This window comes from Providencia sp. SP181 (assembly GCF_050446505.1).
Taxonomy (GTDB): Bacteria; Pseudomonadota; Gammaproteobacteria; order Enterobacterales; family Enterobacteriaceae; genus Providencia; species Providencia vermicola.
In genome coordinates, this window is the sequence record NZ_JBBPXM010000008.1 from 115,343 (window position 1) to 173,013 (window position 57,671).

53 protein-coding genes and 2 pseudogenes (2 of these 55 running past the window's edge) are annotated in these 57,671 nt (G+C 40.2%); 25 read left to right on the forward strand and 30 right to left on the reverse strand.

Annotation, left to right across the window (positions count from 1 at the left end; translation table 11 throughout):
• Positions 1–283, reverse strand: partial view of a glycine C-acetyltransferase gene (locus AABS66_RS14880; RefSeq protein ID WP_272681562.1) — the beginning only. Its footprint begins 914 nt before the window's first position; 283 of the gene's 1,197 nt are visible here — the first part of the coding sequence; its start codon is at positions 281–283; its stop codon lies beyond the left edge, outside the window.
• Between the two features lie 229 nt (positions 284–512).
• On the opposite strand from AABS66_RS14880, the gene rfaD reads away from it, so the two are divergent.
• Genes rfaD through AABS66_RS14900 form a run of 4 tightly spaced genes read left to right on the forward strand, consistent with a single transcriptional unit; the run spans position 513 to position 4,383 of the window.
• Positions 513–1,451, forward strand: coding sequence for an ADP-glyceromanno-heptose 6-epimerase (rfaD, locus tag AABS66_RS14885; RefSeq protein WP_430225114.1), 939 nt, complete (start codon positions 513–515; stop codon positions 1,449–1,451).
• Between the two features lie 9 nt (positions 1,452–1,460).
• On the forward strand, positions 1,461–2,507 hold the full coding sequence (gene rfaF / locus AABS66_RS14890) for an ADP-heptose--LPS heptosyltransferase RfaF (RefSeq protein WP_206085767.1): 1,047 nt from the start codon (positions 1,461–1,463) through the stop codon (positions 2,505–2,507).
• On the forward strand, positions 2,507–3,469 hold the full coding sequence (gene rfaC, locus AABS66_RS14895; protein ID WP_430225115.1) for a lipopolysaccharide heptosyltransferase RfaC: 963 nt from the start codon (positions 2,507–2,509) through the stop codon (positions 3,467–3,469). Before rfaF ends, rfaC begins: the two co-directional genes overlap by 1 nt.
• 53 nt (positions 3,470–3,522) lie before the next feature.
• Complete coding sequence (locus AABS66_RS14900; RefSeq protein WP_353168402.1) at positions 3,523–4,383, forward strand: WlaTC/HtrL family glycosyltransferase; 861 nt, start codon at positions 3,523–3,525, stop codon at positions 4,381–4,383.
• 57 nt (positions 4,384–4,440) lie between these two features.
• Here the strand turns inward: AABS66_RS14900 and AABS66_RS14905 are convergent, their stop codons facing one another.
• Both AABS66_RS14905 and waaA read right to left on the reverse strand, forming a co-directional pair.
• Entirely contained in the window at positions 4,441–5,901 is a 1,461-nt protein-coding gene (locus tag AABS66_RS14905) for an ArnT family glycosyltransferase (protein ID WP_430225116.1), read from the reverse strand.
• Between the two features lie 187 nt (positions 5,902–6,088).
• Entirely contained in the window at positions 6,089–7,369 is a 1,281-nt protein-coding gene (gene waaA, locus AABS66_RS14910) for a lipid IV(A) 3-deoxy-D-manno-octulosonic acid transferase (RefSeq protein WP_206085995.1), read from the reverse strand.
• 203 nt (positions 7,370–7,572) lie between these two features.
• Here waaA and coaD point away from each other — a divergent pair, with 203 nt between their 5' ends.
• On the forward strand, positions 7,573–8,058 hold the full coding sequence (coaD, locus tag AABS66_RS14915; RefSeq protein ID WP_206085761.1) for a pantetheine-phosphate adenylyltransferase: 486 nt from the start codon (positions 7,573–7,575) through the stop codon (positions 8,056–8,058).
• 10 nt (positions 8,059–8,068) lie between these two features.
• Here the strand turns inward: coaD and mutM are convergent, their stop codons facing one another.
• Positions 8,069–8,878 carry a bifunctional DNA-formamidopyrimidine glycosylase/DNA-(apurinic or apyrimidinic site) lyase gene (gene mutM / locus AABS66_RS14920; RefSeq protein ID WP_206085753.1) on the reverse strand — a complete coding sequence of 270 codons (810 nt, stop codon included), beginning with the start codon at positions 8,876–8,878 and terminating at the stop codon, positions 8,069–8,071.
• A gap of 200 nt (positions 8,879–9,078) precedes the next feature.
• Here mutM and AABS66_RS14925 point away from each other — a divergent pair, with 200 nt between their 5' ends.
• Positions 9,079–10,317 carry an O-antigen ligase family protein gene (locus tag AABS66_RS14925; protein WP_430225117.1) on the forward strand — a complete coding sequence of 413 codons (1,239 nt, stop codon included), beginning with the start codon at positions 9,079–9,081 and terminating at the stop codon, positions 10,315–10,317.
• Positions 10,318–10,358: 41 nt separating this feature from the next.
• Here the strand turns inward: AABS66_RS14925 and AABS66_RS14930 are convergent, their stop codons facing one another.
• Positions 10,359–11,399, reverse strand: coding sequence for a glycosyltransferase (locus AABS66_RS14930; protein WP_430225118.1), 1,041 nt, complete (start codon positions 11,397–11,399; stop codon positions 10,359–10,361).
• A 324-nt stretch (positions 11,400–11,723) separates the two neighbouring features.
• Between AABS66_RS14930 and AABS66_RS14935 the strand changes: the two genes are divergently transcribed.
• A complete protein-coding gene (locus AABS66_RS14935) occupies positions 11,724–13,274 on the forward strand; it encodes a phosphoethanolamine transferase (protein WP_371007483.1) in 1,551 nt (516 codons plus the stop codon).
• A gap of 37 nt (positions 13,275–13,311) precedes the next feature.
• On the opposite strand, the gene AABS66_RS14940 is transcribed toward AABS66_RS14935, so the two are convergent.
• From AABS66_RS14940 to radC, 8 genes are all read right to left on the reverse strand, one after another.
• On the reverse strand, positions 13,312–14,289 hold the full coding sequence (locus tag AABS66_RS14940; RefSeq protein ID WP_353168414.1) for a glycosyltransferase family 8 protein: 978 nt from the start codon (positions 14,287–14,289) through the stop codon (positions 13,312–13,314).
• Positions 14,290–14,303: 14 nt separating this feature from the next.
• Positions 14,304–15,314: a lipopolysaccharide 3-alpha-galactosyltransferase gene (waaO, locus tag AABS66_RS14945; protein ID WP_404461752.1), complete on the reverse strand. Its 1,011-nt coding sequence runs from the start codon at positions 15,312–15,314 to the stop codon at positions 14,304–14,306.
• A gap of 28 nt (positions 15,315–15,342) precedes the next feature.
• Positions 15,343–16,140: a lipopolysaccharide core heptose(I) kinase RfaP gene (rfaP, locus tag AABS66_RS14950; RefSeq protein WP_206085719.1), complete on the reverse strand. Its 798-nt coding sequence runs from the start codon at positions 16,138–16,140 to the stop codon at positions 15,343–15,345.
• Positions 16,133–17,257 carry a glycosyltransferase family 4 protein gene (locus AABS66_RS14955; RefSeq protein WP_206085717.1) on the reverse strand — a complete coding sequence of 375 codons (1,125 nt, stop codon included), beginning with the start codon at positions 17,255–17,257 and terminating at the stop codon, positions 16,133–16,135. The genes rfaP and AABS66_RS14955 overlap by 8 nt, the downstream gene beginning before the upstream one ends.
• A 1-nt stretch (position 17,258) precedes the next feature.
• Complete coding sequence (gene rfaQ / locus AABS66_RS14960; RefSeq protein WP_272539968.1) at positions 17,259–18,323, reverse strand: lipopolysaccharide core heptosyltransferase RfaQ; 1,065 nt, start codon at positions 18,321–18,323, stop codon at positions 17,259–17,261.
• A 205-nt stretch (positions 18,324–18,528) separates the two neighbouring features.
• Positions 18,529–18,696: a 50S ribosomal protein L33 gene (gene rpmG, locus AABS66_RS14965; RefSeq protein ID WP_004265124.1), complete on the reverse strand. Its 168-nt coding sequence runs from the start codon at positions 18,694–18,696 to the stop codon at positions 18,529–18,531.
• A gap of 11 nt (positions 18,697–18,707) precedes the next feature.
• Positions 18,708–18,944, reverse strand: coding sequence for a 50S ribosomal protein L28 (gene rpmB / locus AABS66_RS14970; protein WP_004265123.1), 237 nt, complete (start codon positions 18,942–18,944; stop codon positions 18,708–18,710).
• Between the two features lie 251 nt (positions 18,945–19,195).
• Complete coding sequence (radC, locus tag AABS66_RS14975) at positions 19,196–19,861, reverse strand: RadC family protein (RefSeq protein ID WP_272539969.1); 666 nt, start codon at positions 19,859–19,861, stop codon at positions 19,196–19,198.
• Between the two features lie 183 nt (positions 19,862–20,044).
• Here radC and coaBC point away from each other — a divergent pair, with 183 nt between their 5' ends.
• The 3 genes from coaBC (at position 20,045) to slmA (ending at position 22,514) form a co-directional block, all read left to right on the forward strand.
• Positions 20,045–21,256 (forward strand): bifunctional phosphopantothenoylcysteine decarboxylase/phosphopantothenate--cysteine ligase CoaBC, encoded by a 1,212-nt coding sequence (gene coaBC, locus AABS66_RS14980; protein ID WP_371007480.1) that lies wholly within the window; start codon positions 20,045–20,047, stop codon positions 21,254–21,256.
• Positions 21,243–21,698 carry a dUTP diphosphatase gene (gene dut / locus AABS66_RS14985; protein WP_206085702.1) on the forward strand — a complete coding sequence of 152 codons (456 nt, stop codon included), beginning with the start codon at positions 21,243–21,245 and terminating at the stop codon, positions 21,696–21,698. The genes coaBC and dut overlap by 14 nt, the downstream gene beginning before the upstream one ends.
• Before the next feature lie 216 nt (positions 21,699–21,914).
• Positions 21,915–22,514 carry a nucleoid occlusion factor SlmA gene (slmA, locus tag AABS66_RS14990; protein WP_206085700.1) on the forward strand — a complete coding sequence of 200 codons (600 nt, stop codon included), beginning with the start codon at positions 21,915–21,917 and terminating at the stop codon, positions 22,512–22,514.
• A gap of 50 nt (positions 22,515–22,564) precedes the next feature.
• Here slmA and pyrE read toward each other — a convergent pair whose 3' ends face one another.
• Positions 22,565–23,206 carry an orotate phosphoribosyltransferase gene (pyrE, locus tag AABS66_RS14995; protein ID WP_206085693.1) on the reverse strand — a complete coding sequence of 214 codons (642 nt, stop codon included), beginning with the start codon at positions 23,204–23,206 and terminating at the stop codon, positions 22,565–22,567.
• Positions 23,207–23,327: 121 nt separating this feature from the next.
• Positions 23,328–24,041: a ribonuclease PH gene (gene rph, locus AABS66_RS15000; RefSeq protein WP_206085691.1), complete on the reverse strand. Its 714-nt coding sequence runs from the start codon at positions 24,039–24,041 to the stop codon at positions 23,328–23,330.
• 122 nt (positions 24,042–24,163) lie between these two features.
• Here rph and AABS66_RS15005 point away from each other — a divergent pair, with 122 nt between their 5' ends.
• The 6 genes and pseudogenes from AABS66_RS15005 to AABS66_RS15030 all read left to right on the forward strand — a co-directional run bounded on the left by AABS66_RS15005 (position 24,164) and on the right by AABS66_RS15030 (position 29,576).
• Positions 24,164–25,027 (forward strand): YicC/YloC family endoribonuclease, encoded by an 864-nt coding sequence (locus AABS66_RS15005; RefSeq protein ID WP_272539971.1) that lies wholly within the window; start codon positions 24,164–24,166, stop codon positions 25,025–25,027.
• A gap of 241 nt (positions 25,028–25,268) precedes the next feature.
• Positions 25,269–25,669, forward strand: a pseudogene (locus AABS66_RS15010) (hypothetical protein).
• A 319-nt stretch (positions 25,670–25,988) separates the two neighbouring features.
• On the forward strand, positions 25,989–27,299 hold the full coding sequence (locus AABS66_RS15015; protein ID WP_430225119.1) for an MFS transporter: 1,311 nt from the start codon (positions 25,989–25,991) through the stop codon (positions 27,297–27,299).
• 40 nt (positions 27,300–27,339) lie between these two features.
• A complete protein-coding gene (locus AABS66_RS15020; protein WP_206085685.1) occupies positions 27,340–27,987 on the forward strand; it encodes an RraA family protein in 648 nt (215 codons plus the stop codon).
• A gap of 9 nt (positions 27,988–27,996) precedes the next feature.
• A complete protein-coding gene (locus tag AABS66_RS15025; protein WP_206085684.1) occupies positions 27,997–28,788 on the forward strand; it encodes a carbon-nitrogen hydrolase family protein in 792 nt (263 codons plus the stop codon).
• Between the two features lie 164 nt (positions 28,789–28,952).
• Positions 28,953–29,576 carry a GntR family transcriptional regulator gene (locus AABS66_RS15030; RefSeq protein WP_430225120.1) on the forward strand — a complete coding sequence of 208 codons (624 nt, stop codon included), beginning with the start codon at positions 28,953–28,955 and terminating at the stop codon, positions 29,574–29,576.
• 81 nt (positions 29,577–29,657) lie between these two features.
• Here the strand turns inward: AABS66_RS15030 and AABS66_RS15035 are convergent, their stop codons facing one another.
• The 3 genes from AABS66_RS15035 to AABS66_RS15045 form a co-directional block, all read right to left on the reverse strand.
• Entirely contained in the window at positions 29,658–30,914 is a 1,257-nt protein-coding gene (locus tag AABS66_RS15035) for a nucleoside permease (RefSeq protein WP_404461765.1), read from the reverse strand.
• Positions 30,911–31,828 carry a DMT family transporter gene (locus tag AABS66_RS15040; RefSeq protein ID WP_272539972.1) on the reverse strand — a complete coding sequence of 306 codons (918 nt, stop codon included), beginning with the start codon at positions 31,826–31,828 and terminating at the stop codon, positions 30,911–30,913. The genes AABS66_RS15035 and AABS66_RS15040 overlap by 4 nt, the downstream gene beginning before the upstream one ends.
• Positions 31,829–31,893: 65 nt before the next feature.
• Positions 31,894–32,712: a purine-nucleoside phosphorylase gene (locus tag AABS66_RS15045; RefSeq protein ID WP_206085679.1), complete on the reverse strand. Its 819-nt coding sequence runs from the start codon at positions 32,710–32,712 to the stop codon at positions 31,894–31,896.
• Between the two features lie 189 nt (positions 32,713–32,901).
• Between AABS66_RS15045 and AABS66_RS15050 the strand changes: the two genes are divergently transcribed.
• Both AABS66_RS15050 and thiM read left to right on the forward strand, forming a co-directional pair.
• Positions 32,902–34,104: an ROK family protein gene (locus tag AABS66_RS15050; protein WP_272574399.1), complete on the forward strand. Its 1,203-nt coding sequence runs from the start codon at positions 32,902–32,904 to the stop codon at positions 34,102–34,104.
• Positions 34,105–34,181: 77 nt separating this feature from the next.
• A complete protein-coding gene (gene thiM, locus AABS66_RS15055; protein ID WP_272539974.1) occupies positions 34,182–34,961 on the forward strand; it encodes a hydroxyethylthiazole kinase in 780 nt (259 codons plus the stop codon).
• Positions 34,962–34,989: 28 nt separating this feature from the next.
• Here thiM and AABS66_RS15060 read toward each other — a convergent pair whose 3' ends face one another.
• From AABS66_RS15060 to AABS66_RS15100, 9 genes are all read right to left on the reverse strand, one after another.
• Positions 34,990–35,694, reverse strand: coding sequence for a lipopolysaccharide core heptose(II) kinase RfaY (locus tag AABS66_RS15060; protein ID WP_206085676.1), 705 nt, complete (start codon positions 35,692–35,694; stop codon positions 34,990–34,992).
• A 188-nt stretch (positions 35,695–35,882) separates the two neighbouring features.
• Positions 35,883–37,049, reverse strand: a complete 1,167-nt coding sequence (locus AABS66_RS15065) for a nucleotide sugar dehydrogenase (protein WP_206085674.1) — start codon at positions 37,047–37,049, stop codon at positions 35,883–35,885.
• Positions 37,050–37,093: 44 nt separating this feature from the next.
• The gene (locus tag AABS66_RS15070) at positions 37,094–38,095 is read right to left on the reverse strand and encodes an NAD-dependent epimerase (protein ID WP_206085664.1); all 1,002 of its coding nucleotides are present in this window, start codon (positions 38,093–38,095) and stop codon (positions 37,094–37,096) included.
• 222 nt (positions 38,096–38,317) lie between these two features.
• A complete protein-coding gene (locus AABS66_RS15075) occupies positions 38,318–39,976 on the reverse strand; it encodes an LTA synthase family protein (RefSeq protein ID WP_430225121.1) in 1,659 nt (552 codons plus the stop codon).
• 70 nt (positions 39,977–40,046) lie between these two features.
• Positions 40,047–41,915: a selenocysteine-specific translation elongation factor gene (gene selB, locus AABS66_RS15080; RefSeq protein ID WP_430225122.1), complete on the reverse strand. Its 1,869-nt coding sequence runs from the start codon at positions 41,913–41,915 to the stop codon at positions 40,047–40,049.
• Positions 41,912–43,303, reverse strand: a complete 1,392-nt coding sequence (gene selA, locus AABS66_RS15085; RefSeq protein WP_206085658.1) for an L-seryl-tRNA(Sec) selenium transferase — start codon at positions 43,301–43,303, stop codon at positions 41,912–41,914. The genes selB and selA overlap by 4 nt, the downstream gene beginning before the upstream one ends.
• Before the next feature lie 22 nt (positions 43,304–43,325).
• On the reverse strand, positions 43,326–44,261 hold the full coding sequence (gene fdhE, locus AABS66_RS15090) for a formate dehydrogenase accessory protein FdhE (RefSeq protein WP_206085656.1): 936 nt from the start codon (positions 44,259–44,261) through the stop codon (positions 43,326–43,328).
• Between the two features lie 1,138 nt (positions 44,262–45,399).
• The gene (gene uxuA / locus AABS66_RS15095; protein WP_206085654.1) at positions 45,400–46,593 is read right to left on the reverse strand and encodes a mannonate dehydratase; all 1,194 of its coding nucleotides are present in this window, start codon (positions 46,591–46,593) and stop codon (positions 45,400–45,402) included.
• A gap of 17 nt (positions 46,594–46,610) precedes the next feature.
• Positions 46,611–47,357 carry an FCD domain-containing protein gene (locus AABS66_RS15100; RefSeq protein WP_206085652.1) on the reverse strand — a complete coding sequence of 249 codons (747 nt, stop codon included), beginning with the start codon at positions 47,355–47,357 and terminating at the stop codon, positions 46,611–46,613.
• Between the two features lie 280 nt (positions 47,358–47,637).
• On the opposite strand from AABS66_RS15100, the gene manD reads away from it, so the two are divergent.
• The 7 genes and pseudogenes from manD (at position 47,638) to AABS66_RS15135 (ending at position 54,162) form a co-directional block, all read left to right on the forward strand.
• On the forward strand, positions 47,638–48,852 hold the full coding sequence (gene manD, locus AABS66_RS15105; protein WP_272539755.1) for a D-mannonate dehydratase ManD: 1,215 nt from the start codon (positions 47,638–47,640) through the stop codon (positions 48,850–48,852).
• Between the two features lie 24 nt (positions 48,853–48,876).
• Positions 48,877–49,890: a Zn-dependent oxidoreductase gene (locus tag AABS66_RS15110; RefSeq protein ID WP_430225123.1), complete on the forward strand. Its 1,014-nt coding sequence runs from the start codon at positions 48,877–48,879 to the stop codon at positions 49,888–49,890.
• Positions 49,891–49,951: 61 nt separating this feature from the next.
• Positions 49,952–51,367, forward strand: coding sequence for an MFS transporter (locus tag AABS66_RS15115; protein WP_206085646.1), 1,416 nt, complete (start codon positions 49,952–49,954; stop codon positions 51,365–51,367).
• Entirely contained in the window at positions 51,348–52,835 is a 1,488-nt protein-coding gene (locus AABS66_RS15120; RefSeq protein WP_272539756.1) for a mannitol dehydrogenase family protein, read from the forward strand. Before AABS66_RS15115 ends, AABS66_RS15120 begins: the two co-directional genes overlap by 20 nt.
• A 125-nt stretch (positions 52,836–52,960) precedes the next feature.
• Positions 52,961–53,614: a YoaK family protein gene (locus AABS66_RS15125; RefSeq protein WP_206085642.1), complete on the forward strand. Its 654-nt coding sequence runs from the start codon at positions 52,961–52,963 to the stop codon at positions 53,612–53,614.
• A 58-nt stretch (positions 53,615–53,672) separates the two neighbouring features.
• Positions 53,673–53,768 (forward strand): annotated as a pseudogene (locus AABS66_RS15130) (damage-inducible protein J); the annotation flags it as partial.
• Positions 53,769–53,865: 97 nt separating this feature from the next.
• Positions 53,866–54,162: a hypothetical protein gene (locus AABS66_RS15135; RefSeq protein WP_430225124.1), complete on the forward strand. Its 297-nt coding sequence runs from the start codon at positions 53,866–53,868 to the stop codon at positions 54,160–54,162.
• A gap of 74 nt (positions 54,163–54,236) precedes the next feature.
• Here AABS66_RS15135 and fdoI read toward each other — a convergent pair whose 3' ends face one another.
• The 3 genes in view from fdoI to fdnG are tightly spaced (at most 11 nt apart) and all read right to left on the reverse strand, a layout consistent with a single transcriptional unit that may run on beyond the window.
• Positions 54,237–54,893, reverse strand: coding sequence for a formate dehydrogenase cytochrome b556 subunit (gene fdoI / locus AABS66_RS15140; RefSeq protein WP_047755785.1), 657 nt, complete (start codon positions 54,891–54,893; stop codon positions 54,237–54,239).
• Positions 54,890–55,837, reverse strand: a complete 948-nt coding sequence (gene fdxH, locus AABS66_RS15145) for a formate dehydrogenase subunit beta (protein ID WP_206085639.1) — start codon at positions 55,835–55,837, stop codon at positions 54,890–54,892. The genes fdoI and fdxH overlap by 4 nt, the downstream gene beginning before the upstream one ends.
• Positions 55,838–55,848: 11 nt before the next feature.
• Positions 55,849–57,671: the 3' portion of a formate dehydrogenase-N subunit alpha gene (fdnG, locus tag AABS66_RS15150; protein ID WP_349415923.1), read on the reverse strand. Its footprint extends 1,225 nt past the window's final position; only the last 1,823 of its 3,048 coding nucleotides appear in the window; the start codon falls outside the window, past its right edge — the gene reads right to left on this strand; the stop codon is at positions 55,849–55,851.

Sequence of the window (57,671 nt, forward strand, 5' to 3'; positions counted from 1 at the left end):
TGCGCTCTAAAACTTTATGGCTATCTTGCGTTCCACAAATAAAACGGACGGAAGCCATTCCAAAACCATGAGTATCCATGCCTTGTTTAGCCGCTTCAATTAACGCTGGGTGGTTCGCAAGCCCAAGATAATTATTAGCGCAGAAATTGATGACTCGTTGGCCTCCGACAATTTCAATGTCGGCATCTTGTGAGGTCGTAATAATGCGTTCGTGTTTAAATAACCCATCCGCTTCAATTTGTACCAATTGGTCTTGAATCTGCTGATAAAATCTTTCTGACATGATTTCTTCCTGTATAGTGACTATTTATAGAGTTTAATAATAGTCTCTGTGTGTAGCGATATTCACAGCATAAATAAGTTAAGTTTGTAGCCAAGATCACGATATTTACCTTGTTCCCATTCAGCCCCTAGTTCAATTCTCTGCTATCAATGCTACCGTCTGCGCCAAGAGATGTTATTATAGTCATCAATTGTTATTCCATTTTCTTAACCCATTTGAGGTATACCCAATGATCATAGTCACTGGTGGAGCTGGTTTTATTGGCAGCAATATTGTTAGAGCCCTAAATGCAATCGGCCGCACAGATATCCTAGTGGTAGATAATCTGAAAGATGGCACTAAATTTGCCAACCTTGTTGACCTTGATATTGCGGACTACGCAGATAAAGAAGATTTTCTTGTTAGCATCCTTTCAGGTGATGACTTTGGCGATGTTGATGCCGTATTCCATGAAGGTGCATGTTCATCCACTACGGAGTGGGATGGCAAGTATATGATGGATAATAACTATCAGTATTCTAAAGAGTTATTACATTACTGCTTAGAACGCGAAATTCCCTTCTTATACGCCTCTTCTGCCGCCACTTATGGCGGCCGTAGCGACAACTTTATTGAAGAACGTGAGTTCGAAAAGCCATTAAATGTCTATGGTTACTCTAAATTCCAATTTGACCAATATGTTCGTGAAATCCTGCCAGAAACTGAGTCACAAATTTGCGGCTTCCGTTATTTCAACGTTTATGGCCCAAATGAAGAACACAAAGGTGGCATGGCGAGCGTTGCTTATCATTTAAATAAACAAATTAATGAAGGGCAAAACCCGAAATTGTTTGAGGGTAGCGAAACATTCCGCCGTGACTTTATCTATGTTGGCGATGTTGCCGCAGTGAATTTATGGTTCTGGGAAAATAACGTTTCAGGTATTTTTAACTGTGGAACAGGGCGCGCAGAGTCTTTCCAAGCCGTTGCCGATGCCGTGACTGAATTTCACAAAGACAAAAATGTGGCTGTCGAATATATTGAATTCCCAGAAAAATTAAAAGGTCGCTACCAAAGCTTCACACAAGCGGACCTCACCAAGTTACGTGCCGCTGGTTACACTGCGCCATTTAAAACGGTTGCAGAAGGTGTCACTGAATACATGCAGTTACTCAATAAAGACGCGTAATTAGTATTTATGAAAATATTGGTGATCGGCCCTTCGTGGGTAGGGGATATGATGATGTCACAAAGCCTATATCGTACGATAAAGGCGCTTCATCCTCACGCACAAATTGATGTGATGGCACCACAATGGTGCCGTCCTTTATTAGCAAAAATGCCTGAAGTCAATCAAGCCATCCCGATGCCTTTAGGCCATGGTGCCCTTGAAATCGGTGAACGTCGTCGATTAGGCATCAGTTTGCGGGGAAATGGGTACGACCAAGCGATTGTTTTGCCTAACTCATTAAAATCTGCACTTGTTCCGTTCTTTGCTCACATTGCAAAAAGAACGGGCTGGCGCGGGGAGATGCGTTATGGGTTACTCAATGATATTCGCCCATTGAATAAAGAAGCGTTTCCACTCATGGTACAACGCTACGTTGCGCTTGCTTATGATAAGCAAACTATTCAATCTGCTGCTGATATCCCATCACCAATATTAAAACCTAAACTTGTCACGGTGCCACAAGAAGTCAACGAAACACTGCAAACCTTTGGCATTGATGATTCTCGCCCAATTATTGGTTTTTGCCCAGGTGCAGAGTTCGGCCCCGCAAAACGCTGGCCGCACTATCATTATGCAACGCTCGCTCAAGAGCTAATCAGTTTAAAAGGCTACCGAGTCTTATTATTTGGTTCCCAAAAAGACCATCCCGCAGGGGAAGATATTCGCCAAAGTCTAACGGATGATGCCAAATCGTACTGCTATAATTTTGCAGGGAAAACCTCGCTAGAACAAGCCGTTAACTTAATTGATGCCTGCCATGCCGTTGTCAGTAACGATTCAGGCCTTATGCATGTCGCTGCCGCATTAGATAAACCTTTAGTTGCACTTTATGGCCCAAGCAGCCCAGATTTCACACCGCCTTTATCTGATAAAGCAGAAGTGATCCGCTTAATCGAGGGGTATCATAAAGTTCGTAAAGGGGATGGCGAAAGCGGTTATCACCAAAGCCTGATCGATATCCAGCCAGAAATGGTTTTAGACGCATTAGCCCGTTTAAATATAGGTATTGAATAATGCGAGTATTATTAGTCAAAACATCCTCAATGGGCGATGTTTTACATTCTTTACCTGCATTAACCGATGCTCAGCAAGCTATTCCCAATATTCAATTTGATTGGGTGGTTGAGGAAGGTTTCGCACAAATTCCAACATGGCACAGTGCGGTCAACCAAGTGATCCCTGTCGCTATCCGCCGTTGGCGAAAAAACTGGTTTTCTGCGCCGATCAGGGCTGAACGTGCAGCTTTTCGCCAGCAACTGCAAGCAACACAGTATGATGCAATTATTGATGCTCAAGGCCTACTAAAAAGCGCATTTCTTGTTACGCGCTTGGCACATGGCGATAAACACGGCTATGACCGCCATAGCATTCGTGAACCTCTTGCCAGTTTTTTCTACGACCACCGTTATGCTATTAGCAAGCAACAACACGCCGTTGAACGCATCCGTCAATTATTTGCGAAAAGCCTTGGGTATGTTTGCCCAGTACAGCAAGGCGATTACGCTATTGCGCAGCATTTCCGACAATCTTCAACTCGTCAGGAATGCCCTTACGTGGTTTTCCTACACTCAACCACCCGTGATGATAAACACTGGCCTGAAGAAAGTTGGCGGAATTTAATTGAATTAATGGCGGGGAGTGGCATAAAAATAAAGCTACCGTGGGGAGCGCCACATGAACAGCAACGCGCACAGCGGTTGGCAAACGGTTTTGATTTTGTTGAGGTCTTACCTAAACTCACGTTAGCTGAAGTTGCACAGCAAATTGCCAATGCCAAAGCTGTTGTCTCTGTTGATACAGGGCTAAGCCATCTAACTGCTGCACTGGATAAACCTAACTTCACGCTCTTTGGCCCTACCGATCCAGGGCTGATTGGGGGTTATGGGCAAAGGCAGCATGTGATTAAGTCTTCGGATAAGCTAATGGCGTCAATCGAGCCTTTAGAAATCTTCAAAAGAATTAGTTTGATACTTTAAGGTAATGCCTTACTATACATCATTGTATAGCCATGTCTGATTAACTGAATACTATGAATAAATCAATTACAGTTGTGACCGCTTTTTTTGATATTGGAAGAGGTAATTGGAAAAATCAAAGTAATGATTTTGAGAGATTTGATCGTACAACTGAAACCTATTTTAATTATTTTAGTAGACTAGCTAGTTTAGATAATGAGCTCATTGTTTTTACCTCTGAAAACTTTAAAGATAAAATTTTATCCTTAAGAAAAGGAAAGCCAACACACGTAGTTGTTATTGATATCTATAAAAAATTCAAATTCACACTTAAAATGATATCAAAAATTCAAAATAGCGATTCCTTTAAAAGTTTAATCGACCCTAAACTACACAATAATCCTGAGTACTGGTCTAGTAAATATGTATTGGTAACAAATTTAAAAGCTTTTTTTGTCAATAAAGCCATTGAGATGAAACTTTCAAATAGCGAGTTCATTTCATGGGTAGATTTTGGGTATATTCGAAATAGTAAAACACTGTATGGCATAAAAACGTGGTATCACCCTTTTGAGCACGATAAATTTCATTTTTTTACGATTAAAAACACATTAGACCTTTCAGATGAAAAAGCGGTATTGAGTGCAGTTCTAAATAATGAACCCCATATTATTGGGGGTGTATTACTTGCAACTCGTGATAAGTGGATTGAATTTTATAAACTCGTTATTGAGACTCAAAAAAACTTTCTATCTTCTGGTATTATTGACGATGACCAAGGCGTTTTTCTTACATGCGCCAGTAAAAATCCATCTCTCTTTCAGCTAAATTATTTAGGACGAATGAGGTGGTTTAAGGTGTTTAAATTATTCCATAAAGGCTCAAAAATTAATTACTTAACTCGCCTTATTATCCTATTGAGAATAATTAAATAACAAAATCATATTAAGCGACCTAATGAAAAAAGTGCCTTAAGTTTTAAGGCACTTTTTCTATTTCTGCGGTGCAATAAACCCAAAGCACATCGTTTCAGGCTCGGCATCAGGCTCTGACTGGTAAATGACATCTTCTTTTTCGATGGTAAATTGCGGCCAGAACTTACGTACTTTGGCAAAATTCTCATGGGCACAATCATCGTATTTTTTACCTAATAACAAAGCACCATGCTGGCGAATTTCTGCTTCAGTGATATCACGGTTATATACATTTGGCGGCATATGTTTCTCCATCGACCAAGGTTGGATAACATGCGGCCTGTCTTTCCCATAAATAATAAACCATTGATATTGGTTATCTTCGCCACCGACGTATTTCACGGGTGTACCATAGCGCTGATACCAACGCTGTTCACCATCAGCAATTAAGGTTTTAACACCAATAAATTTTTGCCCTGCTCCGCGGATATTCGCCGCTTGCACTGTGATATAGCCGACAACCACTAAAACCCCAAAAATCGCAAAACCAATGAGTGATTTGTTAAACGGTTTTCTTGGCATCACAGTTATTGAGCCAACAAACAAAGGTGCAATAATCGCCATAAAAGGCTGTAACCATTCTGTAATCCGCCCGCCATCATGGAACGAGAACCAGCCATAAATAACAACTAGAGGGAATAAAATAATGAAATTTGCCATACGATTAGGCAATGCTTTAGGCCACCCAAGTTTCCCGCCACTGCAATAAATAATAATGGCCGCAATCACTAACGGGTAAAAAACACTAAGTGCCGCTTGAGTTGTATGGAAATTAAAACCAGGGTCAATTTGCGAATCCACCCATTTGAAAGCAGAGAAATCCGTTGCCATCAACCAAAAGAAATTAGGTAGAACTAACGCAAACCACAATGCGATAGCCAAATAAAAGACAGGATAACGATAGCTTTGACGCGCTTGCTTAACAAAAATAGTCAGTAAAAAAACCGAGCCGACTAAAGCCAATGTTGAGTATTTACCCATTGTTGCCAGCCCAGCAAACAAGGCAAAAGGCAACCACCACGCTGGATTATCGTCCACCGCACGCAAAAAGAAATACAACACCCATGGCCACAAAGTGACTAAAATATAGTTATCATTATAAGGAATGATATCGAAATTAATGACACCTGATAAATTCAGCATCAACATTGCAAACCAAGCGAGATCACGACGCCCAGTTAAACGATAAGCCAGCTTCCAGACCCCCAACAGACCAAACGCAATACCGATAAAATGGATCAAATACCAATAAAAACTATACGAAATCCCCAAATAGATAGCTGGCCACATCAATACGCCAACAAACCAGGGATTTTTCGGGGAGCCCCATTCCCCATTCATTCCCCAATTCACAGCTTCTACCGTGTCATAAGGCACTGTTGGGTCAAAATAAAAGCTCGCTAAGATCCATGCTACGGCATAGCCTATGATCCATAAATAAACATATTTATTTGAATTTGGTTGATTGATTGCTGGCATACTGTCTTAAAATATAAGGAAAAAACAAGTACTCTATTCATGACTTAAAAAGCAAAATAGAATACCCCTATAACAAACGGTGCAGTCTACTATAGTTTAAATATAATACTAAGGTGTGGGAGAAAATATTCACTGTTCATTGTTGAAATGTTCAAGTTAGCCTATCTAAAAAAGACACTCTTGATTATTATTGTTCTTTTGGGGGTAAATATGGCTGCAATAATTTTAATAGCCGTTGCAGAGCTCCTTGGTTTTCATGTAAAACTTCTGCAGCATGGCGGCCATAATATAAACGGTAGTCTTCATCAGAAAGCAAGCTAGTTACAGCTTGAGCCATCGATTCACTATCCGTGACAGTAATCAGCCCATCTGCCTGCGTTAACTTTCCACAAATATCTTTAAAATTAAAGGTATGCGGTCCCATTAAAACGGGTAATGCATGCGCTGCCGCTTCTAGAGGGTTATGCCCTCCCGTTTCAACTAAGCTTCCACCAACAAAGGCAATATCTGCAATTCCATACAGCAACATCAATTCACCCATGGTATCGCCAATAACCACTTGAGTATCTACGCTAGGAATAGTGTTGGCACTACGACGAATAAACGTTAAGCCCGCTTTTTGAGTTAGCTCTTCAGCTTTCGTAAAACGTTCAGGGTGGCGAGGGACTAAAATAAGCAATAAATTAGGAAAACGTTTTAATAACTTTTGGTGTGTCTCTAAGACAATCGCTTCTTCACCATCATGAGTACTGGTCGCAATCCATACAGGGCGATGAGCAGCCCATTGCCTGCGAAGTGTAATGGCTCGAACAGCTAATTCAGGGGTAACAGAAATATCAAATTTTAAGCTTCCCGTCACGGTTAACTGCATACGCCTTAACCCTAACTGAACAAAGCGCTCACCATCTTCTTGGTGCTGTGCTGCAATCATCGTGACATTACGCAGCATACGCTTCACAAAGCTGCCTAATTTTTGATAACCCGCTGCGGAACGCTCTGACAATCGCGCATTGGCGATAACTAAAGGAATTTTTTGCTTATGTAGTTGATTTATCATGTTTGGCCAAAGCTCAGTTTCCATGATGATCACAAGCTTAGGGTCAACCTGCTTAAGAAAACGACGCATCGAGCCGGGTAAATCATAGGGTAGGTAAACATGGCTAACATCATCACCAAATGCGGACTGTACACGTTCCGACCCTGTTGGCGTCATTGTTGTAACAGTGATGGGCAAAGAAGGATAATGATGACGGAGTGCCCTGACTAAAGGGACTGCAGCGAGTGTTTCGCCAACTGACACCGAATGCAGCAAAATGCCTTGAGGCTTAACTTTACCCGCACAAAAACCATAGCGCTCGCCCCAACGTTTACGGTACGCAGGCGCTTTTCGGCTACGCAGTAAAAGGCGAACCCATATAAATGGCTGGATAAGATAAAGAAGTACCTGATATAACCGCAGCAATAACATTCGATCTGATTCACTTACCAAAATTGGCGCTATCTTACCATAAACCTTCTGCAAAAGTGTGCAGAATATGCACCTAAAAATTCACAGAGCCTCGCTAACTCTTGTTGCAACCATGCGAGATAGCCGATAAGGTTAAACGCTCACATCGCTTATTTACGCTAATATTTTGAATAAGCAATAACAAACAATGAGATACTATCGCCATGGAACATAAAGCCATCTACCCAGGTACCTTTGACCCGATCACATCAGGGCACGTTGATATTGTCACCCGTGCAGCGGCAATGTTTGACCATGTGCTACTCGCGATAGCCAATAGCCAACGCAAGAACCCCATGTTCACCCTTGATGAGCGAGTTTCCCTTGCAAGGGAAGTAACGTCTCATCTTGATAATGTTGAAGTCGTGGGTTTTTCTGAGTTAATGGCGAGCTTTGCACAAAAAAAAGGGGCGAATATTCTAATTCGTGGTGTCCGTTCCGTGGCTGATTTTGAATATGAGTGGCAATTAGCGAATATGAACCGCCACTTCGTCCCTGAATTAGAAACGGTATTTTTACTCCCATCACAAAGCCTATCTTTCGTTTCATCCTCTTTAATCAAAGACGTTGCCCTTCATGATGGTGATATTTCCTCTTTTCTTCCCCCTGTCGTTGCAGATGCGATGCTAAGAAAGCTCAATAAAAAATAGCTATTACAGATTACTTTTGGCATTGCGGACAGAAAAAAGTACTACGCTGGCCTTGTTTAATACTTTCAATTGGTGTTCCGCACATTGAACAAGGCTCTCCCTTTTTACCATACACAAACAACTCTTGTGCAAAATACCCCGGTTTACCATCTGACTGCAAAAAATCCTTCAGCGTTGTACCACCTTGCTCAATCGACCGTGTTAACACGAGTTTGATTTGCTTAACCAACTCCGTGATTTCAGCCAATGTTAATGTATTAGTTATTTTTTCAGGTGAGATTTTTGTCGCAAATAAAGCTTCATTTGCATAAATATTGCCAACGCCAACCACGACTTTGTTATCCATCAGCCAAGGCTTGACCGCCACTTTCTTTTTTTGTGAGAGTTCATAAAGATATTGCGGGTTAAATGCATCAGATAGGGGCTCAGGGCCCAAGTGCGCGAGTACCGAACTATTTTCTAAGTCGTCACACCACAACCAAGCGCCAAAACGCCGAGGGTCGGTATAGCGTAAAACTTTACCGTCACGCATGACTAAATCTACATGGTCATGTTTTTCTTCAGGTAACTCTTGCGTTAAAATACGCACACTGCCTGACATCCCTAAGTGAACGATAATCCAGCCCTTTTTCAATTCAATCAGCAAATACTTCGCACGGCGTTGTACACTTAAAACAATTTCATCAGATAAACTTTTTATTTGTTCACTGACAGGCCAACGCAAACGGCTGTTTCTTACGACTGCATAAGAGATTGTATTACCGACTAAATGTGGTTCAATGCCACGACGGCTGGTTTCGACTTCTGGTAGTTCTGGCATTTTAAACCCTACATAAATCAGATATTAAATATACAATACAGTATGTGGCTCATTAAACGAAATAGGTTACCAGATAGAATCCTTTTATCCATTGGATTTCTTTGCTTCGTTATGAATGTGCTATGTTTACATTCCATACTCTTTCCTACATGATAAGCATCAATTTTTGAGATTAAATCAAAGACAATAAAGGCAATTTCGTGAAAATAAACAGCTTTCTCCTCCACCAATTTCCTTTTTTATTACTATTTTTAGTCACACTGGGAATGTTTACCAACGATACGCAGGGGGTATTAAATGTCTCAGTTGTCTTGCTTTTTTTATATACAACTTTCACACTTTTAAAGAATAGAGTTAATATCAAAACTGACCTTCTCGCTCTAATTAAGGCAAGAAAGATGCTTTTTTTATTTGGTGGCTGGGGGCTATTTTGCGCTATATTTTTTACTTATTCAGGCTTCACTCAAGAGGCCATCAAAGCATTCTTTGATGATTGGCGATATGTTTTTATTATTACTTTCTTTCTTCTCGTATTTAAAAGCGATGGTGATAAATCAAAAAAAACAATCTGTTATGCACTCATTGCCACATTGGCCTTTATAATATTTTTTATTCCAATTCTAAAACAGTTTAAAAATAGTGCTTTACCTCTCTACTTACAACTTAGATATGGTTTCGCACATTATATGACACTCTTATTTCCCTTTACTTTCAGCGCCTTATTTCTATTCAAACAAAGAATATTAAAAGCCTCTATGCTACTTCTTTCTGTATTGGCCTTCTTGTTCATATTGTATACTGGTAGCCGAGGAGGTTTCCTCTCTGTTATTATTGAAGCTGCTATTATTTTGTTTATTTTATCCTCAAACTACAAAAAACTCATTGTTAATATTGTGAGTTTTGGTGTTTTAGCAATAGTAGTTGTTTTCGCCTCTTATCATTACATCCCGCAAGTAAAAAATAAAATAAACCAATCTCTATATGCGTCAGACATCACTTCATCTCGAGGTAAAATCATTGATACTCGATATCCAATTTTTACTCAAAATCTCTCATATCAATTAATGGGAACGGGCTATGGTTCAGTCGCTTATAATCAGTTTTTATTTGATAATAATGCCCCAAAATTCAGTGGTGGAATGGGGTATTCTAGAAGTAAAAAAGAGTCATTTTACAACAATGATGAACCTTTCCTTCTAAATATTAGCTATAATATAGGCCTAATTGGATTAGTTCTGTTTTTGGTAACATTTGCCATCAATATGAGAGACTTATTTAAAAGTATTCAAGTTGAAAAAGATATTTTTAATGTTGGGATATTTGTTTCATCTATCGGCTACTTTTTAGTTTATTGTCTATTTGAATTTATTTTTATCGATATCTTTATTTTATATAATATTTTAACGGCTATTTTTATTCGAAAAATACTAATCAAGTAAAGAAAGGCCCCGTATAAACGTAAATAAACAGGGTTTTAAAATCAAAATATCTTTTTAACTAAATACTTAAATGTTGTAGACAGAAAACCTAAATAATCTCCATTCTTTCTTAAATGTGATTTCTTTCTTGATAACTGTTTATACCCTTTTGGCTTTATTAAATCGATGTCTTTCCATGGAGACTGGCGCCTTGCCTCTTCAAAAAAAGCATATTCCTCATAAAATCTTGCCCACTCATGAAATGGTTTAGTCAAGCCAACAAAGTGAATAAAAACAACATCTTGAGTTATTTTAGGGATGCTGGATTTTTTCCCTATATACCAGTCTAAAGAGAACATATAATTAAAATTCTCACTAATATTAACTAGCTTCGTATTTAATAAAATATTCAAGGCATCTTGGTCTGGGTGACTAAAATCATTATCACTAACTAACTCAATCACTTTATTTGGAATATTATATTCAGCTAATTTTTTTACTGACATATATAAAAAGCCAGAATTAAAATACATTGACATATTCATTGGCAATATTTTTTTCTGGCTACAAAACTTATCTTTTACCGCGTACAAAAAAATATTTTCGTTAAACTCTAATGAATCAAGATAAGATAGATTACCTTTACAGATAATATCTGCATCTAAGTACAATAACTTATTGATACTTTTTCCTGCTAAATAAGAGATAATGATTAGGCGAAAATAGATTGCAGAGCTCCAGCCTTTCGATGGCAAAGGTAATGATTGAAATTTTTCGTTATCAATCAAATAAATAGTTAACCTATGTTGCGTTCCTTCAATCAAGCGATGAAAAAGCAATTCATTTTTTAATTTATCAATAAAAACATGGAAATGAAAACGACGTTCAGTGTTATAGATAAGAATTGAGGATATTGAAGTACCTACACCGTATAAAAAATTTTCATCTACACCATAAGCGATATGAAAAAAGTCTCCATCACTGATGTTGGTATCTGAGCTTATTTCTATTTTTGATTTTATCATCTCATTACTTAACATCATATGTTCCCATTGCAAGCCTTTTACCATTCTAACTTTAACGCCACTTTCTATAAGTATCATCAATAGTATAAACTATTCTTGGTTTGATTTTAGGTTATTCACGTAGTTTTACACTTTATTCTTTTCACGGAAAACATCATAGAATCAATGCACTAAATGATAATAACTATCATTCCCCCGTTGTTAACAAATTGAAGCTCACCTTTATTCATTAGTAAACACAATACCCATAACTCTAAGTAGTCCCCTTTTACTCGTGTAAATACTTTAGTTTTCCTTTATAATCACGAAGTAAAGCATTATACAAAACATACTCTATAAAAATACAATAAGCTCAATGACTAACGAGTATAACAGTTTTATTTTTAATCACATGGCTGCTCTATGATACAAAAACCAGAGTTAAAAAAAACCTTATTGGTTTTATTTTCCTTAATTATCCTAGCCTCTATAGCTAAACTTATGTTACTAGGCTCGGGGAATGCACACCCTACAGTAAGGGAAATAACGTTAGTTTGTTTTTTAATTATTATATTAAGCTCTTCAAATAAATCTTACTGGTACATAGGATTTCCAATTGTATTGGTTAATGCTATATACACGCCTATTGGCTTAAACTTCGGTGAGCCTACTTATCAATATATTTCATCTGTTATTGCTACAGATGCGATGGAGTCCAAAGAATTTTTCACTCAAATTCCGATAAAAAATTATCTTTTTTCAATAGTGATTGTAGCTGGGTTTATTTTCTATCGAAAGATAACCGTTAAGAATGGAATATACTTTTATAAAAATAAAACACTACTTGTTTGCTTAGCTATTCTTGCATTGATAAACCAGTCTCCTTTTAAACTTTTTGATAATATGTATCAATCAACACTAAATGTAAAAAAAGAAGTTGATAGCCTCAGTGAGTTCACTAAAAATAGTGAATGGGGAAAATCAACATTAATAAAGGATAGGACTCAATATGATGACTATGTTTTAGTTATCGGCGAGAGTGTTCGCCGAGATTATATGAGCGCTTATGGGTACCCAATAGATAACACCCCATTTATCAATAAAACTAATGGTATAATAGTTGAAGGTTTAACTTCTGGTGGAACCAATACCGTTTCTTCGTTACGCGTAATGTTAACACAATCAAGTACAGAAAGCTGGGAACCCAACTATGGGCAAAATTTTGTTGATTTAGCAAAATCAGCTGGCTATAAAGTTTACTGGATTTCAAATCAAGGTTTTCTTGGTGAATTTGATACACCAATAACGTTTATCGCCAAAAGGAGTGATGTTAAAAAGTTCAACAAGATGGGGGCCTTTAACTCCAACGATTCAAGTGACTTTAGCTTAGTAAATATGTTTAAAGATGAATTAGAAGAAAAAGTAAATAAGAATCAAAAACGGTTATTTGTCATCCATTTATATGGTTCTCACCCTGATGCTTGTGCACGTATTGAAGATTATGAAAATAAATATGTCACTAAAGATAAAAAATATACGAATATCTCATGTTATGTCTCAAGTATCGAAAAAACAGACAATATCCTTGAATCAATTTATAATATATTAAAAATACAAGAAAAAGAAAATAATCGTAGTTTTTCAATGTTATACTTTGCAGACCATGGTGTTTCGCATACCATGATTAATGATGAAATAAAATTAAATCTCAGTAATGTCTCTAGCAAAGTATTAAATATACCACTCATCATATTCAACTCAGATAGCCAGAAAAAAGATCGTATAATATCTTATAAAGCTGGTAATTTTTTTACTTCTGGATTAGCGAATTGGCTTAATATTCAGAATAAAAAAATCGACCCTCACTATAGTTTATATTCTACTCATAATGATAATGAGGCATTAAAATATCATTTTCAGCAGTTAAGAGATGGAAATGACGATGACCTAATAATTGATATACGAAGTAAATAAAGGGTAAGGTTAGTGAGTGTTCTCACTAGCCTTATTTTCACTTGAATAATTTATATTGAATCAAGCTATATATCCCCTTAAAGAACTTACCCTGATGAAACTCATGCTTGTATCTTTCTTGATACTCAGGCTTTTTCTTTGCACTTATTAGTAAGCTACTTTTCCACGGTGAATCATCAAATGCTATTTTAAATGTTTCACTGGCAGGGTAATTGATGGCCCAGTAATGCCAAGGCTTAGTCGCTCCTGTATAATGGATAAGCTTAGTTGAGGCTTTAATGAAATCCTTATAGTTAGCTTTTTCCAATTCATTTTTCAACGTATATATACTGTTATAATCCCTTGAGAGATAAATATTATTTTGATTAAATAAAATATTTAGTGCGTCTTGATCTAAATACTTTAATGGCTTCCCCGTATGATTTTCTGTAATTAACTTAAATGCTTTTTTTGTAAACTGAACATTGTCCCATTTTTTTAAGTTTAAGAAGATTACCCCAGCATTAAAATATTTGTTTTTTAATCCTGATATTTTTAACCTTGATTCACAAGACTCTTGCATACTAGGGACATCTGGTATTACTGCTGCATACTCATCTTGAAAGTCAATGCGAGTATAATCAACTAAACTTCCCTTACAAAATACATCAGCATCTAAATAAAGAATTGATGGAATCACTTTGCATAAATGATCAAAGATAAAAAATCTAAAATAAGTCGCGTATGACCATACATGTGATGTAGGAAGCTTTTTAAGCTCTCCAGAGTTTAGAATATACAAATCAATACTTACATTTTCATTTAATACTAACTCTTTGAGTTTCTCTAAAAAATCATCATCAATATAATCAGTAAATAAATAAAATTTTAAACATATATCTCTATTATTTAAAATAATAGAGTTCATAGATATTCCAGAGCCAAATAAAAATCCTTTATCCACACCATATGCAATATGCAGATCTGCTTCTATTCCACTTTTTCCCAGCTCTATCTTTTCTTTTATTAAGTTCACATCAGCACCTATTATTACTTTATTTTACTAATGAAATATCGAATATAGCCAACTATCCCGTGATAATACTTCTGTTTTTTTATCATATGCTTCGCACAATAGCGTAAATGATTACTACTCTTCGCTTTTAATAAGGGAATATCTTTCCATGGAGATACATTTTTTGCATCTATAAAAGGCTGAGTAGTGGGGTAATTGGCCCATTCATGCCAAGGCTTAGTCGGTCCAATATAATGGATCAAAACAGTATCAGATGTTATTGGATTTTCTTTTTTACCTTTTTGTAGCTCATAGTTGATGCTGTATTGGGTGTTATATTTCCCATCAAGATAAATAACTTTCTCTGTTAAGAGCATATTTAAAATATCCTGATCGAGATAAGATAGTTTCGCTTTAACGGTCTCTTGAGAAAGTAATTCCATTGCCTTAGTCGATATATCAAATTTTGACCAATTGACTAAATTAAGAACCAAAAAACCTGCATTAAAATAGCCAGAAGCAATACTTGGGATCCCTAAAGCATCGGCCCGCTTTTGCCACCATACCTTGTCTCTTTCTGGTACTACTGCTGCAATCTCATCTTGTTCAAACTGAATATCTAATAGCGGTTTCAATGAGCCTTGGCACATAATATCCGCATCCATGTAGATCATTCGTTCTAATTGATTCGAAAAATAATCCGCAATAATAAACCTAAAATAGGTAGCATAGGACCAGTTCTTAGTACTCGGTAATGATCTTAGTTGTTCACAATCAATAAGATATATTTTAATACTAGTTTTGTATTGTTCTGCAAGCGCCTTAAACAATCGAGATTGTTCATCATCAAAATAGTCTGTAAAAACATGAAATGAGAATGAAATATCAGAATTTGCTTTTAATAATGATGCGATGGAAATCCCACAACCATATAAAAAATTACGGTCAATACCATACGAAACATGCAAGCTACCATCACCAATAACCGTATCAGATGATGATAAATCAATCTGTTTTGTAACTGCATTTTCCTTATTGAAGAACATTATTCTATCTCTCTAATTTCGATTGTATTTACAATGACTTTCTAATCGTACGTTCTTTTATCTTTTCAGCTTTACGACTGACTTTTCCAATAAGTGCTTGCTCTTTTTTTAAAATTTCTTTTAATGGTAAGGAAAAATAAATCTTCATAAAACGAAAAATATCACGTTGGGTAAGCCCAATATTTAGCGAAGAATAATAGAGGCCAATTAAATCTTTGTCACGCCAACGCATTGGGACTGATTTTCTCAGTTGTGCGCGGTGCAAATCAATCACGGATATTTTTAAATCACCTTCATTTTCGGTGAAAGGTAAATGGAGTAGAAAATGGCAAATATAACAGTCACGATGATTAATACCCGCTTTATGCATACCACGAACCATGTCAGCAACTCGGCGAATAATCATTTGTTTCGTACGAAATAACGGGGGCTCATTTAACCAATTTGCACAATAATCTTCCAAGCTAATGGTTGGCGTTAAGTCTTCTGTAATAATAAATGAATGGCGACGCAGCGGATTTACCCCTTTTTGCCCAAAGGCACGTCCATTCATCGTATCGACACCCACTTGTGTAAGCCGATGAATCGCATTCCATTCTCTATCTGCACCTAAAACAGGCAACCGAAAAGAAATCAGATTTTTCAGGACTTCTTTTAAGGTTGTACCATAATGAATTTTGATAAAATAACTGCGACTTTCAACCTCAAAACGTAGCGTTTTTCGGGTCTCTAATGCACGAAAAACCTCACCTTGCAGTTTATCCGCTTCAATAAATGGATCTTTATTTTTCCAAAGCTCATCAAAAGGTGATTTTAATTCAATCATTTTGGCATCCTAAAATAATATCAGCTGCCTTTTGCGGTAGACTATATAAGTCTTCCGTATCTGCAAACTTTTGGGCATTTTTAACCCACGTCATGCGCTTTTCTGTCTCTTCTAAACCATTTTGTAACGCATAATTGAGTTCTGATTGCTCAAAAGGTTCGTTAATAACGACTCCACATTGCGCTTTTTGAATAAACGAGGCGTAACCACACACTTCAGTAACAATAATAGGTAAGCCCGCAGTAATCGCTTCCAATAAGACAATACCCGCAGCCTCTTGGTACGCAGGGTGCATTAAGATATCGGCCGCAGCCATTAATTCTGCAATATCATTACGCCCACTAAAGAAAGATACCTGCTGGCTAATACCTAATGATTGTGCTAACTGCTGGTATTTTGACGGTTTATCTTGGCCTACCACCATCAGCAGTGTGTTTTTCTTGATGTTCTCTGGTAGTGCAGCAAGAGCCCTTAACGTACGGTCAACACCTTTACGCTTAAAGTCAGAGCCTACTTGCAATAGCAAAAACGCAGATTCTGGGATTTGGTTCTTTTGGCGATAAATCCGTTTTGCATCAGTAATTTGCTTATCGTATTTACGATCCAAAGCAATACCTGGTGGCAACATATGGAAACGCACATCTTCAGTTTGGTAGTGCTTTTTGAAATGTTTGATTTGATGTGGTGTTAACATTAATAGTTGTGTGGGTTTGTCCACATCAAAAACGGCTTTTTCGAATGCCGCATAATGCTTATAACGTGGTGTCAGTTTATAGAAAAAACCTTTTTCTTCAGCAACTTTCTGTGCATAACACACATCCGCAGCATAATAAACATCCAAACCAGGCATCTTATTAAAGCCAACAATACGGTCAACAGGGTGCTGCTTAATATTTGCGAGTACCCAGTCACAATACTGTGCATTTCGACCATGATTGGTGCTTGAAGACACGGGGACAATGACAACCTCAAACCCATCAGGTTTTTCGCCTTCCCATGATTGGGTATACACTCGAATATGATGACCCCGTGATTGGCATTCTGTCGCAATGCGCAAAAAATCGCGCTGTAAACCACCAAAAGGGAAGTATTTATACAAGCAAAATGCCAATTTCATATTAATACCTTGTCATCATGGAACGGATATTCATTGGCAACAATTTTTCCGTTGCTTTAATCACATCTGAGGCAGGAATAATCGAAAGATATTTTTTATTTCTATCCAATTCATCCCGTGGTGGCATTGCTTCGTAATCACCCGCCCAAAATTGTACTGCATTATCCGTCCATGGGCGCCAAAATATGTGATTAGTTGCGCCAAAAAGACACACAATTGGTGTATTTACAGCTGCGGCTATATGCATCGGTGCTGAATCTACACCAATAAATAATGCAGCATGGGCAATCAATGCGCCAAGTTCAGGAAACGTCGTTTTACCCGCTAATTCAATCACTGGCTTTGTTCGGCAACCATTCGCAATATTATTGACACATTCAAGATCTTCCTTGCTTGGCCCAGAAGTTAATACCACTTGGTAACCACGCGATTGCAATGCATCAATGACTTCAGAGAATTTCTCATCATCCCAGCACTTAAAAATTTGCCGCGCTGTTGGCTGAATAACCACATAGCTGCTATGCACGCCTAAGTCTAATAGCCTTTGGTCAATATTTTTCCAATCATCCGCTGTGTAAGACATCGTTAGATTTGTTTTAAGTTCTTTTAATTCTAACGGTTTAAGCACAGATAAATTATTTAAAACAACATGCTCCCCTTCGGGGATAGTTAAATGCGTGAAGCTGTTACGCCAATATTTAGAATCACGATGACTAAACTGGTGCGAAATTTTTGTTCCCGCAGGAATTGAACGCACCAGTAAACTTACCATCCACTGATCTGCTAAATTAACAACCAAATCGTATTTATTTTTACGCAGCACTAAAAGCAATTTAATAAAATTGCACGCTTTACTTATCCCACTACTTTTTTTATTTGCCATCCCATATAGCGCATTAATTTCGCTGTTTTCAGATAGGATAGGGAGCGTATCCTGATAAAGCAAAACATCAATTTCAGCATCAGGATATTGGTGTTTTAATGAACTGATAACTGGCGTTGTCAGCAACATGTCCCCATGAAACCGCATCTTGATAACAAGAATTTTTTTAAACTGTTTTTTCACCAGGCACTCTTAGTCAGGTCTATGTATAAAAAGTAAAAGACGATAGATATTCGACAATAAATATCATCATTAATTCAATCAATATTCGCTATGTTACTACTTTCAGAATAATGGTCATAGCCTCCTGTGCGCATATCTCCATTCAATTAAAATTTAGGCAAAAAAAAACTCAGCCTAGGCTGAGTTTTTAACGCAGAAAGCAAAATTATTTGATTTTTGCTTCTTTGTAGATCACATGCTTACGAACAACTGGATCGAATTTTTTCAGTTCCAGTTTTTCTGGCATTGTGCGCTTGTTCTTCGTAGTGGTATAGAAGTGACCTGTACCTTCAGAAGAAACCAGCTTGATTTTCTCGCGAATACCTTTAGCCATTTTTTAGCTCCTTAGTACTTCTCACCACGGGTACGCAGTTCAGCAAGAACAGCATCAATACCCTTTTTATCGATAACACGCATACCTTTAGCAGATACACGCAGTGTTACGAAACGTTTCTCAGACTCAACCCAGAAACGGTGAGAGTGCAGGTTTGGCAAAAAACGACGTTTGGTCGCATTTAATGCGTGTGAACGGTTGTTACCGCTCATTGGACGCTTGCCGGTAACTTGGCAGACTCGTGACATGTCTATTCTCCAAAAATCTAATCAGCTCGAGCTTTTTTGTTCTGGGTATGGCCGCCTCGTCAGGCTTAGGAGCCCATCTCAGCAAACTTTTAGTGACTGAAAAAACCGTTTATACCTAAGTAAAAAATTTACTGAGATAGGCCCTTCTCGCCAAACCCAAGATCCTTAAAGGTGGCGTAGTATACGCTTTCAATCGTTTTCACTCAAGCCCAACAACGTAAAAGTTGTCATTTTTTAGGCAAAAAATGATTTTACAGCCACCCTCGCTCTGCAAAGGAGACGCATCGTTTGTGCCCAACAACAAAATGGTCGAGTAATTTCACTCCCATAATGGAACAAGCGCTCTGGATCCGTTCAGTGACTTCTCTATCTGCGGCGCTGGGTTCAGGATTACCTGATGGGTGGTTATGCGCTAAAATGATTGAACTTGCATTCATTTTTATTGCAAAACGAATAATTTCCCTTGGATGAACTTCAACGCGGTTTAATGTGCCCTTAAACATTTCTTCATAACAAATAATTTGATTTTGAGTATTTAAAAATAACACAATAAAGACTTCGCGTTCTTGCCCCGCAAACAAATCAAGCAATCTAGATTTTAGGAGGTCAGGCCCACTCATTACATCCTCATGCAGAAATTGCTCCGAAAAAAAACGACGAGCCAACTCGCTAATGGCTTGCAACTGCGTGAATTTACAGCTTCCCATACCTTTACATTGTATTAGCTTCGTATAATCGGCTTGAATTAATAAATACAAAGAACCGAACTCCTTAATTAGCCGTTCAGCAAGTTTCAAAACTGGCTCTCCTTGGCTCCCCGTTCGCAAAAAAATCGCTAATAATTCGGCATCCGAGAGCGCTGCTGCACCATAAGCAAGTAGCTTCTCTCTGGGCGGTAAGTTTTGGTGTTCATTCATGATATTATTCGTCCTTGAATTCTCTCTCACCACTTTTATCGAGTTTTCAGTGAATCACAATTGCGCTCATAAGGCTTTGCGTAGCGCTTCGCAAAAATAATAAGTTGATGCAAAATCGAGCGCGCCACCTAAACGTGCAATGTGGTAATATGCCGTTCATGTTGAGCAAAGTGGATAAAAATAATGAATCAACTATCACTATTGGGTAAACAGATAGTTATTGGTATCAGTGGGGGCATCGCCGCCTATAAAATTCCAGAACTAACGCGTCGCTTACGTGATCAAGGCGCGGTCGTACGTGTCGTCATGACTCAAGGTGCGAAAGCCTTTATTACCCCTCTGACTTTACAGGCAGTCTCTGGCCATCCAGTCGCAGACGATTTATTAGATCCAGCGGCTGAAGCAGCAATGGGTCATATTGAATTAGCAAAATGGGCTGACTTGATTATTTTAGCCCCAGCAACTGCTGATTTAATTGCTAGGCTTAATGCAGGTATGGCAAATGATTTGCTTACCACAATATGCCTTGCTAGCGCTGCGCCGATTGCCGTTGTACCCGCAATGAATCAACAAATGTATCGGGCCCGTGCAACACAAGATAATTTAATCAGATTGAAACAACGCCAGTGTATGATTTGGGGGCCTGATGATGGCAGTCAAGCTTGTGGTGATATTGGCCCAGGCCGCATGATTGATCCGCTCGAAATTGTTCGTTTGGCTGGTGAATATTTCAATCCTAAGCTAGATTTACAAGGCATTAAACTGATGATCACTGCGGGCCCAACTCGTGAAGATCTAGACCCAGTACGTTTTATCAGCAATCACAGCTCAGGAAAAATGGGGTTTGCTATCGCACAAGCAGCAAGCCAACGAGGGGCTGATGTGACATTAATTTCAGGGCCAGTTAACCTCCCTACACCAATGAGCGTTAATCGAATTAACGTGATTAGCGGCTTAGATATGTATGAAAAAGTGCACCAATCTATCGCTGAGCAAGATATTTTTATTGGTTGCGCTGCTGTTGCAGATTACCGAGCCAAAACGGTTGCTGAAAATAAAATAAAAAAACAAGGCGATGAGTTCACGATTACACTGGTGAAAAACCCAGACATTGTCGCAAGTGTTGGGGCTCTTACGAAAAATCGCCCTTATGTTGTGGGATTTGCAGCTGAAACCCAAAATGTGGAAGAATATGCTCGCCAAAAACGACAACAAAAACAATTAGATTTAATTTGTGCCAATGATGTTTCCCTTGCAGACAACGGTTTTAATAGCGATAACAACGCATTACATCTATTTGATGCCAACGGTGAGACTCGGTTGCCACATAGCAGTAAAATTGAATTAAGCCACTATTTACTTGACGAGATACTTCAACGTTATGAAAAAAATTGACCTAAAAATCCTTGATAACCGTATCGGTAATGAATTTCCTTTACCAACCTATGCAACAACAGGTTCAGCAGGTTTAGACTTGCGCGCTTGTCTTGATGCACCTATTGATTTAGCGCCAGGTCAAACAGAATTAATTCCAACAGGTTTAGCGATTCACATCGCTGATGAAAGTCTCGCTGCAGTTATTCTTCCCCGTTCAGGGCTGGGCCATAAACACGGTGTTGTACTCGGGAATCTTGTCGGACTTATTGACTCCGATTATCAAGGGCAACTCATGGTTTCTGTTTGGAATCGTGGTGATAAAACCTTTACTGTTGAGCCAGGCGAGCGCATGGCACAAATGGTTTTTGTCCCTGTGGTTCAAGCTGAATTTAATATTGTTGACGACTTTGATGCAACAGAACGTGGTGCAGGTGGTTTCGGTCACTCAGGTCGCCAATAAATAAAATATTCTGATATTTAATATGCTATATAGAACCTACTTTAGGTTCTATATTTATGAATCAAAACAATCAGTCGCATATTACTAAACAGGAAATTGTTCAAAATTTACTTATACTCTCTACATTTTTAAACCTATTTTGCTCTGTAAGTCTCTTTACTAAGAGCAAAATTTTGGATAGTTTGTTTTGCTGTTTTAGCAGGGGTCTTATTAGACATGGCAGAAAAAGCGACAACACAAAAACGTAACAGACGTGACGAGATCTTACAGGCTCTTGCGTTAATGTTAGAAAGTAGTGATGGTAGCCAACGCATTACGACTGCAAAACTTGCAGCCTCCGTTGGTGTTTCAGAAGCAGCGTTATATCGTCATTTTCCCAGTAAAATGAAAATGTTTGATAGTCTTATTGGGTTTATTGAAGATTCACTGGTCTCGCGTATCAATCTGATTTTAAATGATGAAAAAGATACCATCATTAGAATTAAATTAATGTTAGCGTTAATTTTAGGGTTTTCAGAGAAAAACCCAGGCTTAACACGTATAATGACAGGCCATGCGCTCATGTTTGAGCAAGACAGGCTACAAGACCGAATTAACCAATTGTTTGAGCGAATAGAGTCTCAATTGCGCCAAGTGTTAAAAGAGAAAAAAATACGTGATGGTCATGGCTTTATCCATGATGAATCGCTACTTGCTTCTCAATTACTTGCTTATTGCGAAGGCATGTTATCACGCTTCGTACGTTCAGAATTTCGTTACCGACCGACTGTCGAATTTGAAGCGCGCTGGCCTTTAATTTTAGCTCAGTTACAATAACAGTTATTAGTACTACTCACCCCGCCCGTTTTTTGGGCGAGGGGATTTTTTTAAATACCGTACTGTTCTCTATAAGCTTTCATTGCCACTAAGTGTGCTTCCATACCTTCTTGTTCAGAAAGATACGTAATCAAATCACTCATCGTAATGATTGAATAAACCTTGCAGTTATAGTCACGCTCAACCTCTTGTACGGCTGAGATTTCCCCTTTTCCTTTTTCTTGACGGTCTAAACACAACAAAACACCATTGAGAGTCGCTTTTTGCTGCTTAATAATTTCCATTGATTCACGAATTGCAGTACCTGCAGTGATCACATCATCAACCACAACAACACGTCCTTGCAGAGGGCTACCAACTAATACACCACCTTCTCCGTGATCTTTTGCTTCCTTACGATTAAAGCAATATGGCATATCGATATCATGATGCTCAGCCAATGCAACTGCCATTGTAGTTGCAATGGGAATACCTTTATAGGCTGGCCCAAAAATCACATCACACTCAATTGCACTCTCTTGTAGCGCTTGTGCATAAAAACGACCGACAAGTGCCAGATCACGCCCAGTATTAAATAACCCTGCATTAAAAAAATAAGGGCTTTTTCGACCTGATTTCAGCGTAAACTCACCAAATTTCAATACCTGTTTTTTCATGGCAAGTTCAATAAAATCGCGCTGATAGGCTTTCATTGGTCATTCTCCTCATTGATGACGATTATGTATATTAAATTTGTTATTTTGCTAATTGCGTTATCTGCCATTTAGCAGACATAAAAAAGGCGACTTTTCAGCCGCCTATTTAAACATTAATTTATTTCAGCGCTTCTCGCTGAGCTTCAAAAATGGTGTCGAGCCCTGTTTTGGCTAATGCTAATAGAGCCAATAATTCTTCATGGCTAAATGGTTCGCCTTCTGCGGTGCCTTGCACTTCAATCATACGGCCATCATCCATCATCACGACGTTCATGTCCGTTTCTGCCGCAGAGTCTTCAACGTACTCAAGGTCGCAAAGCGCTTCTTGGTTCACAATCCCGACCGAAACTGCAGCAACCATCGACTTCAGAGGACTTTTTGCAATTTTCCCCTGAGCAACCATATTATTCAGTGCATCCACCAGTGCCACACAAGCACCTGAAATCGCCGCTGTACGTGTACCGCCGTCAGCCTGGATAACATCACAATCTAAAGTGATGGTGAATTCACCCAATTTTTTCAGATCAACAGCTGCACGTAATGAACGGGCAATCAAACGTTGAATTTCCATTGTACGGCCAGTTTGTTTACCACGAGCCGCTTCACGTTGGTTACGTGAATTTGTTGCGCGAGGTAACATGCCGTACTCAGCGGTTACCCAACCTTGACCTTGACCTTTTAAAAAGCGAGGTACACCCTCTTCAACCGTTGCATTGCATAACACCTTCGTGTCGCCAAACTCAATAAGAACAGAGCCTTCTGCGTGTTTTGTATAATTGCGCGTGATGGTAATCGGGCGCATTTCGTCCGCTTGTCTATCTGCTGGGCGCATGGTGTTATCTCCGTTATCAACTCAAATTGGGACGCATTATACGTCCTTAAAACGATAATGCCTATCCTGTCATCTCTCATAGCGTTATAATCCCATTATCTTATCGATAATAGGAACGAATTATGATCCGTAGTATGACCGCTTTTGCCCGCCGTGATATCAAGGGTGAATGGGGGAATGCGGCCTGGGAGCTGCGTTCCGTAAACCAACGTTATTTAGAAACGTATATCCGTTTACCTGAGCAATTCAGAAGCCTTGAACCCGTTATTCGTGAACGCCTTCGTTCACGCTTAACGCGCGGAAAAGTGGAATGTAACCTGCGTTTTGAATTAGACGGTGGAAACCGTGGCGAATTAATTCTCAATGAACAATTAGCCCGCCAATTAATTAGCGCAGCAAATTGGGTCAAAAATTACAGCCACGAAGGTGAAATCAACCCCCTAGAGATTTTACGTTGGCCAGGTGTGATGTCGGCTGGCGAGCAAGATTTAGACGCCATCAGCGAACAGTTAATGGCTGGTTTAGATGAAACTATCGATGCTTTTATCCAAAGCCGAGAAGCGGAAGGTGCTTCATTGCATGCCTTAATTGAACAACGCCTTGATGGTGTTTTAGTTGAAGTGGCAAAAGTTCGTCAACATATGCCAGAAATTCTGCAATGGCAGCGCGATCGCCTTCAAAGTAAGCTCGAAGAAGCGGAAATCCAAGTGGATAACAACCGCTTAGAACAGGAGCTCATTTTGCTCGCCCAACGTGTTGATGTTGCTGAGGAATTGGATAGATTAGAAGCGCACGTTAAAGAAACGCGTAATATCTTGAAGAAAAAAGAAGCCAATGGGCGCCGCCTTGACTTTATGATGCAAGAATTTAATCGTGAGTCTAATACGTTAGCATCAAAATCGATTAATAGCGAAGTCACCACTTCCGCCGTTGAACTGAAAGTATTAATCGAACAAATGAGAGAACAAATTCAGAATATTGAGTAATCTCTCTGACTGTCATGCATGACTAAGCCAATTAATGCTCTGTGTAAATTGGCTTTTTTTATTTTACTGAAATATCCAAATAACCTGAAATAGGTGGAACCCCCCGCAATTTTGGAATAAAAATCGCATAAACTGCCTTAAAAATCCTATTTTTTGAAAATCCTTAGGCGCTCAAATAATCTCCACGATAAACTATCTTTCTTCCCCCAAAAAATCACTTACTCAAAAATTGGAGAGTCAAATGGTGCCGCAACAGCCTTTTGAAGATATTAGAAAAACGGATAATTCGGGAAATGAATACTGGTCAGCGAGAGAGTTGTCTAAACTCCTCGAATATTCGGAATATCGGCATTCTTACCTGTTTTAGAAAAAGCAAAAGAGGCATGTTTGCAAAGTAGACATGCCATTGAAGACCATTTCGAGGAGATCATCGATATGGTCGAAATTGGTTCTGGTGCTAAACGAAAGCTCAAACGAGATAACATCCAAAGTAAAACAGAAGCGAATCAAACTCACTTTGAAGTTGGCCAAAAAGTGAGAGAAACACTTGGCGGTACCATGCCAGAAAATCTGCCTACCCCAGAAAAAAGCATAAGACAACTCGCTCAAAAAGAGGCGAAAAAAAAGAAAATTGATAAATAACGTCTATGTTAAATCTAGAAATACGTCGGCATTTCTAGATTTAACTATTTCCCACGGCAACAAACGCTTAATTTACCCATGCTCCCTCAGAAGCATAATAGATTGATTAATAACAAATTAATCTTTGATAATTGTTTTGTCGAAAAAACATGAGCTCGCTCATAAATTCACCAAATGTTTTGATTTCAATCACAGATAACAAAACAGATCTTTGACAGGCCAATAACGGGTTATTAACATCCATCTTGTATACAAGTTGAATTCAATATAAATACAATAAAATTAATTACCTCTACAGACCAATAAAAAAGGTAAGACTATGTCATACAAAGACTCTGTGATAGCACCTACAGCAAAAGACACACCAGGGCGTTTACGCTGGGGTTTAGCAGCAATATTTTTTATTATCGGTTTAATTGCCTATATGGATCGCGCCAACATTTCCATTGTTGCGGAACATATGATGACCGATTTAGGTATGAGTAAAGTCCAATTTGGTTTTTTAGGCGCATTATTTTCTCTTGGTTATGCATTAGCACAAATTCCAAGTGGAATATTAGCGGAACGCTTTGGCAGCCGGTTAATTGCGACAATAAGCTTATATGTTTGGTCTGCGTTTACCATTCTAACGGTGGTTGCACCGACTTACCTCTGGTTATGTATCGTTCGTTTTTTCTTTGGTGTTGGCGAGGCGCCTCTATACCCTTCAAATGCTGTCTTTAATACTTGGTGGTTTCGTCAAAATGAAAAAGCCAGAGCGGCAAGCTTCTTATTGGCAGGCTCTTATTTTGGCCCAGTCATCGCTCCTACCCTTACTGTTTTCATTATGATTTCTTTCGGTTGGCACGCTGTTTTCTATATCTTTGGAGTCATTGGTATTTTAATTGGTTTGATCTGGTACTTCTGCGCTCGCAATAAACCAGAACAGCACCCTAAGATTTCACAAAGCGAAATCGCATTTATACAAAGTGGCCGAACAATCAGTGAGAATGGCGGTGAAGATGTCAAAGCTCCATGGCGTAAGTTTATGAAAGAACGTCCATTTTGGGCTGTAGGCTTTCAATACTTTTTTGTCGCCTATATGACTACGTTATTTATGATTTGGTTACCAACTTACCTCCAAGAAGCACGCGGATTTTCACTAACTCAAATGGGTGTTGCGGCAAGTTTCCCATGGTTAGCCATTTGTATTGCTGTGCTTACCGCGGGTTCAGTATCTGACTGGCTACTCAATAAAGGCTACTCCCAATTAGTGGCAAGGGGCTACATCGCCATTACTGGTTTTATCCTGTTTATTGTTGGGATTTGTGGTGCTGCTCAAACGGAGAGCGCTGTTGTAAGTGTCGCATGGCTAACCCTTGCCCTCGGTGCTTTAGGCCTGCCCGTTGTGACTTCGTGGGCAATTGCCGCTGATAAAGGCCGTCAATATGCAGGATCAGTAAGTGGATGGATGAATCTGTGGGGCAATTTGGGTGGTGTTATTTCTCCAATTTTATGCGGCTGGCTTGCCCAACACTTTGGGTGGACGGTTGCCTTACTTTTCAACGTGATACCTATTAGTTTAGCCATTATTTGCTGGTTCTTCATTCAACCTGATAAACCTCTAGCAACGGCTGTAAACCAAGATTAGTTTTACTCATACACTCTAATATAACGAATAAAGGTGCCCTATGTTTACGTTAAATCCTCGAGTTACCTGTTTTAGCCAAGAAGTGATCGAAAGCTGCCGCGATGTTTGCCCGTCAACAATTGGCCATATGACCGATTTTGGCTTCATCAAAACACTACGTCCACAAATTGAAAAAAACCAGTTCATTGGCCACGCAGTAACTGTGCGAATTCCACATATGGACTCTTCAGCAGTACATAAAGTCTTTGATATTGTTCAAGAAGGAGATGTTGTTTGCATTGATATGTCAGGAGATTATGACCGCGCCTGTTGGGGTGAGATGGTGTCCTATATGGCACGAGCGAAAAAAATTGCTGGGGCTGTTATCGATGGTTGCGTAACTGATATCAAAGCGCTGCGTGAGATTGGTGTCCCTGTATTTGCTCACAAAGTCAGTCCGCTAACAACTCGAATCCTAGGCATTGAAGGCGCAATCAATGTGCCAATCAGTGTCGATGGCGTCACTATCCACCCAGGTAATTTAATTATTGCAGATGGTGATGGCATTTTAGTGGCTGATGAAGTGACATTGCAAGAATATCGCCAACGCGCGCTTAATGCACAACATGCTGAAATTGATGTCAAAAAACGCATAGATGCAGGTGAAACCTTAGCCGCTATCTCAGGCGCTGCAAAATATTTCGAATAAGGAGCCAACATGAAAGTTGCAATTGCCCAACTAGCCAGTAGCCCTAATAAAGAACAAAACTTGAAAAAAGCCTGTGATGCCATACAAAAGGCGGCTCAAGGCGGAGCAGATTTAGTTCTATTACCTGAAATGTTTATGGCATTTGTTCCCGCGGATAGTGGTATCAGCTATGCGGATGTCGCAGAGAACGTTGATGGTCCTTTTGTTTCTCAACTAGCCAAAACAGCAAAAGAGTATGGAATTTATGTGGTTTGTGGTATTTATGAACGGGCTGAGAATGAACCTAAACGCGCGTTTAACACCACCATTATGTTAAACCGCCAAGGGGAACTCATTTATCATTACCAAAAAACGCATTTATATGACGCATTCTCTTATCAAGAGTCACTCAATATCATTCAAAGTCATAATGAATTGAAACCTGTCGAAACCGAATTTGGGAAAATTGGTATTTTAGTATGCTATGAGCTGCGTTTCCCAGAAGTCGCCCGTAAATTAGCATTAGCAGGGGCAGATTTACTCCTAGTCCCAACAGCTTGGGTCAGTGGTCCTCTCAAAGAAGAGCACTACCAAACCCTAGTAAAAGCCCGTGCTCTAGAAAATACCATACCTGTTTGTGCGTGTGACCAAACCAGTAATATTTTTATTGGGCGCAGCTTAATTTGTGATGCTCTTGGCGTAACAATTGCTTCTGCAGGCTATGATGAAACCGTGTTCTTCGCTGAAATTTCCCCCGAGCACACAGCTGAAACTCGTCAAAAATTGCCCTGTATGGAAAACCGCCGTCCTGAATTATATTAACGCAATCAAAACTGGCACGGATGCTGGTTTATTATCCATATTATCACCAATAATTAACCGCCATTTGCTTATTATCTAAACAATATAAAGTTGGTACTTTACTTGTATACCAATCTATTCCTTTCTATACTCACTGAAATTTCTAATTTTGATACAAGATCCTGATGAAAGATAAACCACTCAGCCAACAAGCCTATACGGCTATTAAACATAAAATTCTCAGTAAGCAGTTTGGCGAGGAAAGCTATACCTCTGAAAACAGCTTAGTTGAAGAACTTGGTATGAGCCGTACTCCAATTCGTGAAGCGCTATATCAGCTACAAAATGAAGGTTTGGTTAAAATTATTCCACGCAAAGGGGTATTTATCCAAAAACTGTCCTTAAAAGAAACGCGGGATAATTATGATTTACGTTTAGCCATTGAGTCTCATGCAATTAAACTCGTCCGTGATTATTTAACTGAGGAACACTTCGCTTGCTTAGATGCGATAATTGAACAGCAAAAAGTGCTACTTGCCGAAAATAATTACCAAGGTTGGATTAAAGAAGATGAGCGCTTTCATCGATTCTTTTTAGAGTTACTCGATAACACTGTCTTTTTAGATTTAGCGGATAATATTCGCCAGCGTGTTTATTTTCAGCCAGACCCCATTTATCGTAATGAATATTACTTTGAGTCTACACGTCAACATCAACAACTTGTCGAACAACTCAAGCAAAAGGCTTTCAGCCAAGCAGAAGAAACTCTGACAGAACATATTCTACGAGGTAAACGTAACTATGTTTAGCGTTGAGTTGCGCCAAAAAGAAAAAGCCAAATTAATGGCTTTCTCTTTTTACGTTTTGTTCGTTATGTTTAACAGATTATCTTAGCTGGCTTTGGCTTCCTTCATTGCCGCGTCTTTATCATGACTATAATGGAAGGTAAATTGGAAAATAATCGCTAAAACAATTGTGTAAGACGAAAAGACCAGCCAAATCATTTGCCAATCTTTAATACCGTCAACAGTATAGTAATCGACAACCAACCCGCTGAGAATTGCACCAAAATAAGCACCGACACCATTCACCATGGTCATAAATAACCCTTGGGCACTCGCACGCATTCGTGTATCGACTTCTCGTTCAATAAATATTGAACCTGAAATATTAAAGAAATCAAATGCACAACCATACACAATCATCGACATGATTAAGAACATCAAACCAATCGCTGATGGATCTCCGAAGGCAAAGAACCCAAACCGCAATGTCCATGCAAACATACTTAATAACATAACGGTTTTAATGCCATAGCGTTTTAAGAAGAATGGAATTGCTAAAATAAAACACACTTCCGCCATTTGCGAGATAGATAATAATATGGAGGGATATTGCACCACTAAACTATCTTGATACAGCGGATTGAGACCAAAATCATGTAAGAACGGGTTACCAAATGTATTGGTTATTTGTAAAACCGCACCAAGCAACATAGCGAATAAGAAAAATACAGCCATTATTGGCTTCTTAAATAACACTAACGCATCTAAGCCTAGCTTGCTCATCCAGCTACTTGAAATGGCTTTTTTATTCACTTCAATTTTAGGTAATGTTAGGGAATATGCGGCTAATAGCAGCGAAAATCCCCCTGCTATATATAGTTGCATACTGCTGAGTTCAAATTTTAATAAGCTAATACTCCACATGGCGACAATAAACCCAACCGTTCCAAATACACGAATTGGAGGGAAGTTACTGACCGAATCCAATTGGTATTGGCTTAGTGATGAATAACTAATGGTATTTGAAAGGGCAATTGTCGGCATAAATGCCATCGCATTTATCAACATCACCCAAAACATCACCGATGAGCTGGTGACTGTAGCGGCATAAAATAGTGCAGCTGCCCCTATCAAATGGCAGATCATATATAAGCGATTCGCTGGGATATATTTATCCGCAATAATGCCGATAAGCCCTGGCATTAAAATAGCCGCAATGCCTTTAGAGCTATAAACTAAACCAACTTCAGCACCTGAGAAACTCAAAGTTTTCATCATGTACGAGCCGAGCGTAACTAACCAACTTCCCCAAACAAAATATTGCAGGAAAAGCATGATTTTCAAGCGGGATTTAATGTTCATACGAAGCTCCGTTTGGAGTTACATGTGTTTATTTTTATTTTCAGCTCAGCGATAGCCACCCCCATTAAAATGACGGCAACACCTACAAACTGAATGAATTCGAGGGGTAATTGCAGAACAGTCACTGACAGTAAAATAGTAACGGGCAGCTGCATTGAGCTCACAATGGTCGCTAAGCTTGTACCAATCAGAGGTGTGCCTTTAGCAAACATCCACATACCGAAGAAAGAACCAAAGAAAGCCAGAGGTAATCCATAAGTAAAAAATAGCGATTGAAACGTTGATACACTAAATAAGAATGTTGGTGGCACGATAATAGAGGTCAAGATTGCGCCTCCCGTCACCATAATTGCCGAGCGCATCATCGGATCCGTTTTTACAGCCAATGCGCCACTCACATACACCCGTATCGCATTTGATAATGCTGCACATAATCCTAATAGCACGCCTGCCCAATGAAATACGATATCTTGGCTATTTAATAACCCTGTCGCCAGTATGGTACCAATTAAGATCACTATTACAGAAACAATTGTCATTAATGGTGGTATTTGACGGTTTACGACAGCATTAATCGCCACTCCCATCCATGTAAATTGCAGAAATAGCACCACACCTAATGCTGGGGATAAATACTGCAACGATGCGTAATATAATAACCCCGTTAGGCCCGTCGTCGTCCCCGTTAACAACATCAAAAGACCTTGTTGCCGAGTTGGCCACATTAAGCGAGCTTTTTTCACTAATGCGCCGACAACAACAAAAAACCATAACAAAATTGCACCAAGTACCGTTTGGCTACCGATTACATCATTCAAGGAATAACCTGCGCGATAAGCCAGTACAACTAATGTTGAAAGAATGCCATAACTACAAGCGCCTAAAGAAACTAAAATCAGACCTTTAAATTTCATTTCAATATTCACCTTATTAATAATTACAGCATCTTTATTTTATTTTGAGAAAAAGAGTCTTTAAATTAGAAACGCGCAATCACACCCGTGACGAGTTTCAAGAATGTCGCTTTCACTTTTTCTGCGGTTTCAATCACTTCATCATGGCTTAATGGTTGTTCCAAAATTCCGCATGCCATATTAGTTAAGCAGGAAATTCCTACGGTTTTAATTTGTGAATGATGTGCAACTAATGCTTCTGGTACTGTCGACATACCGACTGCATCAGCCCCTAATGTTCTGATCATGCGAATTTCCGCTGGTGTTTCGTAAGTCGGGCCTGTCCACCATGCGTAAACCCCTTCACGTACAGAAACACCCTGTTCAGAAGCAACATCTTTGATTGTTTGGCGTAACTCTTTGTTGTATACCTCGCTCACATCCAAGAAACGAACACCCAACTCAGGGTTATTCGGCCCCATTAATGGATTATTTGCTGTCAGGTTAATGTGATCGGTAATAATCATCAGGTCACCTGGGTTAAAATCGGTATTTACCGCGCCACAGGCGTTAGTGATAATTAATTTTTCAACACCGAGTGCTTTCATCAAACGCACAGGGAAAGTCACTTGGTCTAATGAAAAACCTTCGTAATAGTGAAAACGGCCTTTCATCGCAACTACCGTTTTGCCAGCAATCGTACCAATCACTAATTCATTCGCATGGCCAACAGCCTCAGACTTAGCAAAATGAGGCACTTCGCTATAAGGAATATGAACCGCATTCTCTAGCGTATCTGCAAATGGGCCCAATCCAGAGCCTAAAATAATCCCAACAGTTGGCTTTAATTCCGTACGTGACTGAATAAATTTCAGGCTTTCTAAAATATCTTTCGTCTGGTGCATGGCTATCTCCAAATTAAAATCGAATACTGATTGTTGAAATCGATCATAGCGTAATTTAGAAACAGAACAGCGATCTTAATCTCATTTTAAGAAAAAGATTTTAGGTATGATGTGCGGCATAATGCAGAACTTTATATATAGATTTGCTAATCTTAAGCCTAATGGTTGGAACGAAAAGGAGTGGGGCGCTTGTTACATACATTATTAAATGAATTTCGCACCTCAAAAAATTCAAAAACACAAAAACTGAAAGTGCTTTACCGATTAGTTCTCAATCACGGGCCAATTCGAGCCGAGATGCTCGCTACACTCGCGAGTATGAAGCCAGCCACCTGTGCAAGATTGCTAGATGAGCTGAGTAAATGCCAATTAATTTCAACCTCTGAGCTGGGTGAATCCACTGGAGGACGTAAGCCCATTTTGTACAGTATCAACCCTGCGGATGGTTACCTTGTTGGCATTGAAATGAGTGATATCTATTCCACCATTGTTTTACAAAACCTAAAACTCGAAATTCTAGGGATGGTGAAAGTCAAATATGAGCACCTTGAAACGGCTGAGAACATGCTCGATCATCTGCTTAGTAAAGTTGACTCCCTCCTTGCAGGACATCAACTAAGTGTAGAAAACCTGCTCGGTATCGGCATTGCTATCGACCATATTTTAGAGCGTGACAAACTCCCCTATCATCAATATAACTCGCGCATCAAAGGGCTCTATAACTACATCACGCAAAAAGTACCGTGCTTTGTGCTACTGGGAAGCGGGATCAGTTTTGCCGCATTCGCCGAATACCGTTTACATTATACGTCTGATAGCCAACGATTTTTATTTACCACCTGCGACACGGACATTCGCAGTTGCACGATCATCAATAATCATTACGCACCCGCACCAATTAGCACTGCGCAGGCATTTGGCCATACAACGATTGATATTAATGGGCAACGCTGTGAATGTGGCTCGTTTGGCTGTTTAAAGCAATACAGCTCGTTGTCCGCCATAAAATCTCGGGTGATCCAACAACTCCGATTAGGTAAAAGCTCGGTCATTAATGATCTTGTTAATAATGAAGCAGATATTAACTACCACACAATTTTCCAAGCGCTGACATTAAACGACACCATTTGTCTCGAAGCTCTTGAAGAAGCGGCTTATTATTATGGAATCGCTATCGCGAATGCTATTTTAACGACTCAAGCCGATGTCGTTGTTTGTGGTGGAACCTTAACACCAAAAAATCATTTCTTTGAGATGACGAAAAAGTCCGTTGAAGAAAAATTAGCCGCCTTCCCTCATATCAAAACACGTATTTATGCAGCTAATGACTCTTATGAAATTGTCGCACAAGGTGCTGGGGGAATGGTAATGGAAAATTACCTTTCAGATTAACGACTTCTTTCATTAAGAGAGATAGAGTGTAGAATAAATCCACTATTTTATACTCTATCACGCAAAATGAGGGGATCATGATCGAATTTGAGCATATCAACGATGCTGTAATATCACCGATATTACAGCAACTTCACAGCAAATCTCCTCTCGTTCACTGCATGACCAATGATGTCGTTCAAACCTTTACCGCAAATGTTCTGTTAGCGCTAAATTGTTCCCCTGCCATGGTCATTGAACCTGAAGAAGCTGAGCAATTTGCTGCCATAGCAAACAGTTTATTAATTAATGTGGGAACACTCACGACGGATAGGCAACAAGCAATGAAACGCGCTGTACATAGTGCAAATACCGCGGAAAAACCTTGGGTTCTTGACCCTGTTGCTGTTGGTGCTCTCACTTTTCGTACCCGCTTCTGTCATGAGCTTCTTGGCCTTAAACCTGCTGCAATTCGGGGCAATGCATCCGAAATTATGGCATTAGCAGGTAACAGTCTCGGTGGTCGAGGGGTAGACTCCCTAAACTCCACAAATGATGCCCTTCCTGCAGCAAAATCACTGGCCAAACAAGCGAATACCATTGTCGCCATCAGTGGCGAAATTGATTATGTCACTGATGGCAAACGCACAATTGCTATCGCAGGCGGGGATATTTTAATGACTCGCGTAGTTGGGACGGGATGCGCACTATCCGCTGTCGTTGCCGCTAGCTGTGCGCTATCTGGTGATAGGCTACAACATGTTGCAACCGCTTGTGCACTAATGAAACAGGCAGGGGAAACAGCGACACAGCGCTGTCGCGGTACTGGTAGCTTTATCCCTGAGTTTTTAGATGCACTTTATCAATTAAACCCATAAATTCACCGATAAGAAAACTCAATTTAGTCTATAACCGAGTTTTCTTACCTCGCAACTTTCTAGACCAATGGCGAAAGTTATCCCTAAAACGAATAAACCGATAAGCCCCATTTTTTTTGTCTGGCTCAATACCATAAAAACGTTTTAAGGCGATTAAATCATTTGCTTTACATATGGTTAAATTTCCGTAATCAGACAAATCAATCACTTTCAGTCCATTCTCTGTCAAGACAAAGTTTCCTGCATGAATATCATTAGAAGATAAACCATAGCGATGAAGTTGGTCGATAACCGATTTCATTTCAGCATAATAAGGTGTTAGATCATCCAATTCTGATAGGACAGTTCCTTCAACATATTCAGCAATAATCCACGTTTCAACTGATTCGCGGCATTGCATTTTTTCTGCCACAAAATAGATGTCATTTGTAACAGTGCAGCCCTGATTTTGTGCGGAGACTAAACGCATTAATAAACGTGAATAAAATGGGCCAGATAACATACGCATTACTCTTTTTTCAATGCGTTTATCCCGCTCTTTTTCACATTTGATAATATAATTTTGGCCATTTAGTTGAATACGTTCGACACTTCGTTCTGCATTTCCACTGCCTAAATCTTTACCAACAATTCGTCCATCAATATAGTCAGTCATGACTTGCCAAAAATCAATTTCACCTGCTTTTTGGTAAGTTATGAAGTCACCTCTTTGTTTTTTTATAATTTTTTGCATGACAGAGCGCCCGCTTTTTAATCAATCGGCGGATGCTAACAAATGAAAAAAGACATTTCTTAGCGATTCTTGCAAAAATGGTTCAAAAATAAAGAAGTTGTGGAATACCGCACAAAATGAGCGGTTTTTAGGAAGGAAAAGGTGAAAAATAGGCTGGCAAACTGCCAACCCATTCTTACTATTAATATTTAGTCATTACCAAATAAATCACGGGTATACACTTTATCTGCCACATCTTCGATTTCAGGCACCATACGGTTGGCTAAAATAATGTCGCACTGGGCTTTAAATTCCGCTAAGTCATTGACCACTTTTGAACGGAAAAACTCGGTTTCTTTCATCACAGGCTCATACACCACCACTTCAATGCCTTTGGCTTTGATGCGCTTCATGATGCCCTGCACCGCAGAAGCACGGAAATTATCTGAACCGGCTTTCATCACTAAGCGATAGACACCCACTTTACGTGGTGCTTTGGCAATAATTGCGTCCGAAATGAAGTCTTTACGCGTGCGGTTGGATTCGACAATCGCGTTAATCAGGTTGTTCGGCACATCATCGTAGTTAGCGAGCAATTGCTTGGTATCTTTCGGTAAACAATAACCGCCGTAACCGAATGATGGGTTATTATAATGACTGCCAATACGCGGGTCTAACGAAACACCTTCAATAATTTGGCGTGCATTTAAACCGCGGCTTTCTGCGTAAGTGTCTAGCTCATTAAAATACGCCACTCGCATCGCTAAGTAAGTGTTAGCGAACAACTTAATGGCTTCGGCTTCAGTTCCATCAGTAAATAACACCGGAACATCTTTTTTGATGGCGCCTTCAAGTAGTAAATCGGCAAAAATTTGCGCGCGCTCAGAACGCTCACCGACCACAATACGGGACGGGTGCAAGTTATCCCATAATGCGCGGCCCTCACGTAGAAATTCTGGAGAGAAAATCACGTTGGTATAGCCAAATTCTTCCCGTAAACGTGCGGTAAAACCGACAGGAATGGTCGATTTCACGATAATCGTGGCGGTTGGGTTGATTTCATTTACATCATGAATAACAGATTCCACCGATTTAGTATTGAAATAGTTAGTTTTTGGGTCATAGTCTGTTGGTGTAGCAACAATAACGTACTGCGCACCCGTATAAGCTTCCACTTTATCTTCCGTGGCGCGGAAATTCAGTGTTTTTTCCGTTAAAAACTGCTCAATCTCCGTGTCGACAATGGGTGATTGGTGGTTGTTTAACATCGCCACTTTTTCGGGAATGATGTCCACAGCAACCACTTCGTGGTGTTGTGACAGTAACATGGCGTTAGATAGACCGACGTAGCCGGTTCCTGCGATTGCTATTTTCAAACTTGCCTCTCAAATCCTGCTACGGATATTACAGGTTGTTGATATTATTGATGGTAATAAGAACGATACCAATCAACAAACGCCTGAACACCCTGTTCAATAGAAACCTGTGGGCGATAACCTGTTACATTAAACAGGTCTTCAGTATCTGCCCACGTTGTGTACACATCCCCAGCTTGCATCGGTAAAAAGTTTTTAATTGCTTCTTTTCCAAGGGCTTTTTCTAACGCAGAAATAAACTCAATCAACTTAACGGGCTGGCCGTTACCAATATTATAGATGCGATACGGTGCGCTACTTTGCGCTGGTGATGTCGAATGATTGTTTGGGTCTGCTTGAGGGATTATATCGGAAATTCGTATCACCCCTTCGACAATATCATCAACAAAAGTGAAATCACGGCTCAGATTGCCGTTATTATAAACATCAATAGCTTCGCCCGCTAAAATGGCTTTAGTAAATTTAAATAACGCCATATCAGGACGTCCCCATGGCCCATATACCGTAAAGAAGCGCAAACCTGTTGTTGGTAACTGATATAGGTGTGAATAGGAATGGGACATTAATTCATTGGCTTTCTTTGTTGCGGCATACAATGAAATGGGGTGATCTGTAGGCATGTCCGTGGTAAATGGCGCATTATCCGTCACACCGTACACAGAACTAGAAGAAGCATACACCAGATGCTTCACTTTCGCTTGACGGCAGCCTTCTAAAATCGATAAATGCCCAGTTAAGTTGCTGTCCGCGTAAGCAAATGGATTTTCTAACGAGTAACGCACACCAGCTTGAGCGGCAAGGTGGATCACTCGGTCAAACTGCTCTTGGGTACATAGTACTCTGACCGTTTCACGATCCGTCAAATCAAGGTGAATAAAGCGAAATAAGGGGTGTTGCTCTAATAAATGTAAACGAGATTGTTTAAGGCCCTGATCGTAATAGGCATTTAGGTTATCAATTCCAACGACTTCATGCCCATTTTCTAATAAACGCTGACACAATCTAAAACCAATAAAACCCGCACTTCCCGTGACCAAGTATTTCATATTTATCGTCTTCTAGCATTAAACCATTCACAAAGCTCAATAGAGCACCAAGTTTCACAGAAAAAATTAACTTAATTTAAGACAAAAAAAACAGTGAATGGTTTTATGGTTAGAATAATAATGTGTAAAAAAGCAGTGAATTTTAAGGAAGTATTAAGATTTCAAAAATCGACATAAAAGAAAGCCGCAAGTTTGCTCCAACCTGCGGCCAATCATCACAATTTATTGAGTACCGCTTTTATCTGCCGCTTCCAATGTGCGATAAATGTAATTACGGTAACTATCTAACAATTTTTGGTCTTCACAATCATTGAGCTTACCATCACATAAATGACGCATTTTGATATTTGCTTCATAGAATGGAGAAATCTTTAAGTTTGCTCTTTCCAGCAAAATTCCACCCAAGAATGAAATATCGGTTAATTCCCCTGTTTTGATTGCAGTACCTGATTTTAAATTGTCCCGCAATGTAAATTGCGTTAAATACGCAGGGGATGAAAATGGTGAATTGTACTGATTTAGGCTAATACCTGGTTGATGGTCCCCAAAATATAAAAACATTAACGGGCGGTCGCGCTTATCAATAAACTCAGCGAAATCTCGCATCGCCCCATCGGACGCGGTAATTTTTTCCATATAGTGGCTAAATTCACCAGCTGCATCTTGATGCTTAATTTTATCTTTTATACCGAAATCATCACTATGTGTTTCTTTATAAGGCCCATGTTCATACATGGTTAAAGAGAAAATAAAGACTGGCTTATCCGTTTCTTTTGCTAAGATTTCTTTGACGTACTTCAGCATGTCGTCCGTGCTAATAGTCCATAGATTATCTTGTAATTTCCCTGGGTAGCCAAGTTCCTGGGGCTGAATAATTCTATCCACACCTAATGTTTCATATGCATGACCCGAATGATAAGCCCCTTTATTAAATGGCGTCAGCACAACAGTATAATAACCATTGGCTTTCATTTCTTTAAATAAGCTATTTTTCAAGTTATCGACAATAAAGTAAAACACACCACTTTTTTGTGCCCCGAAATCATCACTATTTAACCCAGTTAACGCTGAAAACTCAGATAACCAAGTGCCACCACCAAAGGTTTGGACTCGCATTTGACTATGAGCAGTGACCCCAGCATCCTGCTGGAACATAAATAAATTAGGGAGTTTCGTGCCTTCTGGCAAATCATAAATGTGCGGGTCAACCGTTGATTCTTGCAGTAATAAAACAATATCTGGCTTTTCTGACGAGGTACTATTGTTTAATGAGACTGTCGCCGCTTTTTCGATAAAGTAGTCAGCGGTACCCACAAACTCAGGAGATTGGTAACTGGAATTTTTTGCGGACATAATGATATTAGTCACAGTCCCGCGACCTTTTGGCAACGTCTGGGACCATCGGTCATAATAATGGGAGCTAGCAAAATTAGCGCCAAAATAACCCACAACAACCAGTATCACACCTAAAATGCGTGAAACATGTGATTTGCTCGACTTAATTAAACGCCAACTAATGGCACCATTAACGACCAGTAGAATTAATAGCCCAACTAGCGCAACACCTGCTAACCAATAATGGCTTAACGTGCCCATATTAGAGGTGTCTGTCATAATATTAATATCAGTGAAGAAAAGCTGTTCTTTGTAATAATGGACTTTTAACTGATTTAGGAATTTTATGATAATAAACAGGGTACTGGTAATTACGACAGAAAATAACCAGCGTGCGGTTAATACCATTAAAATACCAAATAACACAGCATATACACTGAGCGATATGAGTGCAGGATAAATCACGCTACCTTTCTCAAACACCAAGAAAAGAGAGCCAATAAAGATCAATGCTAGATAAAAGCCTGCAAATAACTTTTTCTTCATCAGTTTTACCACAAGTTTAATATGAGGGGTTTGCTATGAGGCACCACTATAGCGGATCAAAACACTCAATTTATTCAACGAAAATGCCTTTATCTCGTAAATAGTGACCATCGCCTTTACGACGAGTAAAACCGCTTTTGTCAAAAAACTCAAGAATTTGTATCGCAAGTTTTCGACCAATCCCTAACTCATTACGAAAATCAGCAGCAAAAATGACGTCATTTTCCAAACAATGACGGTGGATTAGTGATGCGAAATGATTAATTTGCTCATGGCTATAATAACGATCACGAACGATAGCGGTAATTAACCCCATTTGAGCCGCTTTTTTGAGTACTCGGCGCATAGCCTCTTCTTCATGCCCAGTTTCTACTGCTAAATCACGTACCCACCATGCCTCATTGTGCGTCAATAAAGGGAAAATTTGTTGCCAAATCACTTCCTGCTGGGCATCAAAAATAAGTCCATGCTGCGGCATATGCAACCAACCGCGCGTTTGCTTAATCGTTCCATTTTCAATCAAGTCATTAATTAATTTGAAAACTAACGCATCACTCATTGAAGGCAGTGCCATACGTTTTAAACGCGCTTTTCCAACGCCTATCTGGTCGCTATGTACTTCATTAAATTTTTCAAGAGTTTGAATTAATCGGTCTTTCGCAGTTTGTGCTTTAAACGCAGAGAGAACGCTATTTCCAACATGTTCTGCATCCGTTTGCACTAATATGTTTTCAAGTGCATCACCTGTTAACTGCCTAGCCCAACCATAATCTTGTAGGTTTAATTCACCTTGAGGAAGTTGCAACTTGAAATGCGTTAGCTCATCATCTTCTTTCGACAATAAAGCTAACCAATCTAAAAATTCTGGAAGGCGCTTTCCTCGACGAGGAGAGGTTAATCTGAGCACTCTAGCCCCCCCTAATGTTTGGCGGGCACTGATATCTCGAATAATCAATCGGTCATTATCAGCTAACCATAATGGGGTATCTAAAATTAACTCGGCAAGAACAGGTGTTTCCCCTTGATCAACCAATAAAGAAACTCGCCCAGTGATATGACTTGCACCATGGTATAAGTGGACAGGCTGCCAATGCTTAATTAGCGAGTCACACTCCAGTTCAACAATCACACGATTAGCAATAAATGCAGGTTTTTCGGCCAGTAACCAATCACCTCGGGTGATATCTTCTTTATCAATATCACCTGAAAGATTTAATGCAACACGATCACCCGCCTGTGCAAAATCTGCAGGTTGATTTTGCCTATGGATCCCCCTAACGCGCACTTGCTTATCTGCGCCTGTCACCCACAATGAGCCGCCGACTTGAACTTGGCCTGCAAGGGCCGTTCCTGTAACAACAATCCCTGCACCTTTAACATGGAAAACACGGTCTATCGCTAAGCGAAAACGGCGTTGTAAATTTTCATGTGTTCCACTTTGCTGATGTAACTGCTGCAAGTATTCGCGTAATGCATCAATACCGCGGCCATCTAGGGTCGAGGTGATAAACAAAGTCGCATTAGACCAACCTTGTTGAGATAATTCAGCTTTAACCTGTTCAGCCACCTGTTCGATACGTAAATCATCAGCGCGGTCTGCTTTCGTTAAAATAACCGTAAGATCTTGGCAACCTGCAAGCCTTAAAATAGACAAGTGCTCAAGAGTTTGCGCCATCACGCCATCATCACACGCCACGACGAGAAGTGCATGATTAATCCCGCCGATTCCCGCCAACATATTAGCTAAGAACTTTTCATGCCCTGGAACATCAATAAAACCAATAGCACTACCATCACGTTGAGGCCAATAGGCATAGCCCAAATCGATAGTCATCCCACGCTTTTTCTCTTCTGGAAGATGCGCAGTATTTACGCCTGTAATTAGTTGAATTAATGATGTTTTTCCATGGTCAACATGGCCTGCAGTTGCGAAAATCATGAAAGTAAAACCTGTAATAATGTATGTTCATCATCGAGGCAGCGCAAATCTAGCCACAGTTTCCCATCTTTCATTCGTCCAATCACAGGTTCAGATAGTTGACGCCAATGAGACGCTAACTGCTCCAATGTACCGCCTTTACCATTGAGAGGCGCAAAGGTAATCGCAAAGCTTGGCAATCTATCAATAGGTAATGAGCCACTACCAATTTGTGACAAGCAAGGTTCAATTTCAACGATAAACTTGTCACCATAGAATGCCTGTAAAGCCACTAACACATTATCTGCACTACGACGAATTGTCTCAGGGTCACGCGTTAACCAACGTAATGTCGGTAAATCATTAGTCAGTTTTTCAGGGGTAAGATAGAGCTTTAATGTCGCTTCCAGTGCCGCTAACGTCATTTTGTCGACTCGTAATGCACGTTTTAACGGATGTTTTTGTATAGCATCGATCCATTTTTTCTTTCCAAGAATGATACCTGCTTGTGGGCCTCCTAGCAGTTTATCTCCTGAAATAGAAACCAAATCAACACCTTGAGTGAGATAAGTATGAGGCATAGGCTCCTCAGGCAAACCATATGCCGTCATATCAATCATGGAACCACTGCCTAAATCAATTGCTGTGGGAAGCTGGTATTTTTTGCCTAACTCAGCCAGTTCATGACCTTCAACCTCAGCGGTGAAGCCTTCAATGCTATAGTTACTGGTATGCACCTTCATTAATAGTGCAGTGTGCTCATTAATCGCATTTTCGTAATCACGTAAGTGAGTACGATTAGTGGTACCCACTTCAACCAGTTGGCAACCCGCTTGAGACATTACATCTGGCACACGAAAAGCACCGCCAATTTCAACCAACTCACCGCGAGAAACAATCACTTGCTGACCATTTGCCACCGTTGCAAGCAACAATAAAACAGCTGCGGCATTATTATTTACAATACAAGCATCCTCTGCGCCCGTGAGCTCGCAAAGTAAGTCTGCAATTGCGCGATCCCGATGACCACGCATTGCGCCATCAAGAGAATATTCTAATGTGACAGATGAACTCATCGCTTTGCTAACTGCGTCAATCGCTGTTTTGGACATCACTGCTCGCCCAAGATTGGTATGCAAAACCGTTCCCGTTAGATTAAAGACATTTTTTAATGCACTTTGGCCTAATTCATCGTGGCGTTTAGCGAGTTCTTTTAGCCAGTCAATATGCCAATCTGGTAGCTGTCCCTGCTGAGAGATACACTTTCGCGCTTGTTCCTGCATTTCACGTAAACACGTGGTGACCCAATGCAACCCCGACTGTTCAACCAATATTTGCACTTCATCAAGCTGCAATAGTTTGTCAATTGAGGGTAATTGTCGATATAACGCTAAGTTTGCTTCCACCATAGTCACTATTCTCTTTTACAACTTACTTTTCGCCAGGAAACAGGAATGGGTTAATACTGCTACGAGCAAAGCCTTCTTCTTCCATACGCGCATCAAGAATAATTGAGGCTAAATCATCCGCAACGGCTTCCACTTTGGCTTCTTTTTCTTGGTAAAGAATTTTAAGATAACTGCCGCAATCGCCGCAACTTTCCGCCTTCACCGCCGCATTTTCATCATCAAGAGACCAATAGTTTAACTTACCTGTTTGCTCGCAATTGCTGCACTTCACTCTCACCATGTGCCATTCAGTTTCACACAAGTTACAGTGTAAATAGCGTAGACCTTGAGAAGTCCCAATTTGAACGATGCTAGAAACAGGCATGCTATTACACACAGGGCAAAAATGACGATGATCACCGTGTTCTGCACGCGCTTTACCTGGAATATTCGCCGCCATTTGCGCCCAATAAACAGAAAGCGCGGCCCAGATAAACATAGACTTATCTGCAGGTACCTTTTCAAACTCTTCATTTAATAACGCTGTTGCCATGGCCTCTAATTCATTTTCAGATGCCTTATCTAAATTTTCGAGCGCTGGACGTACAGATTCAGGAACAACTGGCATTAATTCTGCAATTATTGATTTTAATAATTTATGCCAATGTGTTGTACGAGGCAGCGTTTTAGCATCCAACGGCGGATTATTAGTATGAATTGAACGCTCTAAAACTACTGTCATATCAATATCTAGTGGATTATCATGCTGTGCATTATGTTGTGCAGTTGCCACTTCAGCTGCAAAGCTAAGATAATCAGCAAAAGGATGTTCCCCAATACCTAGCTCTTTCAGTCTCTCAGCTCGACGTTGGTATAAGCTTTTTAAGTTAGGGAACAGTACTGGCGGAATAAAACCAATGCCTTTTTCTTTTAATCTTTCTTGTCCTAACTCTTCTTTAGGAACGATACGAATACCCATTGCATTCTCACTTTTCTATTTTCTGAACGATTTTTTGAGCATATAGGGTAAGCCTATACACAAATTTATCATTCCTATTTTATGCCATCAGCAAAAATTGCTGCTATTAACTGCTCAGGATAAAACAAATTTGGTTGGGTCGCTACCTTAACCCCTTTGTATCAATACGGGTATTTGATCTGATAAGGGTTTTGCGGACAACTAAAGAAAAAACACCGACAAATTTACCTTAAAGAATCGGCAATTATGATATTGAGTAATCGATAAAAATCCGTTTTTGAAGTATGGATTATGCCTATTTCAATGCTATAAATTATCGAAGCACTCTAACCTGTGAAGTTCATAAAATTTTAATAATATCAAAATTATTAATTATTCAATAAATGCAGTTAAATAAAATTTCGGCTTAATCAGTAATAATAAATTATTACAGAGAAAGAAAATAAAGAGAAACAATTCACATATTGTTAATTTTACGTCCAAATCACTCAATTTTATTTCTTATCTAATTATAGTGAAATCAAAAATATAATTAAGCCAACATTAGCAATCTAATGCTTTTATAATAATATTAATTGCATTTTTTATCGTAATACATCATCAATGGTCTGATAACCTAACTTATAATCTACCAACCAACTAAGGACAGTTATATTTTTCTCAAAATAATTAAACCAATTTATTGCTCTGACTAAAAATAGCTCACTAAATCAATCAGATGAGTCTATCAACGTCACATCCTTAGGGATATCGCAAGGTTTAATTTTACTCGATAAAAGCTTGGAAAGAACATGTTAGTAGAAAAACAAACTACTTATTTCAGACGATAGCATTGCGTTATTTAATAAAATCCCGCCCACAATGAGAGTATAAATAAAATATTAAATAACAATATATTAATATTAGATAACTTGAAAAATTAACGGGGTTACTATTAGGGAAAATTCAGTCATAATAAAAACACAGCATTAAATTTGGCAATATTTTACCAAGATATCATAGATGGGGTGCTAAATTTTAATTTAAAACCGTATTTATATACGCGACCAGTTTATCTTGATCGCGTATATTTAAGTATATCTAACTATTCGATAGTTCAATAATGCCAAATCATCAAAGCAAGCATTATGAATATAAATTATGCTTTTAATAACTCAGGATAATACATCCGCTTAAGTGCTAGCTCTAATCCCCGTACTTCCGCCAGTCCTTTTAAACGACCAATCGCTGAGTAACCTGGGTTTGTAACTTTCTTTAGGTCATCCAAAATTTGGTGACCATGGTCAGGACGCATTGGAATAGGTGGTAAACCCGCCTCATTGCGTTTTTGTTCAATCGCTAAAATCGCTTTAACGACTTCGAACATGTCGACATCACCTGCAATATGGTTTCCTTCATGGAAAGTATTTGGGTTTTCTTCTCTCACCGTTGAACGCAAATGTGTAAAATGAATACGATCCCCAAATGTATTAATCATTTTCACAAGGTCGTTATCTGCGCGTACACCATACGAGCCCGTACACATCGTAAAACCATTATGAATACTATCGCAGCTTTCTTTAATAAACTGCATATCTTCAATTGTTGAAACAATACGTGGTAAACCTAAAATAGGGCGTGGTGGGTCATCAGGGTGAATTGCTAATACAACATTTTCTTCTTCACAGACAGGTACGATTTTCTGCAAGAAATAACGTAAGTTTTCACGCAATTGGTTTTTATCAATATCATTATACAATGCTAAGCGCTCACGGAATTGGTCTAATGTATAGCCCTCTTCTGCTCCAGGTAGCCCTGCAATAATGGTTTTAATTAAATTATCAATATCGTCGGATGACATTGCCGCATAATATTCAGCAGCCTCTTTAACTTCTTGTTCTGAATAACTTGCTGCTGCATTTTCACGTTTTAAAATATGAATTTCAAATGCTGCAAACGCGATATTATCAAAGCGTAATGCTTTAGAACCATCAGGCAACGTATAGCCAAGGTCTGTACGCGTCCAATCAAGAATTGGCATGAAGTTATAGCAAATTGTTTTAATGCCACATGAGGCTAAATTGCGAATACTTTGCTGATAATTCTGAATATATTTTTCGAAATCACCCTGTTGGGTTTTAATATCTTCGTGAACAGGGATGCTTTCAACAACAGACCAAACTAAACCAGCGTCCTCAATGATAGCCTTACGCTTTACGATTTCCTCAACACTCCAAACAACACCGTTTGGAATATGATGGAGAGCAGAGACGATCCCTGTCGCCTCAGCTTGCCTTGCATCACTTAAAGAAACTGGGTCATTAGGCCCATACCAACGCCACGTATGCTCCATGAGTACATCTCCTTCACTTATTCAAAAATAGTCTGATAAGGAATTGTTTCAAATAAATAACCATCAAAATTGGGGTCGTCAAAATCGGAAAGCTGCATTAGAGTATTTTTGACATTCTCTAAGTGTTGCCACATCTCTTTTTTCGCCAATTCAGGGTCACGCTTTTGTAGTGCATTTAAAATATTTTCATGATCAATCAACCACTTCTTACGGTAAGTCGTGTTATCGATATGCTCATGCAATTTGTCCCACATTGGACTTTGTAACCGTACAGCCCAAATATCATCAATGATCTTCGCCATCATGTCGTTCTTACTTGCGCGAGCAATAAGCACATGAAACTTATGATCATTTTCATCATCACTTTCATTATTAGCAACTTTAATCCGTTCATCTTCGAGTAACGCACGGATTTCTTGGATATCTGCTTTTGTTGCTGACAAGGCAGCGCATGCCGCAATTGCGCTTTCAATCACTTGGCGAGCTTGTAGAATTTCAAAAGGCCCATGATCCAAACTCTTGATTTCATCAATAAGCAAGTCTGGATGATTAATGACATAAACACCTGAACCCTTCTTGATAGAAACCAACTTTTCAATTTCCAGCATGATGAGCGCTTCACGTACCAATGAGCGACTGACATCATATTTTTTAGCGATCTCACGTTCTGGCATTAAACGACTTCCTATCGGATATTCACCAGATGCAATGAGCTCTTTTAACTGCTGACCTAGGTACTGGTACGAGCGGTATTGAGTTTTCATATATATGTACAACGCGTTGTCGAATTAAATTTAGTTCTTCCATTGTAGATTATCGTCACTCTTGATAATGGTCAACCAATTTATCCATTATTTTGGCCAAATTAGTTAACCAATTTGTGATCACCTTCACTTATTGTCGGCTTTTTAGTCGTTGTCTTTTAATTTCTTGGTTGGTAGAGTGAAAAAAAGAAAATTTGGTCAACCAATAAATAAACCAGTTAGGTGTTTTCTCTCATTTTGGTTGATCAGTTGGTTAACATAAATATGGATATGGGCAAAAATGAAAATCGTAAACGCAGAAGTGTTTGTATGTAGCCCCGGTCGTAACTTTGTCACATTAAAAATTACCACGGATGAAGGCGTGTATGGCGTGGGTGACGCGACACTCAATGGTCGTGAACTCTCCGTTGTTTCATACTTAAAAGACCACCTATGCCCTCAGCTCATTGGTCGTGACCCACACAAAATTGAAGATATTTACCAGTTTTTCTACAAAGGGGCTTATTGGCGTAGAGGCCCAGTGACCATGTCTGCCATTTCAGCCATCGACATGGCTTTATGGGATATTAAAGGCAAAATTGCTAACTTGCCTGTATACCAATTATTAGGTGGAGCATCCCGTGAAGGCGTGATGGTGTACTGCCATACAACAGGTAAAGATATTCCTGAAGCATTAGATAACTACGCAAAATATAAGGAAAAAGGCTTTAAAGCTATCCGCGTGCAGTGTGGGATCCCTGGTATGGCAACGACCTATGGTCAAAGCAAAGGACAAAACCTTGCTTACGAACCTGCCACCAAAGGACACCACCCCGAAGAACAACTTTGGTCAACCGAAAAATACCTCGATTTCATGCCAAAACTGTTTGAAGCTGTTCGCGATAAATACGGTTTCAATGAACACCTCCTGCACGATGTCCATCACCGCTTAACACCGATTGAAGCGGCTCGCTTTGGTAAAAGCATTGAAGATGCACGTTTATTTTGGATGGAAGATCCAACACCAGCGGAAAATCAATCCTGTTTTAGACTGATCCGCCAGCACACCGTCACCCCAATCGCCGTTGGTGAAGTTTTCAATAGTATTTGGGACTGCAAACAACTAATCGAAGAACAGCTTATCGACTATATCCGTACCACTATTACACATGCGGGCGGTATTACAGGTATGCGTCGAATTGCAGATTTCGCCTCACTTTATCAAGTTAGAACGGGCTCACATGGCCCATCCGATCTGTCCCCTATTTGTCACGCCGCTGCCCTGCACTTTGACCTATGGGTACCCAACTTTGGTGTACAAGAATTTATGGGGTACTCCGAAGAAATGCTCTCTGTCTTTAGCCCTAACTGGACATTTAAAGACGGCTACATGCACCCAAGTGATAAGCCTGGTTTAGGTATCGATTTTGATGAAAAACGGGCAGCGAAATACCCGTACAACCCAGCTTACCTACCTATTGCCCGTCTTGAAGACGGTACTTTATGGAATTGGTGATTTTTAGATAATTCGGAGTTAAATATGAAAGCTGTAGTGATAAAAGAACCCAATACATTATTGATAGAAGAGCGTTCAATTCCTGAACCTGCTGAAAATCAAGTGCAAATCAAAGTTCGCTTAGCGGGTATTTGTGGCTCTGATAGCCATATATATCGTGGTCACAACCCATTTGCAAAATACCCTCGTATCATCGGCCATGAGTTTTTTGGCGTCATTGAAAAAGTGGGTAGCGGTGTGGATAGCAAACGTATCGGTGAACGCGTCTCTATCGACCCTGTACTCAGTTGTGGTCATTGTTATCCTTGCTCAATTGGTAAACCAAATGTCTGTGAAACCTTAGAAGTCTTGGGCGTTCATACTGATGGCGGCTTTACTGAGTATGTCACTGTGCCTGCAGCCAATGCGTATACCATTCCTGATTCAATCAGAGATGAGTGTGCAGTGACTGTCGAGCCTTACTCTATCGCAGCCAACGTTACCTCGCACGTTCAGCCAACCAAAGATGATGTGGCCTTAGTCTATGGTGCAGGCACGATTGGATTAACCTGTGCACAAGTCTTAAAAGGCGTTTACCAAGTCAAAACCTTAATTGTGGTTGACCGTGTTGCTGAGCGATTAGCCAGAGCCACAGCATGTGGAGCGGATATCGTGATTGATAACTCACAAACACCGCTTCCTGAACAACTCAAAGCCTTAAATCTACGACCTACGGTTGTGTTAGATGCAGCGTGCCATCCCGCTATTTTGCAAGAAGCGATTTTAATTGCATCTCCTGCGGCAAGAGTATCTATTATGGGATTCTCGAGTGAGCCAAGTTCCGTGACACAACAGAGCATTACCAGTAAAGAGATTGCCCTATTCTCTTCACGCCTAAATGCGAAAAAATTCCCAGAGGTGATTAGCTGGATTGAGTCGAACAAAATCGACCCAACCAAAATCTTAACCCATCAGTTCCCATTCACTGAGGCGCAAGAGGCAATTCTAACCTTTGAGAAAGACCAAAAAACCTGCTGTAAAATTCTTTTAACCTTTTAATTTTATTACAAAAAAAATAATTATTTCAAATACTACCCGACGTGATTAATAGGATAATAATATGAATACTCAGTCGATAGACCAATCAGGGAAAGTCGAACGTAGCTCTGGGGATCTCACCAAAGCTGCTGTTTCTGGTTGGCTTGGAACCGCCCTCGAATTTATGGATTTTCAGCTTTACTCACTAGGTGCAGCACTTGTTTTCCACGAAATTTTCTTCCCAGAGCAATCGGCATCAATGGCGTTAATCCTCGCCATGGGTACCTATGGTGCGGGATATGTCGCCCGTATTGTTGGTGCAGTCTTCTTTGGTCAGATGGGGGATAGAATCGGTCGTAAAAAAGTGTTATTCATTACCATCACTATGATGGGGGTGTGTACCACCTTAATCGGGGTATTACCGACTTATGCACAGGTTGGTATCCTCGCACCGCTGCTATTAGTTCTCTTGCGAATTATTCAAGGCTTAGGTGCTGGTGCTGAAATTTCAGGCGCAGGAACCATGCTCGCCGAATATGCGCCAAAAGGCCGCCGCGGTATTGTCGCTTCACTGGTTGGTTTAGGTACAAACTGCGGAACACTGAGCGCAACGGCTATCTGGGCATTTATGTTCTTCTGGTTAGACAAAGAAGACTTACTGGCTTGGGGTTGGCGTGTACCATTCTTAGCAAGTTTTGTTGTGATGCTGTTTGCTGTCTGGCTACGACTGAACCTCAAAGAAAGCCCAGTGTTTGAGAAAGTTCAAAATGCGGAAGAGCAAGAAGCTCAGGTGGCTGTCCAAACACCACCAAAAGAAAGTTTCTTTGCGATGTTCAAAACGAAAGCGTTTTGGTTGGCAACAGGTATCCGTTTTGGCCAAGCAGGTAACTCAGGGCTTATCCAGACATTCCTAGCGGGTTATTTAGTTCAAAGTCTATTATTCGATAAAAGTATTCCAACTGATGCGATCATGATCAGCTCCGTTGTAGGTTTCCTTACAATCCCTGTGATTGGCCTACTATCAGATAAATTTGGTCGCCGTATTCCTTATATTATCCTTAGCTTATCCGCGATGCTGCTCGCCTACCCGATGCTTTCCGTCATCGTAAACGGAGCCAACAGTGTCAGCTTAATCACCATCTGTATTATTATTGTCCATAACTGTTCAGTTCTCGGGTTATTTGCTCTTGAAAATATTACGATGGCTGAAATGTTCAACTCACGTAACCGTTTTACGGGTATGGCTGTTGCAAAAGAAATTGGTGGGTTAATTGCATCTGGCTTAGGCCCAGTGCTTGCAGGTATCTTCTGTAGCATCACAGGGAGCTGGTGGCCTATCGCTATTATGATCATTGTTTATTCTGCCATTTCATTAATTACCGCCATCATCATGCCTGAAGTCAAAGACCGTGACTTAGCCAGCCCACTGGATGCGGTTGAAGAAGTTGAGCAACAAAAAAGTAAAGGTAAGGCCAAATATGCAACTGTCAATCAATAACCTAAACCAACTCCCTGCGGCTATCAAAGTGCCAAACTACGATAGAAATCAGGTTAACGTTAAAATGCTTCACTTGGGTTTCGGCGCGTTTCACCGCGCCCATCAAGCCATCTTTGCAGACATTTTAGCGACGGAGCACCAAAGTGATTGGGGATTTTGTGAAGTTAACTTAGTGGGTGGCGAGCAGCAAATCGAAGATTTACTGGCTCAAGACTGCTTGTATAACGTTGTTGAAATGCAAGGTGATAACTGGCAAACCCGTACCGTTGGCGTGGTTAAAGAGGCACTACACCCAACCATTCACGGTATTGATGCTGTTATCAATCGTATGTTAGACCCAAATATTGCTATCGTCTCCATGACGGTCACAGAAAAAGGGTACTGCTACGTTCCATCAACTGGGTCAATTGATTTTGATAACCCCGCTATCGCCCATGATTTAGTGTCCCCTGAAGCACCTAAATCATTGCCTGGCGTGATTGTTGAAGCGCTTCGTCGCCGCAAAGTATTAGGATTAGCACCCTTTACCGTGATGTCCTGCGACAATATGCCAGAAAATGGGCATATTACGAAAAATGTTATCCTTGCGATGGCGGCAAAGCGCGATGCAGAGTTAGCCAAATGGATTGAGGAAAATGTCACGTTTCCGTCAACCATGGTAGATAGAATTGTACCTGCAATGACCACAGAAACCGCAGAGAAAATTCAATCCCAACTTGGTTCTGTTGTTGATAAAGTTGCGATTGCCTGTGAGCCTTTTAAGCAATGGGTGATAGAAGATAACTTTGTTGCAGGCCGCCCTGAATGGGAAAAAGCAGGTGCCCAGTTAGTCACGGATGTTATCCCATTTGAAGAAATGAAACTGCGCATGTTAAACGGCAGCCACTCATTCCTTGCTTACTTGGGATACTTAGCAGGCTATCAGTACATTAATGAATGTATGCAAGACAGTGCTTATGAAAAAGCGGCTTACCACTTGATGGTGAATGAGCAAGCATCGACACTTTCCATTAAAAATGTCGATTTACCTCAGTATGCAAATGCGTTAATTGAACGCTTTAAAAATACGGGGCTCAAACACCGCACATGGCAAATTGCGATGGATGGAACCCTAAAACTATCTCAACGTTTGTTGGATTCGATTCAAATTCACCTAAAAAATGGCCAATCATTTGATTATTTAGCGTTAGCTGTTGCAGGGTGGATGCGTTATGTCAGTGGGAAAGACGATCAGGGTGCAGATATTCAAGTGAGTGACCCACAGGCCGCTAAACTGGCTGAACTGGTGGCACAAAGTCAGGATGATGAAAACCGCGTTAAGGCATTGCTCTCACTGGAAAGTTTGTTTACCCAAGAATTGGTCAACAACCCGTTATTTACTGAAAAAGTGACTGCGTTTTACCTATCACTGCGTGATAACGGTGCGAAAAAAACCATTGAAGCATTAAACCGCGAACATTCGCTGTAATTATCCACTGATAAACGTCGTTAACTCTCAAACCTGATACTTCCCGTATCAGGTTTTTTTATTATTTTCTAAATAATGCATATACTCACCATCACTATCTATTTTGATGAGCGGCAGAACAACCAATGACATTATTCCAATTTGAAGCCAACTCCCATACGCCCTTTTTCCTCTTACTGGCCTTTATTGGCGGGTTTGTTGATGCCTGCTCTTTCGTGATTTTTGAAGTGTTCACGGGGCATCTGACGGGGAACAGTATTTTAAGCATGGTGTACCTCGCCAAGTTAGATTGGCCAATGCTCCTACTTTCCGCAGTTTCTATCTGTGGCTTTTTTCTAGGGACTTGCCTTGGTTCATGGCAACGGTTAAAAAATAACTCACTACGTGATTACCGTTTTCTGATTGGTTTATCATTTTTATTATTTACTGGGGTGTTTGCGCTCTATTTCTTCGCCCATGCCGTCTATTCTGACAATATCGTAATATTTATCATTAGTTTATCCATGGGGTTACAAAACGGCTTTTTTAATAAGGCGGGGACTGTTGGTATTCATTCAACGTATGTTACTGGGATGACAACATCCTGCATCAATGCTTTTTTAAAAAACGTGCAAGGTGATAGCAGCAAAAAGGTGCTGTTCCTCGCCGTATTATCTTTTATTCTGGGGGGATTAACGGGCGGGGTGTTATCCGTCAATTACCAATTCCTCGGTTTTTCTTTTGTGTTGATACTGCTAGCACTGGCTTTTGTCTATAGCCTGACCATTAATGATAGGTGATTTTATGATTACTGTAATCATAATAAAATAACACAAATGACAACACATTAGGCTTATTATGGATACTATTCATTTTAGAATTGATGAAGAAACAAAGCGCTTAGCGATGCAAGCTGCAAAGCGCCACCAAACAGACCTAACAAAATTAATGCGATAAATAATAATGAAAGTGGTAAAGCGACTTTTATAGAACATGGTGAAAGTCAAAAACGAATGGCTCAATTACGAAAAAAACTCTGTGGAGATGATAAATGATAAAACTGCTTTGGGAAAAAGCGGCACAAACAGATAGGGAACACATTTATCACTATTTTTTAAACATGCAAGAATATTACTCGCAGATAAAATTAACAATCGATTTCAATAGGTTACAGAATTACCACAAGCCCCCCTACTCTGGTGTGAAAGTTAAAAACAAAGAAAGTTACAGAAAATTAATCATTCCTAATTTCCCATTTTTCACACTTTATCAAGTTAACAAAAAAGATAATCACATTCGCATACTTAGAATGTTACGCATTGCGACACGTTTAGCCTCTAATTATTAACTCTTCTCTCCAATAAAAAAGCCTGCCTCAATACCATCAAGAGCAGGCTTTATTATTACGTGACAAGATAAAACTTAGTTTTTCTCTTGCTGTTGTTTTTCTTGCTTTTCTTTTTCAAGAAGTTGGCGGTACCACAGTGGGTGGTGCTTTCTCGCCCAACCACGGGTCACCCAACCTTCGACCATCGCACGAACCGAACCTTTCACCCAAATCGCCGCGTAAGCGTGAACCACAATCATAATGATCAACGCAATCGCAGAGAGTGAGTGGATCAGAATCGCTGCACGATAAACAGGGATTGGGAAGTATTCGGCAAAATAAGGGCGCCACATGATGACACCTGTGACCACTAGCGCCAATAAGCAGATAGTGACCACCCAATACACCCCTTTTTGACCGAGGTTATACTGACCTACATCGCCTGCTTCTTCGTTTTTCAATACTTTGCCGATATTTTTTGCCCACTTAATATCTTCTTTATTAATGAAGTTATGGTGGAAATAACGGAAAAACATGAACACGAACAGCAAGAACATCGCCGTACCCACGAATGGATGCAAAATACGCGACAGCTGTGGCGTGCCTAAAATATTCATAAACCAGTTCAGTGAGGGGAAGAAAAACCCTAAGCCACTGATTGCTGTGAACAAAAAGCAAATCACAACCGCCCAGTGATTGATCCTTTCAATCGGCTTATGGCGGATAATTTTGTCGTTATCATCTGGCATCATTTCTGATCCTCCCCTTCTTTTGACTTGGAAGTGTCATCAGATGACATTGCATTATGCAAATCTTCTAGAGCCTCTTCTTCATCTTTTTTGGAGACGCGGTTCGGACCAATACCCACATAGTGGAAGATGGCCGCCGCAAATGTTGCAGCAAAACCAACCGCAGCTAACGGCTTCCAGATACCTTTCCAGAAAGTCACTGTTGGGCTAATTGTCGGGTTTTCTGGCAGTCCGTGGTACAACTGAGGTTTATCTGCGTGGTGCAGGACGTACATCACGTGCGTACCGCCAACACCTTCAGGGTCATATAAACCTGCATTTGCATAACCACGGGTTTTCAGCTCTTCAACACGCTCACCCGCCATGCCAATCATGTCTTCTTTGCTACCAAAGTGAATAGCACCTGTTGGGCATGTTTTCACACACGCAGGTTCTTGACCCACTTCAACACGGTCAACACACAGCGTACATTTGTATGCACGGTTATCTTCTGGGTTGATACGCGGTACGTCGAACGGGCAACCCGCGATACAGTAACCACAACCAATACAGTGTTCTGATTGGAAATCAACAATACCGTTTTTATACTGAACAATCGCACCTTCTGAAGGACACGCCTTCAGACAGCCTGGGTCAGCACAGTGCATACAGCCATCTTTACGGATCAGCCATTCGAATTTATCGTTCTCTTCTACTTCAGAGAAGCGCATTACCGTCCATGACTTGGCGGTTAAATCGGTTGGGTTATCATATACCCCAACGTTGGTGCCGATTTTGTCACGGATATCGTTCCATTCGGAACACGCGACCTGACACGCTTTACAGCCGATACAGGTCGTTACGTCGATAAGCTTTGCAACTTCTTCCTTATAGTCCCGCACCTGAGGCGCGGGAGTCAGGGAATTGGTGGCGGAGCGACGAATAATGTCCTGAGATTGCATTGACATAATTTATCTCCTTACACCTTTTCCACGTTGACAAGGAATGATTTAAATTCCGGCGTTTGTGTATTCGCATCGCCCACATATGGCGTTAGCGTGTTGGCAATAAAGCCTTTCACCGCCAAACCTTCAAAGCCCCAGTGAATTGGAATACCAATAGTATCGATATCTTTTCCAGCCACTTTCAGCGTATGAATACGTTTGGTGACCACCGCTTTTGCTTTAATGTAGCCACGTTTAGAACTCACTTTCACCGTATCGCCTTGCTTGATGCCTTTTTCATTTGCCAAACGTTCACCAATTTCAATGAACTGCTGTGGTTGAATGATGGCATTCAGTAATGCGTGTTTTGTCCAATAGTGGAAATGCTCGGTCAAACGATAAGTGGTTCCCACATAAGGGAATTCTGTCGCTTTACCCATTTGCGCCCAGTCGTCTTTAAACACGCGAGCCGCAGGGTTAGACACCACATTTGGATGCAGTGGGTTAGTATCCAGCGGCGTTTCGATAGGTTCATAGTGCTCTGGGAATGGGCCTTCGGCCATTTTATCCAGTGCAAACAAACGTCCCATACCTTCAGGCTGCATGATAAACGGCCCTACACCACTTCCAGGAGGTGCATTGCTATAGTCAGGAATATCCATCCCTGTCCATTTGCTGCCATCCCACTCAAGAATTTGACGTTTCGGATCCCACGGTTTACCCATTGGGTCTGCCGATGCACGGTTATAAATGACGCGGCGGTTCAGCGGCCATGCCCATGCCCAACCTAATGTGTTACCCAGACCTGTTGGGTCAGAGTTATCACGATTCGCCATTTGGTTACCTTTCGGCGTCCAGCTACCGGCAAAAATCCAGCATCCACTTGCAGTTGAACCATCATCACGTAACTGTGCAAACGAGCTCAGTAGATCGCCTTTTTTGACCAGAACGTTACCGTCAGCGTCTTTGAGGTCAACTAATGCATAACCGTTGTTTTCTTGCGCGACTTCTTCTGGCGTTGGATTATCAGTATCCAAGTAGTTCCAAGTCATGCTAAGCACTTGCTCAGGAAGTGCCCCACCTTCGGTTTTGTACAGTTGACGTAAACGGTGGAAAATACCCGACAGAATCTCACCATCACTGATGGCCTCGCCTGGGGCATCTGCACCTTTCCAGTGCCACTGCAACCAACGTGCTGAGTTAACAATCGAACCATTTTCTTCAGCAAAACAGCAAGATGGCAAGCGGAATACCGTCGTTTGAATTTCCGCTGGATTTACATCGTTCATTTCGCCGTGGTTTTGCCAGAAATTCGACGTTTCCGTATTCAGTGGGTCAATAGTAATCAAGAATTTCAGTTTTGATAACGACTTAACCACTTTGTTTTTATTCGGGAATGACGCTAATGGGTTAAAGCCTTGGCAGATATAACCATTGACTTCGCCCTTATCCATCATCTCGAAATAACGCAGCACGTCATAGCCTTGATCCCACTTCGGTAAGTAGTCAAAGCCCCAGTCATTTTCTTTCTGCGCTTTATCACCGTAGAAGGTTTTCATTAAGCTCACGAAGAATTTCGGGTAATTCCCCCAATAATTCACCTGACCGGCCACCGTGGCTTTCGGCGTATTCGCCGCTAAATAACTTTCTAATGTGGTTTGTTTTTCTGATGGTAATGTCAAGTAACCTGGTAAGCTTTGTGATAACAAACCTAAGTCAGTCAGACCTTGGATATTGGAGTGCCCACGCAGTGCGTTTACACCACCCCCTAACATACCCATATTACCTAAGAGCAATTGGATCATCGCCATCGTACGGATGTTTTGCGCACCCACCGTATGTTGAGTCCAACCTAACG

What these genes read in the sequence shown, in the direction of transcription:
- rfaD (WP_430225114.1), top strand. Translation starts at nt 513, where the DNA reads ATGATCATAGTCACTGGTGGAGCTGGTTTTATTGGCAGCAATATTGTT.
- rfaF (WP_206085767.1), top strand. Translation starts at nt 1,461, where the DNA reads ATGAAAATATTGGTGATCGGCCCTTCGTGGGTAGGGGATATGATGATG.
- rfaC (WP_430225115.1), top strand. Translation starts at nt 2,507, where the DNA reads ATGCGAGTATTATTAGTCAAAACATCCTCAATGGGCGATGTTTTACAT.
- AABS66_RS14900 (WP_353168402.1), top strand. Translation starts at nt 3,523, where the DNA reads ATGAATAAATCAATTACAGTTGTGACCGCTTTTTTTGATATTGGAAGA.
- AABS66_RS14905 (WP_430225116.1), bottom strand. Translation starts at nt 5,901, where the DNA reads ATGCCAGCAATCAATCAACCAAATTCAAATAAATATGTTTATTTATGG.
- waaA (WP_206085995.1), bottom strand. Translation starts at nt 7,369, where the DNA reads ATGTTATTGCTGCGGTTATATCAGGTACTTCTTTATCTTATCCAGCCA.
- coaD (WP_206085761.1), top strand. Translation starts at nt 7,573, where the DNA reads ATGGAACATAAAGCCATCTACCCAGGTACCTTTGACCCGATCACATCA.
- mutM (WP_206085753.1), bottom strand. Translation starts at nt 8,878, where the DNA reads ATGCCAGAACTACCAGAAGTCGAAACCAGCCGTCGTGGCATTGAACCA.
- AABS66_RS14930 (WP_430225118.1), bottom strand. Translation starts at nt 11,399, where the DNA reads ATGATACTTATAGAAAGTGGCGTTAAAGTTAGAATGGTAAAAGGCTTG.
- AABS66_RS14935 (WP_371007483.1), top strand. Translation starts at nt 11,724, where the DNA reads ATGATACAAAAACCAGAGTTAAAAAAAACCTTATTGGTTTTATTTTCC.
- waaO (WP_404461752.1), bottom strand. Translation starts at nt 15,314, where the DNA reads ATGTTCTTCAATAAGGAAAATGCAGTTACAAAACAGATTGATTTATCA.
- rfaP (WP_206085719.1), bottom strand. Translation starts at nt 16,140, where the DNA reads ATGATTGAATTAAAATCACCTTTTGATGAGCTTTGGAAAAATAAAGAT.
- AABS66_RS14955 (WP_206085717.1), bottom strand. Translation starts at nt 17,257, where the DNA reads ATGAAATTGGCATTTTGCTTGTATAAATACTTCCCTTTTGGTGGTTTA.
- rpmG (WP_004265124.1), bottom strand. Translation starts at nt 18,696, where the DNA reads ATGGCTAAAGGTATTCGCGAGAAAATCAAGCTGGTTTCTTCTGAAGGT.
- rpmB (WP_004265123.1), bottom strand. Translation starts at nt 18,944, where the DNA reads ATGTCACGAGTCTGCCAAGTTACCGGCAAGCGTCCAATGAGCGGTAAC.
- radC (WP_272539969.1), bottom strand. Translation starts at nt 19,861, where the DNA reads ATGAATGAACACCAAAACTTACCGCCCAGAGAGAAGCTACTTGCTTAT.
- coaBC (WP_371007480.1), top strand. Translation starts at nt 20,045, where the DNA reads ATGAATCAACTATCACTATTGGGTAAACAGATAGTTATTGGTATCAGT.
- dut (WP_206085702.1), top strand. Translation starts at nt 21,243, where the DNA reads ATGAAAAAAATTGACCTAAAAATCCTTGATAACCGTATCGGTAATGAA.
- slmA (WP_206085700.1), top strand. Translation starts at nt 21,915, where the DNA reads ATGGCAGAAAAAGCGACAACACAAAAACGTAACAGACGTGACGAGATC.
- pyrE (WP_206085693.1), bottom strand. Translation starts at nt 23,206, where the DNA reads ATGAAAGCCTATCAGCGCGATTTTATTGAACTTGCCATGAAAAAACAG.
- rph (WP_206085691.1), bottom strand. Translation starts at nt 24,041, where the DNA reads ATGCGCCCAGCAGATAGACAAGCGGACGAAATGCGCCCGATTACCATC.
- AABS66_RS15005 (WP_272539971.1), top strand. Translation starts at nt 24,164, where the DNA reads ATGATCCGTAGTATGACCGCTTTTGCCCGCCGTGATATCAAGGGTGAA.
- AABS66_RS15015 (WP_430225119.1), top strand. Translation starts at nt 25,989, where the DNA reads ATGTCATACAAAGACTCTGTGATAGCACCTACAGCAAAAGACACACCA.
- AABS66_RS15020 (WP_206085685.1), top strand. Translation starts at nt 27,340, where the DNA reads ATGTTTACGTTAAATCCTCGAGTTACCTGTTTTAGCCAAGAAGTGATC.
- AABS66_RS15025 (WP_206085684.1), top strand. Translation starts at nt 27,997, where the DNA reads ATGAAAGTTGCAATTGCCCAACTAGCCAGTAGCCCTAATAAAGAACAA.
- AABS66_RS15030 (WP_430225120.1), top strand. Translation starts at nt 28,953, where the DNA reads ATGAAAGATAAACCACTCAGCCAACAAGCCTATACGGCTATTAAACAT.
- AABS66_RS15035 (WP_404461765.1), bottom strand. Translation starts at nt 30,914, where the DNA reads ATGAACATTAAATCCCGCTTGAAAATCATGCTTTTCCTGCAATATTTT.
- AABS66_RS15040 (WP_272539972.1), bottom strand. Translation starts at nt 31,828, where the DNA reads ATGAAATTTAAAGGTCTGATTTTAGTTTCTTTAGGCGCTTGTAGTTAT.
- AABS66_RS15045 (WP_206085679.1), bottom strand. Translation starts at nt 32,712, where the DNA reads ATGCACCAGACGAAAGATATTTTAGAAAGCCTGAAATTTATTCAGTCA.
- thiM (WP_272539974.1), top strand. Translation starts at nt 34,182, where the DNA reads ATGATCGAATTTGAGCATATCAACGATGCTGTAATATCACCGATATTA.
- AABS66_RS15060 (WP_206085676.1), bottom strand. Translation starts at nt 35,694, where the DNA reads ATGCAAAAAATTATAAAAAAACAAAGAGGTGACTTCATAACTTACCAA.
- AABS66_RS15070 (WP_206085664.1), bottom strand. Translation starts at nt 38,095, where the DNA reads ATGAAATACTTGGTCACGGGAAGTGCGGGTTTTATTGGTTTTAGATTG.
- AABS66_RS15075 (WP_430225121.1), bottom strand. Translation starts at nt 39,976, where the DNA reads ATGAAGAAAAAGTTATTTGCAGGCTTTTATCTAGCATTGATCTTTATT.
- selB (WP_430225122.1), bottom strand. Translation starts at nt 41,915, where the DNA reads ATGATTTTCGCAACTGCAGGCCATGTTGACCATGGAAAAACATCATTA.
- selA (WP_206085658.1), bottom strand. Translation starts at nt 43,303, where the DNA reads ATGGTGGAAGCAAACTTAGCGTTATATCGACAATTACCCTCAATTGAC.
- fdhE (WP_206085656.1), bottom strand. Translation starts at nt 44,261, where the DNA reads ATGGGTATTCGTATCGTTCCTAAAGAAGAGTTAGGACAAGAAAGATTA.
- uxuA (WP_206085654.1), bottom strand. Translation starts at nt 46,593, where the DNA reads ATGGAGCATACGTGGCGTTGGTATGGGCCTAATGACCCAGTTTCTTTA.
- AABS66_RS15100 (WP_206085652.1), bottom strand. Translation starts at nt 47,357, where the DNA reads ATGAAAACTCAATACCGCTCGTACCAGTACCTAGGTCAGCAGTTAAAA.
- manD (WP_272539755.1), top strand. Translation starts at nt 47,638, where the DNA reads ATGAAAATCGTAAACGCAGAAGTGTTTGTATGTAGCCCCGGTCGTAAC.
- AABS66_RS15110 (WP_430225123.1), top strand. Translation starts at nt 48,877, where the DNA reads ATGAAAGCTGTAGTGATAAAAGAACCCAATACATTATTGATAGAAGAG.
- AABS66_RS15115 (WP_206085646.1), top strand. Translation starts at nt 49,952, where the DNA reads ATGAATACTCAGTCGATAGACCAATCAGGGAAAGTCGAACGTAGCTCT.
- AABS66_RS15120 (WP_272539756.1), top strand. Translation starts at nt 51,348, where the DNA reads ATGCAACTGTCAATCAATAACCTAAACCAACTCCCTGCGGCTATCAAA.
- AABS66_RS15125 (WP_206085642.1), top strand. Translation starts at nt 52,961, where the DNA reads ATGACATTATTCCAATTTGAAGCCAACTCCCATACGCCCTTTTTCCTC.
- AABS66_RS15135 (WP_430225124.1), top strand. Translation starts at nt 53,866, where the DNA reads ATGATAAAACTGCTTTGGGAAAAAGCGGCACAAACAGATAGGGAACAC.
- fdoI (WP_047755785.1), bottom strand. Translation starts at nt 54,893, where the DNA reads ATGATGCCAGATGATAACGACAAAATTATCCGCCATAAGCCGATTGAA.
- fdxH (WP_206085639.1), bottom strand. Translation starts at nt 55,837, where the DNA reads ATGTCAATGCAATCTCAGGACATTATTCGTCGCTCCGCCACCAATTCC.